Annotated in this window: 46 protein-coding genes and 1 CRISPR repeat array (1 of these 47 only partly in view); of the genes, 36 read left to right on the forward strand and 10 right to left on the reverse strand. The window is 47.5% G+C overall.

All coding sequences use genetic code 11. The features are described from left to right. The 10 genes from cas7c to ACO53F_RS05120 form a co-directional block, all read left to right on the forward strand. On the forward strand, positions 1 to 254 hold the end of the coding sequence (gene cas7c / locus ACO53F_RS05075) for a type I-C CRISPR-associated protein Cas7/Csd2 (RefSeq protein WP_485137557.1). It extends 589 nt beyond the left edge of the window; only the last 254 of its 843 coding nucleotides appear in the window; its start codon lies off the left edge, out of view; the stop codon is at positions 252 to 254. A gap of 1 nt (position 255) precedes the next feature. Beyond that, on the forward strand, positions 256 to 927 hold the full coding sequence (gene cas4 / locus ACO53F_RS05080; protein WP_485137558.1) for a CRISPR-associated protein Cas4: 672 nt from the start codon (positions 256 to 258) through the stop codon (positions 925 to 927). Continuing rightward, a complete protein-coding gene (cas1c, locus tag ACO53F_RS05085; protein ID WP_485137559.1) occupies positions 924 to 1,949 on the forward strand; it encodes a type I-C CRISPR-associated endonuclease Cas1c in 1,026 nt (341 codons plus the stop codon). Before cas4 ends, cas1c begins: the two co-directional genes overlap by 4 nt. Positions 1,950 to 1,960: 11 nt before the next feature. Further along, the gene (gene cas2, locus ACO53F_RS05090) at positions 1,961 to 2,254 is read left to right on the forward strand and encodes a CRISPR-associated endonuclease Cas2 (protein ID WP_485137560.1); all 294 of its coding nucleotides are present in this window, start codon (positions 1,961 to 1,963) and stop codon (positions 2,252 to 2,254) included. Positions 2,255 to 2,393: 139 nt separating this feature from the next. Then, positions 2,394 to 4,760: a CRISPR direct-repeat array (repeat unit 32 nt; unit sequence GTCGCTCCCTTCGCGGGAGCGTGGATTGAAAT). Positions 4,761 to 5,083: 323 nt separating this feature from the next. Further along, entirely contained in the window at positions 5,084 to 7,042 is a 1,959-nt protein-coding gene (locus ACO53F_RS05095) for a BglG family transcription antiterminator (RefSeq protein WP_485137561.1), read from the forward strand. Then, positions 7,032 to 7,499, forward strand: a complete 468-nt coding sequence (locus ACO53F_RS05100) for a PTS sugar transporter subunit IIA (protein WP_485137562.1) — start codon at positions 7,032 to 7,034, stop codon at positions 7,497 to 7,499. Before ACO53F_RS05095 ends, ACO53F_RS05100 begins: the two co-directional genes overlap by 11 nt. Before the next feature lie 31 nt (positions 7,500 to 7,530). Then, positions 7,531 to 8,853 carry a PTS galactitol transporter subunit IIC gene (locus ACO53F_RS05105; protein ID WP_485137563.1) on the forward strand — a complete coding sequence of 441 codons (1,323 nt, stop codon included), beginning with the start codon at positions 7,531 to 7,533 and terminating at the stop codon, positions 8,851 to 8,853. Between the two features lie 15 nt (positions 8,854 to 8,868). After that, a complete protein-coding gene (locus ACO53F_RS05110; protein ID WP_023391217.1) occupies positions 8,869 to 9,153 on the forward strand; it encodes a PTS sugar transporter subunit IIB in 285 nt (94 codons plus the stop codon). A gap of 37 nt (positions 9,154 to 9,190) precedes the next feature. Further along, the gene (locus tag ACO53F_RS05115; RefSeq protein ID WP_485137564.1) at positions 9,191 to 9,883 is read left to right on the forward strand and encodes a triose-phosphate isomerase; all 693 of its coding nucleotides are present in this window, start codon (positions 9,191 to 9,193) and stop codon (positions 9,881 to 9,883) included. A gap of 3 nt (positions 9,884 to 9,886) precedes the next feature. Then, positions 9,887 to 10,408: a YjbQ family protein gene (locus ACO53F_RS05120; RefSeq protein WP_485137565.1), complete on the forward strand. Its 522-nt coding sequence runs from the start codon at positions 9,887 to 9,889 to the stop codon at positions 10,406 to 10,408. 59 nt (positions 10,409 to 10,467) lie between these two features. Here ACO53F_RS05120 and ACO53F_RS05125 read toward each other — a convergent pair whose 3' ends face one another. Both ACO53F_RS05125 and ACO53F_RS05130 read right to left on the reverse strand, forming a co-directional pair. Beyond that, on the reverse strand, positions 10,468 to 11,094 hold the full coding sequence (locus tag ACO53F_RS05125) for a CpXC domain-containing protein (protein WP_485137566.1): 627 nt from the start codon (positions 11,092 to 11,094) through the stop codon (positions 10,468 to 10,470). Positions 11,095 to 11,212: 118 nt separating this feature from the next. Next, on the reverse strand, positions 11,213 to 12,049 hold the full coding sequence (locus ACO53F_RS05130) for a helix-turn-helix domain-containing protein (RefSeq protein ID WP_485137567.1): 837 nt from the start codon (positions 12,047 to 12,049) through the stop codon (positions 11,213 to 11,215). Between the two features lie 215 nt (positions 12,050 to 12,264). On the opposite strand from ACO53F_RS05130, the gene ACO53F_RS05135 reads away from it, so the two are divergent. From ACO53F_RS05135 to ACO53F_RS05165, 7 genes are all read left to right on the forward strand, one after another. Further along, positions 12,265 to 13,533, forward strand: a complete 1,269-nt coding sequence (locus ACO53F_RS05135; protein WP_485137568.1) for an ABC transporter substrate-binding protein — start codon at positions 12,265 to 12,267, stop codon at positions 13,531 to 13,533. Between the two features lie 81 nt (positions 13,534 to 13,614). Beyond that, positions 13,615 to 14,577, forward strand: coding sequence for a carbohydrate ABC transporter permease (locus ACO53F_RS05140; protein ID WP_485137569.1), 963 nt, complete (start codon positions 13,615 to 13,617; stop codon positions 14,575 to 14,577). Between the two features lies 1 nt (position 14,578). Beyond that, complete coding sequence (locus ACO53F_RS05145) at positions 14,579 to 15,409, forward strand: carbohydrate ABC transporter permease (protein WP_485137570.1); 831 nt, start codon at positions 14,579 to 14,581, stop codon at positions 15,407 to 15,409. A gap of 69 nt (positions 15,410 to 15,478) precedes the next feature. Beyond that, complete coding sequence (locus tag ACO53F_RS05150) at positions 15,479 to 16,789, forward strand: alpha-L-fucosidase (protein WP_485137571.1); 1,311 nt, start codon at positions 15,479 to 15,481, stop codon at positions 16,787 to 16,789. 182 nt (positions 16,790 to 16,971) lie between these two features. Then, positions 16,972 to 17,781: an MBL fold metallo-hydrolase gene (locus ACO53F_RS05155; RefSeq protein ID WP_303885549.1), complete on the forward strand. Its 810-nt coding sequence runs from the start codon at positions 16,972 to 16,974 to the stop codon at positions 17,779 to 17,781. Positions 17,782 to 17,980: 199 nt separating this feature from the next. Further along, positions 17,981 to 22,546, forward strand: a complete 4,566-nt coding sequence (locus ACO53F_RS05160; protein ID WP_485137572.1) for an endo-beta-N-acetylglucosaminidase — start codon at positions 17,981 to 17,983, stop codon at positions 22,544 to 22,546. 155 nt (positions 22,547 to 22,701) lie between these two features. Further along, positions 22,702 to 25,740 carry a glycoside hydrolase family 2 TIM barrel-domain containing protein gene (locus ACO53F_RS05165; RefSeq protein WP_485137573.1) on the forward strand — a complete coding sequence of 1,013 codons (3,039 nt, stop codon included), beginning with the start codon at positions 22,702 to 22,704 and terminating at the stop codon, positions 25,738 to 25,740. Between the two features lie 79 nt (positions 25,741 to 25,819). On the opposite strand, the gene ACO53F_RS05170 is transcribed toward ACO53F_RS05165, so the two are convergent. The 5 genes from ACO53F_RS05170 to ACO53F_RS05190 all read right to left on the reverse strand — a co-directional run bounded on the left by ACO53F_RS05170 (position 25,820) and on the right by ACO53F_RS05190 (position 29,446). Further along, positions 25,820 to 26,422 carry a hypothetical protein gene (locus tag ACO53F_RS05170; RefSeq protein WP_485137574.1) on the reverse strand — a complete coding sequence of 201 codons (603 nt, stop codon included), beginning with the start codon at positions 26,420 to 26,422 and terminating at the stop codon, positions 25,820 to 25,822. A gap of 16 nt (positions 26,423 to 26,438) precedes the next feature. After that, positions 26,439 to 27,035, reverse strand: coding sequence for a hypothetical protein (locus tag ACO53F_RS05175; protein WP_485137575.1), 597 nt, complete (start codon positions 27,033 to 27,035; stop codon positions 26,439 to 26,441). Positions 27,036 to 27,259: 224 nt separating this feature from the next. Beyond that, positions 27,260 to 27,856: a hypothetical protein gene (locus ACO53F_RS05180; RefSeq protein WP_485137575.1), complete on the reverse strand. Its 597-nt coding sequence runs from the start codon at positions 27,854 to 27,856 to the stop codon at positions 27,260 to 27,262. A 94-nt stretch (positions 27,857 to 27,950) separates the two neighbouring features. Continuing rightward, positions 27,951 to 28,538 (reverse strand): serine O-acetyltransferase EpsC, encoded by a 588-nt coding sequence (gene epsC / locus ACO53F_RS05185; RefSeq protein WP_485137576.1) that lies wholly within the window; start codon positions 28,536 to 28,538, stop codon positions 27,951 to 27,953. Beyond that, a complete protein-coding gene (locus ACO53F_RS05190) occupies positions 28,538 to 29,446 on the reverse strand; it encodes a PLP-dependent cysteine synthase family protein (protein ID WP_485137577.1) in 909 nt (302 codons plus the stop codon). Before ACO53F_RS05190 ends, epsC begins: the two co-directional genes overlap by 1 nt. Before the next feature lie 191 nt (positions 29,447 to 29,637). Between ACO53F_RS05190 and pcrA the strand changes: the two genes are divergently transcribed. The 7 genes from pcrA to ACO53F_RS05225 all read left to right on the forward strand — a co-directional run bounded on the left by pcrA (position 29,638) and on the right by ACO53F_RS05225 (position 40,189). Beyond that, positions 29,638 to 32,037, forward strand: a complete 2,400-nt coding sequence (gene pcrA, locus ACO53F_RS05195) for a DNA helicase PcrA (RefSeq protein WP_485137648.1) — start codon at positions 29,638 to 29,640, stop codon at positions 32,035 to 32,037. Positions 32,038 to 32,236: 199 nt separating this feature from the next. After that, the gene (ligA, locus tag ACO53F_RS05200) at positions 32,237 to 34,246 is read left to right on the forward strand and encodes an NAD-dependent DNA ligase LigA (RefSeq protein ID WP_485137578.1); all 2,010 of its coding nucleotides are present in this window, start codon (positions 32,237 to 32,239) and stop codon (positions 34,244 to 34,246) included. 14 nt (positions 34,247 to 34,260) lie between these two features. Further along, on the forward strand, positions 34,261 to 35,496 hold the full coding sequence (locus ACO53F_RS05205; protein WP_485137579.1) for a CamS family sex pheromone protein: 1,236 nt from the start codon (positions 34,261 to 34,263) through the stop codon (positions 35,494 to 35,496). 60 nt (positions 35,497 to 35,556) lie between these two features. After that, positions 35,557 to 35,853: an Asp-tRNA(Asn)/Glu-tRNA(Gln) amidotransferase subunit GatC gene (gene gatC / locus ACO53F_RS05210; RefSeq protein ID WP_485137580.1), complete on the forward strand. Its 297-nt coding sequence runs from the start codon at positions 35,557 to 35,559 to the stop codon at positions 35,851 to 35,853. 1 nt (position 35,854) lies between these two features. Next, positions 35,855 to 37,321 carry an Asp-tRNA(Asn)/Glu-tRNA(Gln) amidotransferase subunit GatA gene (gene gatA / locus ACO53F_RS05215; protein ID WP_485137581.1) on the forward strand — a complete coding sequence of 489 codons (1,467 nt, stop codon included), beginning with the start codon at positions 35,855 to 35,857 and terminating at the stop codon, positions 37,319 to 37,321. A gap of 9 nt (positions 37,322 to 37,330) precedes the next feature. Then, positions 37,331 to 38,764 (forward strand): Asp-tRNA(Asn)/Glu-tRNA(Gln) amidotransferase subunit GatB, encoded by a 1,434-nt coding sequence (gatB, locus tag ACO53F_RS05220; protein ID WP_291454042.1) that lies wholly within the window; start codon positions 37,331 to 37,333, stop codon positions 38,762 to 38,764. Between the two features lie 45 nt (positions 38,765 to 38,809). Beyond that, the gene (locus ACO53F_RS05225) at positions 38,810 to 40,189 is read left to right on the forward strand and encodes a L,D-transpeptidase family protein (protein ID WP_485137582.1); all 1,380 of its coding nucleotides are present in this window, start codon (positions 38,810 to 38,812) and stop codon (positions 40,187 to 40,189) included. 139 nt (positions 40,190 to 40,328) lie between these two features. Here ACO53F_RS05225 and ACO53F_RS05230 read toward each other — a convergent pair whose 3' ends face one another. Both ACO53F_RS05230 and ACO53F_RS05235 read right to left on the reverse strand, forming a co-directional pair. After that, on the reverse strand, positions 40,329 to 41,543 hold the full coding sequence (locus ACO53F_RS05230) for a D-alanyl-D-alanine carboxypeptidase family protein (RefSeq protein ID WP_485137583.1): 1,215 nt from the start codon (positions 41,541 to 41,543) through the stop codon (positions 40,329 to 40,331). Positions 41,544 to 41,644: 101 nt separating this feature from the next. Continuing rightward, positions 41,645 to 41,944: a hypothetical protein gene (locus ACO53F_RS05235; protein WP_485137584.1), complete on the reverse strand. Its 300-nt coding sequence runs from the start codon at positions 41,942 to 41,944 to the stop codon at positions 41,645 to 41,647. 152 nt (positions 41,945 to 42,096) lie between these two features. Here ACO53F_RS05235 and ACO53F_RS05240 point away from each other — a divergent pair, with 152 nt between their 5' ends. The 6 genes from ACO53F_RS05240 to ACO53F_RS05265 all read left to right on the forward strand — a co-directional run bounded on the left by ACO53F_RS05240 (position 42,097) and on the right by ACO53F_RS05265 (position 49,742). Then, the gene (locus tag ACO53F_RS05240) at positions 42,097 to 43,077 is read left to right on the forward strand and encodes an aromatic acid exporter family protein (protein WP_485137585.1); all 981 of its coding nucleotides are present in this window, start codon (positions 42,097 to 42,099) and stop codon (positions 43,075 to 43,077) included. 361 nt (positions 43,078 to 43,438) lie between these two features. Further along, a complete protein-coding gene (gene thrS / locus ACO53F_RS05245; protein ID WP_314329904.1) occupies positions 43,439 to 45,382 on the forward strand; it encodes a threonine--tRNA ligase in 1,944 nt (647 codons plus the stop codon). Positions 45,383 to 45,682: 300 nt separating this feature from the next. Then, positions 45,683 to 46,915, forward strand: a complete 1,233-nt coding sequence (locus ACO53F_RS05250) for an O-antigen ligase family protein (RefSeq protein ID WP_485137586.1) — start codon at positions 45,683 to 45,685, stop codon at positions 46,913 to 46,915. Positions 46,916 to 47,032: 117 nt separating this feature from the next. Then, positions 47,033 to 47,299 (forward strand): co-chaperone GroES, encoded by a 267-nt coding sequence (locus ACO53F_RS05255; protein WP_485137587.1) that lies wholly within the window; start codon positions 47,033 to 47,035, stop codon positions 47,297 to 47,299. Between the two features lie 35 nt (positions 47,300 to 47,334). Next, positions 47,335 to 48,954 carry a chaperonin GroEL gene (gene groL / locus ACO53F_RS05260; protein WP_070756504.1) on the forward strand — a complete coding sequence of 540 codons (1,620 nt, stop codon included), beginning with the start codon at positions 47,335 to 47,337 and terminating at the stop codon, positions 48,952 to 48,954. Between the two features lie 95 nt (positions 48,955 to 49,049). Continuing rightward, positions 49,050 to 49,742, forward strand: a complete 693-nt coding sequence (locus ACO53F_RS05265) for a DUF6796 family protein (RefSeq protein ID WP_485137588.1) — start codon at positions 49,050 to 49,052, stop codon at positions 49,740 to 49,742. 33 nt (positions 49,743 to 49,775) lie between these two features. Here the strand turns inward: ACO53F_RS05265 and uvrC are convergent, their stop codons facing one another. Next, entirely contained in the window at positions 49,776 to 51,599 is a 1,824-nt protein-coding gene (uvrC, locus tag ACO53F_RS05270; RefSeq protein WP_485137589.1) for an excinuclease ABC subunit UvrC, read from the reverse strand. Between the two features lie 177 nt (positions 51,600 to 51,776). On the opposite strand from uvrC, the gene ACO53F_RS05275 reads away from it, so the two are divergent. The 6 genes from ACO53F_RS05275 (at position 51,777) to ACO53F_RS05300 (ending at position 57,508) form a co-directional block, all read left to right on the forward strand. Further along, positions 51,777 to 52,547, forward strand: coding sequence for a hypothetical protein (locus ACO53F_RS05275; protein ID WP_485137590.1), 771 nt, complete (start codon positions 51,777 to 51,779; stop codon positions 52,545 to 52,547). Between the two features lie 22 nt (positions 52,548 to 52,569). After that, entirely contained in the window at positions 52,570 to 53,721 is a 1,152-nt protein-coding gene (locus tag ACO53F_RS05280) for an alpha/beta fold hydrolase (RefSeq protein WP_485137591.1), read from the forward strand. A gap of 40 nt (positions 53,722 to 53,761) precedes the next feature. Continuing rightward, positions 53,762 to 54,976: an acetyl-CoA C-acyltransferase gene (locus ACO53F_RS05285; protein WP_485137592.1), complete on the forward strand. Its 1,215-nt coding sequence runs from the start codon at positions 53,762 to 53,764 to the stop codon at positions 54,974 to 54,976. A 138-nt stretch (positions 54,977 to 55,114) separates the two neighbouring features. Further along, positions 55,115 to 55,960: a DegV family protein gene (locus ACO53F_RS05290; RefSeq protein WP_485137593.1), complete on the forward strand. Its 846-nt coding sequence runs from the start codon at positions 55,115 to 55,117 to the stop codon at positions 55,958 to 55,960. 28 nt (positions 55,961 to 55,988) lie between these two features. Continuing rightward, positions 55,989 to 56,612: a CDP-alcohol phosphatidyltransferase family protein gene (locus tag ACO53F_RS05295; RefSeq protein WP_485137594.1), complete on the forward strand. Its 624-nt coding sequence runs from the start codon at positions 55,989 to 55,991 to the stop codon at positions 56,610 to 56,612. A gap of 392 nt (positions 56,613 to 57,004) precedes the next feature. Beyond that, entirely contained in the window at positions 57,005 to 57,508 is a 504-nt protein-coding gene (locus tag ACO53F_RS05300; protein ID WP_485137595.1) for a hypothetical protein, read from the forward strand. Positions 57,509 to 57,671: the final 163 nt, after the last annotated feature.

The following is a 57,671-nucleotide window of genomic DNA, read 5'->3' on the forward strand; positions in this document are numbered from 1 at the left end:
CAATTAAGACTTTATTCGAAAATGATGCATCAACTGCTCGGCCCGAAGGTTCTATGCGAGTTAAGGAACTATTTTGGTTCACCCATCCTGATAAACTCGGAGTTGTTTCAAGTGCAAGAATATATGATTTACTTGAATGGAAGTCGAATGGTGCAAATAAGAATTATAATGATTACAATATTCATCTGAATAAGAATGAATTGATGAAGTATCAAGAGAAAGGATTAGAAGTTGAAATTATAGAAGGTGACTAACTTGGTGTATGATGAAGATGATTATTTGATGTTATCTGGTATACAACATTTCTATTTTTGTAAGCGCCAATGGGGATTAATACATCTAGAACAACAGTGGAAAGATAACGAAGCTACGGTACACGGCCAGATGCTTCATCAGAAAGCGGATAATCCTCTACTTAAGGAAAAACGGCACGGTGTCATAATATCACGGGCCGTTCATATTGTATCAAAAGAATTAGGCTTGTACGGTATCATGGATGTTTTGGAACTACATTCTTGTAGGCATGGCATCAGAATTAATGGACATACTGGTTTTTGGGCTCCTAATATAGTTGAATATAAGAGGGGGAAGCCAAAGAAAGATTTACGGGATATCGTACAGTTGATTGCTCAAGTACTTTGTCTAGAGGAAACATTTGAGTGTCAAATTAAAGAAGCGTCATTATATTATCATGCTGTTAACCAGAGAGTAACCGTGCCAGTAACAGAGGATTTGAGGAATATAGTGAGACAGTTAGCGGCAGATATGCATACATACTATCGTCAAAAGCAAATACCAAAAGCAGAGTATTTCAAAAATTGTAAATTGTGTTCTTTAGTCGATGTTTGCTTACCAAGATTAAGTAAGAAAGGACGAAATGTAGAAAATTATATTGAAGCAGCTTTGAAAAGTGGTGTGGATGAATGAAGAAGTTATTAAATACTCTTTATATTACTGAAGACGATTACTATGTATCTCGTGAACGCGAAAATATTGTAATCAAACAAGATAAAAATATAGTAGCGCGTTTCCCCTATCGTATTATTGAGGGTATCATCTGTTTCTCATATGTAGGTGTGTCTCCAGCACTTATAGAACTTTGTTCTGAAAACAATATTAATTTATCGTTGCATACACCTCAAGGGCACTTTTGTGGTAGGTTTGTTGGGCCTACAAGTGGTAATGTGCTTTTAAGAAGAGCGCAGTATCGATTAGCAGATGCCACTGATTCTCTTGAATATGCTAGAAGGTTTATTCTAGCAAAAATTTCGAATTCAAGAAAATATTTACTAAGATTTAAAAGGGATCATCGCAATCAGATTCCAAGCAATTTTTTTGAGTTCATTGAAGTAGAACTCTGTAAGTCAATAGATGCCGTTCAGACAACAATGGATAAGGACTCACTTAGAGGTATTGAAGGTCAAGCCGCTAACCAGTTTTTTAAACTCTTTGAATTTTTTTCACTCAAAAATAATGAATTTTTCCGATTTAATGGTCGGACAAAACGGCCACCTTTGGATCCTGTAAACGCACTATTATCATTTGGATATAGTATGCTAACCTATGAATGTCAATCCGCTCTTGAGGCAGTGGGAATTGATAGTTATGTAGGTTTTTTCCACACTGATCGTCCGGGGAGAGCAAGCCTTGCGCTTGATTTAGTAGAAGAGTTTAGAAACTATATAGTGGATCGTTTTGTTTTCTCGTTAATTAATAATGGGCAGATTAACAGAAAACATTTTGAAATCAAGGAAACAGGTAGTGTTTTATTGAATAAAAAAGGTCGAGCTATTTTCTTAGAGGAGTGGCAGAAACGTAAGCATGTTGAGGTTGAACATCCTTATTTGCGAGAAAAGGTAAAAACAATGTTATTACCATATGTTCAAGCCCAACTACTTGCTAAAGCTATACGAGGAGATTTAGAAAGCTACCCTCCTTTTATGATATAGGAGATTATGCAATGATGATATTAGTAACCTATGATGTTAATACTGAATTAATAGAAGGAAAGAGGCGACTGAGAAATGTAGCAAAAGTGTGTTTAGATTATGGGCAGAGGGTGCAAAATTCTGTTTTTGAGTGTTCTTTGACACCTGCAGATTTTATTGAACTCAAACACAAGCTAGTTAAAATTATTGATGATGAGACAGATAGTATAAGATTTTACCTTCTGGGTAAGAATTGGCAAAATCGTATTGAAACTATTGGACAAGATACTAGCTATAATCCTGATACCGGAGTATTAATTTTATAGATGCGAGGTTTAGTTGCTCATGCAATATAAAGTGGCCTCGCGCCAAAATAGTGAATTAAGTTACTAAAACAGCTGAAAAATAGAATTTCTATTTGATATTTTCTATATGTTTTGGTAGCAAACTGTGTAGAATTACGCAGTCGCTCCCTTCGCGGGAGCGTGGATTGAAATGTAGTAGGTAGCCCACTCAAGGTTGCTTACGTGGGTCGCTCCCTTCGCGGGAGCGTGGATTGAAATAAAGTCAGAGCTATCGAAGGTCATTGATAACCCCGTCGCTCCCTTCGCGGGAGCGTGGATTGAAATTTTATAACTCTTGCGTTGATTGCACTTGCGACATACTGTCGCTCCCTTCGCGGGAGCGTGGATTGAAATTCTGCCTTGGAGTAAACTCAACCGGCGGATAGTAGGTCGCTCCCTTCGCGGGAGCGTGGATTGAAATTCTTAGCTCTTGTACGTCAATGTTTTTGTATTCTACGTCGCTCCCTTCGCGGGAGCGTGGATTGAAATTCATCAAAGAAATACCACTTGTCACCGTCAAGTCCCGTCGCTCCCTTCGCGGGAGCGTGGATTGAAATCATCTGCTGATGGCTAGTTGCTCAAGCTCTAATGGTCGCTCCCTTCGCGGGAGCGTGGATTGAAATCAATCGGTCGAGGAAGCCTCTTCGGTGTCGAAATAGTCGCTCCCTTCGCGGGAGCGTGGATTGAAATTTTGCCAGGGTCACCTTTAGGTCCTTGGACCTTGGTCGCTCCCTTCGCGGGAGCGTGGATTGAAATTTTGATAATGTCGTCATCAGTGCGTGCCGTCCAATCGGTCGCTCCCTTCGCGGGAGCGTGGATTGAAATATAGAGGAGGCAGAGGCTACTAGACAGAGGTCACAGTCGCTCCCTTCGCGGGAGCGTGGATTGAAATGTTGAAGCCGTGGATGCTATTCATCGGGACACGCGTCGCTCCCTTCGCGGGAGCGTGGATTGAAATATAGAGCGCGTCGAGAACCCCATTACCTCCGTCGGCAGTCGCTCCCTTCGCGGGAGCGTGGATTGAAATAATCGGATTGCCGATATCATCATAGCCGTCACCGTCGCTCCCTTCGCGGGAGCGTGGATTGAAATGAGAAAGTCTTATTATTCAAGGCGTCAGGCGAAAAGTCGCTCCCTTCGCGGGAGCGTGGATTGAAATAATATCGACTGTGAACTTAGCCATAGCTCATCACCGTCGCTCCCTTCGCGGGAGCGTGGATTGAAATACTAGGAATACCATCAATATCTTGTCTCATTAACGTCGCTCCCTTCGCGGGAGCGTGGATTGAAATTCTTTACCAAGTGGCTGAGCACCTGGGAAGAACAGTCGCTCCCTTCGCGGGAGCGTGGATTGAAATTTGTACGTGTACTGCTCTTTCGTAAAGTAGAAATGTCGCTCCCTTCGCGGGAGCGTGGATTGAAATAAATCAGAAAGATGAATTGCAAAAATTACTAGAGGTCGCTCCCTTCGCGGGAGCGTGGATTGAAATCTTAGATGACATTTCGCCATTATCTTCAAGGTGATACGTCGCTCCCTTCGCGGGAGCGTGGATTGAAATTACAAAAAGGTCGACGAAAAAATGAATGAGGCACAGTCGCTCCCTTCGCGGGAGCGTGGATTGAAATTTTGTTTAAGATATCTTTCAAGCCATCAAAGCCTTGTCGCTCCCTTCGCGGGAGCGTGGATTGAAATTGGGATGCGTCGAATCACCAAGCCTTATGTGAGGTCGCTCCCTTCGCGGGAGCGTGGATTGAAATTTAGTCCGTTTGCCCGCGTCCGCCTTAATCTGCGTCGCTCCCTTCGCGGGAGCGTGGATTGAAATAAGTTTCTCTTTCTCTCGTTGACGCTTCTGCGCGTCGCTCCCTTCGCGGGAGCGTGGATTGAAATTGTTTTCGCAAGCCGTGCGGCTTAGTTGTAAGGTGTCGCTCCCTTCGCGGGAGCGTGGATTGAAATGTAAACAGTCGATTGGCTACTTATATCGTTTGTTAGTCGCTCCCTTCGCGGGGGCGTGGATTGAAATACTATTGATTCGCTTGCGAACCCACATCCGACCAGTCGCTCCCTTCGCGGGAGCGTGGATTGAAATTTGTCATGAGGTTGCAGGACTTCCACAGGAATCAGTCGCTCCCTTCGCGGGAGCGTGGATTGAAATATAACTAATTAGGAGGTAGGCCATGAAACTGTACGTCGCTCCCTTCGCGGGAGCGTGGATTGAAATTAAACCGCGTCACGCTAGCCGAGTACAGGCAGTTAGTCGCTCCCTTCGCGGGAGCGTGGATTGAAATTTATTGACTACCCATCCGGTCCCCTCAAGCGTGGCGTGTCGCTCCCTTCGCGGGAGCGTGGATTGAAATAATTTACCGGAACCCTTCCACTTAGGCGTTACCGTCGCTCCCTTCGCGGGAGCGTGGATTGAAATAGAGTATCTGGGCGTCTAACCAACTTCGAAGTAGAAGTCGCTCCCTTCACGGGAGCGTGGATTGGAATTCAGTTAGCCCATACTCTTATTTGGGCGATGTTGCGTCGTCCTCTTTGCAGAAGTGTTAGCGAAGATTGATAATGCGAATGAACTTCCTAGCCTATCTAAAAATAGATTAAGAAGATTTAATTGGTGCGACTTTATAAAAGTATCAATGTATGGGGCATAGAAAAATTAAGAATAATAAGCTATCTATTTACTAGTAATGTAAACGGATGGCTCTTTTTGTACTTCCACATTAATCCGGAAGTAAGATGATTTTATCTAGACAGCAATCCAAGGTATAATTTAAGTAGATGAAAACGTTTTAATCTAACTTTAGGAGGGAGCCATGAATAAGCGACAGATGCATTTGTTGGATTATTTACTTAAGCAGACCGACTATATGGCTAGTACCCAGATTGCCCAGCTCTATGGCGTATCAGCCAAGACAATTTATCATGATTTGGCTAAGCTTAATGAGGCTTTAGCACCGCATGGCTTAGCCATAGAAAAATCACCTCGTAATGGGGTACGTTTAGACTTAAGTCAAGCTGATGAGGCGAGGTTACGGAGCCTGATTAAAGACTGGCAGCAAGCAGATCAGTGGGAAGCTTATGGTCCTGACGACCGTGAGCGTCATTTACTTAAGGGCCTATGTTTGGACTCAGGAGGACTTGATTTAGAGGATTTAGCAGACCAACTTTATGTGTCCTCTGCGACCCTGAACCGCGACTTGAGCCGTTTAGGGCCTCGTTTCCAAGCTTGTGGATTAATACTGGTTCGTCAAGATGGCCGCCTACAAGTTCAGGGACGGGAGTCAGCTATCCGTCAATGTCTACGAACTTATCTACAGGAGTGGCTCTATCAGATGGCAGAGCCTATTCGGGACTTAGTGGTCTTTTTCCCAGCGGAAGATATTGCCCTCTGCCAGCAGGCCTTGAATCAGTTAAGTCAGACTTATCAGCATGATTTCACGGCAGATTATTATCTCTTGCTCTTACTAGAATGTTTGATTATCCGACGTCGAGGCCAGTTAGGCCAGGTCCTTCAAGTTCGAGCAAAGGAATTGGTCCGCGACCTCAGCCACCTGGAAGTTTACTTCTTCGCTGGTGAGCTCTTGGAGGCAGTGACAGGCCAAGCGCTAGTGCAGCTATCAGCTATCGAAATCGAATCTCTAGCCTATACCTTATTGGCGGTAGGTTTCAAGGTCCAAAGCCCCGACTATGAACGGGAATTGCGTCAGCAAGTCCAGGCCCTGATTCAACGGGTTTCAGACTTTCTCAATGTAGACCTAAGTCAGGATCAGCATTTGCTAGCTATGCTAACCAATCATATGTCTTCAATGATTTTCCGCTTACGACATCATATGCATGTTACCAATCCAGCCTTAGACGAAATTAGGAAGCAATACTTAACCTTATTTAATATCGTCTGGCTGGCTTTGCGGGATTTTGCTGAACACTATGATATGGAAGTGCCGGATGAGGAGTTGGCTTTCTTGGTCATTCATTTTCAGATTGCCCTGGAGAAGGTCCAACGACCTCTAACCATTGTGGTAGTATGCCAACATGGTCTAGCAGCCTCTGAGCTGATTCTAGCCAAGTTACAGCGGATTTTCAGACCCTCGGATCGCCTTCTCAATCTTAAATGGCAGGAGTTAACTGATATGGATTGGCGTGGCGTGGATTTAGTTATTTCCTCTCTCGACTTAAAGGAAGAGCTGCCGGTACCCGTCCAGCGAGTAAGTCCGATTATGACTCGAGATGAGCTCGAGCAGATTCGCCATCACTACGACCAGTTAACCTCCGGCCATCATCAGATGGTCAAGGCGCTCAGACGCGAGCCTAGCTTCCATGTGGCCGGTTTAGCGGAACTGCTTCAGACGCCTGACCATGTTCAGTTGTCAGCCAACAACCAAGACCAGGCCTTAGAGCTAGTCTTGGCGCAAGCCAGCCCCCAGAATTTAGCTAATCCAGCCTTTGCCCAGTCGGTTTATGAACGAGAGCAAATGGGAGCTACTAGCGTCTACACAGGTGTGGCCTTGCCTCATAGTGATCCTAAGACCGTCACTCACTCTGAAATCGTCCTAGTCTCGTTAGACAAGCCAGTTAGCTGGGGGCAGAACCAAGTCAAGCTCATCTTCCTAATTGCAGTAGCGGAACGAGATATGAAGCTATTCAAGGAGAGCCTGATAGCCCTCTATGCCCTAATTGAAGACCAAGAATTAATGAACCAACTCAGTCAATGCCAGGATGGAGCCAACCTCAAGGCTCGTCTATTAGAGGAAGTGAATATCAATGTTAGATGAGAATATCATACAGTTCCAAGTCAGTGGCCTTAAGACGAGAGAGGAGGTGTTAGCCTATCTAGGCCAAGTCATGGTGGATTGCGGTGTGGTTTATGAATCCTATCCAACAGCAGTCTTGGAACGAGAGAAGATTTTTCCAACGGGCCTCCAGTTTCAGGATTATGGGATTGCCATCCCCCATACGGATGTGGAGCACGTGAAGAAAGCCCAGTTAGCCATCATGACGCTAGACAAACCGGTAGAATTCTACCAGATGGGAACCTCAGATGTGGTCGTACCTGTTCAGGTAGTTTTCATGCTCGCTCTTAAGGAGGCCCACCAGCAACTCACTTTACTGCAAGATTTGGTAGCTCTACTGCAGGATAGTCAAGCTATGGCAGCTATCTGTCAATTGCCTGATCAGCCTGAATCCCAGGGAGTTCTGCGTATGATGCTTGCCCAACACGGAATTTTATAGTCGTTTTTTCCCATTCAAAGGAGGAAGTAAGATGTTAGACTTGTTTAAAAGCTTCGTTGATTTAGGCGCTATTGTCGTCTTACCTATTTTGATTTTTATCTTTGGGGTTGCTTTGGGGACCAAGCCTAAGAAGGCCCTAGTCTCTGGCATTATGGTCGGGATTGGTTTTGTAGGCTTGAACATGGTTGTTGACCTTCTGGGCGGGAGCTTGGGCCCTGCCGCGCAAGCTATGGTGGAACGTTTTGGTTTGAACTTGACTACGATTGATGTGGGCTGGCCAGCCGCCGCAGCTATTTCTTATGGGACCCTCTTAGGGAGTTTATCCATTCCAATTGGGATTGGGATTAACTTGCTCTTGCTCTTCTTAGGCTTAACCAAGACTCTCATGGTGGATATGTGGAACTTCTGGCACGCAGCCTTCGTAGCTTCTTTGGTTTATGCTGTGACCCAAGACTTCTCACTCGGTCTCTATGCGACTGTGACTTATCTGGTCATGATTTATCTCTTGGGCGACATTATTGCACCAGCTATTAAGAAATTTTATGGTTTCCCTAATATTACCTTCCCTCACGGGACCTCAGCGCCAGGCTTCTTAGTAGCCATCCCCCTCAACTGGCTTTTTGACCGGATTCCTGGTTTTAACAAGATTGAAGCCGATCCTGAAACTATCCAAAAACGCTTTGGGATTTTTGGAGAATCAACCGTATTAGGTTTAATTATCGGGATTATCATGGGGCTCTTGGCCAGCTATGAAGTAAAAGAAGTCCTGCAATTAGGGGTCAAGATGTCGGCCGTTATGGTCCTCATGCCTCGTATGGTTTCCTTGCTCATGGAAGGCTTGACGCCTATCTCTGAAGCAGCTAATGACTTTGTGCAACGCCGCTTCCCAGGCCGAGAAGTCAACATCGGGATGGACTCTGCTTTATCCGTAGGCCATCCAGCTGTCTTATCTTCTTCTCTCTTGCTAGTGCCCATCACCATTCTCTTAGCAGTTATCTTGCCAGGTAACCAAACTTTACCATTTGGGGACTTAGCAACTATTCCATTCGTTGTCTGCTTGATGGCAGCCGTCTTCCGGGGCAATATTGTCCGGACGGTTGTAGGTGGGACCATTTATATGGCTAGCATTCTCTATGTGACTTCATGGGCTGCCCCATTAGTTACCAAAGCTGCTCAATCAGCTAACTTCGACTTAGGTGGCAACACCAGTGTAACGGCTATGGCAGAAGGTGGACTCTGGCCAACCTGGCTCTTCATTTTCGCGGGCAATCATATGCCTTGGGTCATCTTAACTTTAGTACTTCTGGTTTCGCTAGCAGGTCTCTACTATGTCAATAAGGTACGCAAATCCTAGGAAGGAGTAAAAGCAATGAAGAAACTCTTAATTATGTGTGGCTCAGGTATTGCCACTTCTACGGTTGTTGCAGGTAAGGTCAAAGATTGGTTGAAAGCAAATGGTTATAGCGATTCTGTCCAAGTATTCCAATCCAAGGTGGCCGAAGAGGTTAACCGAATTGATGACTATGATGTGGTGATTTCGACGACAGTGGTGCCAGATTCTATCAAGGACAAGGTGATTATGGGCTTGCCACTCTTAACCGGCATGGGATTGGATGCCCTTTGGTCAGACCTCAAGTCTCAGTTGGAGGCTTAATCAGAAAAATCCTTATGGACCTTAAGGAGGGAACTTTATGACGGTTGATTTCAAAGGCAAGTTCTTTATCTTTAATCCCAAATCCTATCTCTACGGAGAGCACTTACTGGGAATGGCGCGGGTAGCCGATCAGTTAGCCCTGGATTACCCAGACATTGCGGTGGTTTTGACCTGCCCCTATGCTGATCTCTATCGAGTGACTTCCCAGACTCAACATGTGATTGTTTGTGCCCAGCATCTGGATGGTATTGAACCGGGCAGAGGCATGGGAGCAGTCTTGGCAGACTCGCTCTATGCCGCCGGGGCTCGGGCCACCTTCCTCAATCATGCGGAACATCCATTGAGCTCGGCTCAGTTAGTGGCCTCGGTTAAGCGAGCCCATGACTTGGGAATGGCGACCATTGTTTGTGCGGACTCTTTAGACGAAGCGCGAGCCTTGAGTCTTTTAGAGCCGACGATTATGCTCTGCGAGCCAACCGAGTTGATTGGCACCGGCCAAACCAGTGATGACGCTTATATGGCGATGACCAATCAAGCAGTGAAGGCTCTCAGTCCCCATACTTTGATCATGCAGGGAGCGGGCATTATGACGCCTGAGGATGTCTATCGGGCGATTCGCTCCGGTGCTGATGGGACGGGATGTACCAGTGGCATTGTCAAAGCCCCCAATCCATCCCAAATGCTTAAAAACATGGTGGCTGCAGTGGACCGAGCCATGAAGGAGGGCTAGCTGATGGCAGTTTATAATCAGGAATTTAAGGTGGCTAGTCAAGCCGGACAAGTCTCCTATGTAGATATTACGGAGACGGTTAAGAATGCTGTAGCGACAAGTGGCATTCAATCTGGTATTGTCACCATTGTCACGGCCCACACGACCTGCGCTATTCTCTATGAGGAGTACACACATGACGTGGACGAGCATGGCAATGAGTGGTTACATCTGGACCTCAATGATGCGCTAGAGAAGATTCTGCCGCCTCATACTAGCGCTCAAACTTATCGCTATCCAGGTCCGCTACATTATGCAGAAGTGGAATCCTGGCCGGATGTTGATGACTGGTTGCCGGGTGGTGATCGCAGCCTACTATGGAATGGCGATGCCCATCTCAAAGCAACCATCATTGGCGCCAGCGAGACCTTTGCAGTCGTGGATGGTCAAGTAGCGGTTGGTCGCACAGGCTATTTCTATCTAGCGGACTTTGACCAAACCCGAGAACGAGTGCGTAAGTATCGTGTTGTTGTAATTGGAGAATAGGAAACCTATCGCATAAAAAAGAGACTGGATTTATTAATATCCAGTCTTTTATTTGATTTCTAAATCCAGTTGTGTTGAGCTGCCCAATCTTGATTTACCACAAAAACTTGATCTTGGCCATATTCAGGGGCCCGCTCAGCTACTTGCTGGTAGAGAGCCTCATCAAAGTCTAGTCCCAACAAGCCAGAAGGGGTGTAAAGGTAGAACAATTTGTCTCCTTCAGGGTTAAGTCCGAAGTAGAGGTCAACTAGGTCAATAGGTAGGCTGTTGGTTTGTTTTAAGACCTGCTTGACTGCCTCCATAATACGATCATCATAGCCGGCAGTGAAGATGGCTACTTTCTCCATGAAGTCCAAGGGATTGGTCACTAGGCGGACTTGATAGTCGGCATAGTTAGGGCCGTAAGAGGCGACCGTCTCGGGCAATTGCTTGAGGAGTTGAGCGGCTTCCACTTCGTTTGGCTGGTAGTGTATTCTGACCTTGCGAACGCGGTCTTCGTAGAGGGTAGGGTAGAGGATGCGTTCCTGCTTTTGACACTTCTGGCAGCTAAAGGTCGCCCAATCACCAGAGATAATGCGGTCGCGCAGAGGGGGCTCCATATCGCCAGTCACAAGCAAGAGAACTTCGAAATCTTGGACATGCTGGCAATAAGGGCAGGCCATTTGGACAGTATCACGAACAATCATGAGGACAACTCCTTCGAATTTAGTTTAGCAAGATTACTTTACACTGTTAAGTTTACAGCTGAATGATGTGACTTACAAGTCGGGTATGATGGAGTAGAAGTGCGAGTGTTAGCTTCTCTTAGGTTTCTTGATGGCGCCACTTACTTGGGTTGACGCCAAAAAATTTCTTGAAACTCGTTGAGAAATTAAATGAGTTGGTAAAACCGACGGATTCGGCGATATCCTGTATAGAAGCAGAGGTAGTGGATAAGAGCTCGCTCGCCATCTTAAGACGATATTGGAGAATGAATTGACTAGGAGAGAGTGATAGTTCTTTCTTAAAGAGTCGGCTAAAGTGGCTTCGGTTTAAATTGCAATGATCAGCTAATAGCTCTACCGACAGAGCTTCATTATAGTGGTCGTGTATATATTGGATCGTTTCTCGAATGTAGAAGTTTTGAATATCATGGCGACTATCCGGACTGTAGTAGCGAGAGTTGATTGCTAACTGTTCTAGGAAAAGATAGAGATGACCAATTAGGAAGGTATCAGCCTTGGTCGAATTCTCTATGATTGTCATCAGTGAAGTTTTGATCTCGGGATGGACGTTAGGTTTTTTGGGATAGTAAATTAGATTTTGGCGAGAGAGGCCTGCGGATTTAAGATAATGCTTGGCCTTTAAGCCGTTAAATTCTATCCAAGCATAGGTCCATGGAGTATTTAAATCTGCTTGATAGCTACAAATTGTATGAGGTGGAATTAAGAAGCCTTGTCCAGCACTTAGCTGAGTTGAGTGATTTTCTTCGTTCAAGTAAAAGGTTCCCTTGCCTTCCAGTATATAGTGAAATAGGTACCCATTAACAGTTGTTGGCCCAAATGCCTGGAGCGACTTACAACTCTCTCTCCCAAATTGAACAGGGTAGAGATCGACGCTACTTTTGTTATGAAAGACATGAAACTCTTGCAAGTAAGCCAAATAGACCCCTCCTTAATTAGTTGCAATATCTTTAGTAAGGTGACAATACTACGCAAATATAAAGAGAAAGTGTCACCTAACTAAATTGTAACCGCTATCCAACTGGAATACAATAGAAATGTACAATAAATCAGAAATTTCTTTAAAAAGGGGGGCAATAATTTATTAGTTTGTCATCTGCTGATTTTAATTATCTATTTTGAGGAGGAGTATTAATGAAAAAGTGGTTGAAATTTGCTGCCCCTACATTCGCGAGCCTAATCCTAGCTAGCGCGATTGTGCCTACTGTTTATGCAGAAAAGGAAGTCTTAGAATTCTATCATGGCTATCATCAAGATGAATCCGAATGGCCAGTCGCTAAGATCATGCGCGACTTATTCGATGAATTTGCTAAGGAACATGCGGATGGTGAGGTAGAATTTAAACCTATTCCAGTATCGGGAAGTCTTGTAGATATAATGAATAATAAAGTAGCGAGCGGTGCATTCCCTGATATTATTGACTTAGCTGGGCAATCCCTGTCTTTGGCAGCTATCGAACAAAATTTAGTCATGGATCTTAAACCTTATATTGATGAGAAGAAACTTCAAGATAATGTGGGGCTTAATTATACACAAAATATGGTAGACGGAAAACTCTACACAGTTCACGACCAACTTTTTACGATGGGTTTGTGGTATAACCAAGATATCTTTAAGAAGGCTGGCGCCAAGGAACCTCAGGATTGGGTTACTTGGAAGGACTTTACTGAAGCGATGGCAAGCGTTCGGAAGATCGATGGTATCTATGCCTATGGTGCAGGAGAAACATCTATTCGGCTTCTCAACACCTATTTAGGAATGTCGGAAGAAGGGCGAGCTCTTTTGAATCAACCTTTAACCAATGAAGCGATTGATTCTCCTGCCTTTACTGATGCCTTAACTGCAGTTATGACAGAAGTAAATGCCAATGGGTCGACTCATGCAGGGGGGACAGCAGACGTTTATTCGGCTGATTTCGCTCAAGGTAAGTCCGCCGTCTTTATTAATGGGGTGTGGGCTGCTGGTGGTATGAAAGACAATAAGGCTTTACAACCAGGACTCTACCCTGGTGGCGTGGCAATTAGTGCCGCAGGCGGAGGGATTACAATCTCTAATCAATTGTCAGAACCTAAGAAGAAATTAGCATTAGAATTTCTAGAATATATGACGAGTGAAAAAGTCCAAAAGGTTATTTTCGAAAAAGTAGGTGCTAATCCCGCGAACAGTAAGGTAGATATTGACGGGATTGTTAAAGCAAACTCTGACCCAACCGTACAGATTTTGGGTAAGGCACTAAAACAAGTTCATGGAGCCAATCAGACGGTAACTACTATTGCTAATGCATGGGGTGGGGACGTTAAAGATGCTCTTATTAATGCCCTCACCGAAAGTGCCGCGGACGGGGTTAATATTGAACAGAAGGTTCAAGAAACTAAGGATGTACTTAAGGCCTTAATTAATTAGTCAAGTGGTCTGAGTTCTGGCTCCTCTACTATGAGGGGCCTCCCCTCAGACTTAAATAATGTCATAAAGGAAGTGAAGACGATGCCTCAAACCGTCACGACCTTGAAGAAGAGGCAGAATCAGAGACGGCGCTTTATTTTTATCTGTCTCTTGCCAACCCTTATCTGTTATGCCGTCTTCTATCTGTATTCTATTGTGACAGTCTTCGTGTCATCATTTATGAAATGGGACTACAGCAATCTTAACACGCCTAGATTCCTGGACATGTCACATATTTTCGACAACTACCGTTACATTTTTCAAGATTATCCCTTTTTCAAAGAAGCCTTGACAAATTCACTTATCTGGGCAATAGCAGGTGTGCTTGTGCAGGTTCCTTTGGCAGTACTGGTTGCGTTAGCACTCTCAAAGAAACTGAGAGGGTGGAAGTTGGTTCGTAATATTTACATCATACCTTCCGTAATTTCGAGTGCGGCTATGGGCTTAATTTTTCTACAGATTTATAATCCAAACTATGGGATTGTCACAAGTCTTGTTAAAATTATAAATCCTAACTTTACCGGCGCCATACTACTGACTCCCGGCTGGAATCTGGTAGCGATGACTTGCGCTTATATCTTCTTTGCTGGAGCCTCTTGTATGATGGTATTAGGTCAAATTTTCTCTGTTCCTCAAGCTATTTATGAAGCGGCTATGTTAGATGGGATAAGTGGCTGGCGACGGGAATGGTATATTACGCTTCCTATGATCAAAGATACTATTAAGACGATTAGTGTGTTAGCAGCAACATCAGGTTTCTTACTTTATAACGAGGTCTACTTCCTGACTCGCGGTGCAGCAGGGACTAAGTCGATTAGTTATATCATTCGGGATTTAGCAGTTGGAAGCTCCCGCACACAATACGCTAGAGCTAATACTATTGGTGTCTTCCAAATTGTAGGTGGTATGTTAATTATTTTGACTATTAATTTAATTTTCAGAACTCCTAAGAAACAAGCGAATCGCTTGAAGGCAGCCATGTCTAATGATAAAGGAGGAAAGTAGCATGTCTAAAGGAATGTCCAAGTGGGGCAAGATACTTGTCTACTCTTATATGCTCTTAACCTGCGCTATTTCTCTTTTACCTCTAGTTTGGGTATTTTTATCTTCTTTGAAAACAGATCCAATTGCTGAACATGGATTTAGCTGGCCAGCATCTCCAACGGTAGATGGCTATATTAATGTTTTTACCAAACTACATGTTCTGGATTACTTCTGGAATAGTTTCAAGGTGGTTTCCGTCTCCGTACTATTGAGTATTTCCATGATATCGTTATCTGCCTATGTAATTGCACGAATGGATTTTAAGGGAAAGGGTTTAGTATCTGCGATGATATACTCGACGCTCTTTATCCCCGCGACGGCTATGACTTTTCCTATCTATAATTTAGTTAATAAATTGGGAATCTATAATACACCCATGGCCTTAATTTTCGTGTATACTTGTAGTGGTATTGCAATGAGTTTCTTCATTATCCGTAATTACTTCTCGATTATTCCGAAGGAAATGGAAGAGGCGGCTGAAATTGATGGATGTAGCTACTTCCAAGTCTTTTGGCACGTAATGTTACCAATTGCTCGCCCGGGTATTATGACAGCAGCAGTTATTGCTTTCATGAATAACTGGAACGAATACTATTGGTCATCTATGTTACTGATAAAGTCTGAATCACTGACAGTACCTGCCCTGTTAGGCCAGTTTACAACAAGTTTTAATACTAACTATAATGGTCTCTTCTCGGCTATTGTCGTTATTATTTTGCCACCGATTATTCTATTCGCTTGTACGAGCAAATACTTTGTTGAAGCACTAGGTGGCGGGGCAGTTAAGGGATAGCCTCGACTTAAAGATTTTAGGAGGACACAAAATGAAGTTATCATCTATCAACCTTGGAGGTGGGCGTTCATGACCCAGACTCTGGCTCAAATTATGGAACGGACTCAATGGTTCCGTCAGGCGCGTTTTGGCATGTTCCTACACTGGGGGCTTTACAGCATTCCCGCTCGAGGTGAGTGGGTCTACAGCCATGACCCAGGAATCGTGGAAAGATACCCTAGCTACCTAGATTGCTTCAATCCCGAGGGCTATCAACCTCAGGAATGGGCACGCCAAGCCAAGGCGGCAGGCATGCAGTATATGATTCTGACGGCTAAGCATCACGACGGTTTCTGCCTCTTTGATAGTCAGTGGACGGACTACAAGGCGACTAATACCCCTTGTGGCCGTGACTTGGTAGGGGAATTTGTCGATGCTGCACGTGCTGAAGGACTCAAGGTTGGCCTCTATTACAGTCTCTTAGACTGGCACCACCCTGACTATCCACATGCGGGTGACCCTTATCATCCCCGCAAGCACCAAGCTGCTGATCCAGGCCAAGATTTCAATCGTTATGTTGAATATATGCACTGTCAGGTCGAAGAATTAGTGACCCAGTATGGCCGATTGGATATCCTCTGGTTTGACTTCTCTTATGGTCAAATGTGTGGTCAGGCTTGGCGGGCCCAAGAATTGATAGAGCTCGTGCGGGGGCACCAGCCTTGGATTTTGATTGATAATCGTTTGGAGACATCTGGCGAGGGCTTTGGTAGTATTGTCACTGAGACCATTAGCGACTATGCTGGGGACTTTGTCAGTCCTGAGCAAGTGGTGCCACATGAGGGCATCCGTAACGAAGCCGGAAACTTTGTGCCTTGGGAACTCTGCTTGACTATGAATAATAACTGGGCCTATCATGCCAGAGACCATCACTATAAATCATCGACGACACTGATTCATAAGTTAGTGGAGTGCGTAGCTAAGGAGGGCAACATGCTCCTCAATATCGGGCCAACCGCTCAAGGGCGGTTCCCAGCCGAAAGTCAGGCCATTCTGCGTGATTTTTCTGACTGGATGGATTTACACTCGGAAAGTATCTATGGCTGTGGCTATGCAGATCTGCCAAAGCCTGACTGGGGCTACTATACGCGCAAAGGGCAGACCATCTATGCCCATCTCTTCGAGCAACCGATTGGGCCCCTTTATTTGCCGGGCATTGACCGCGATCAAATCAAGCGGATTTCTTGGTTGAATGATGGCTCAGAGCTCCAGGTCTCGGACAGTTGGAATATCAAGGCCTTTCCAGGCTTGACCTTCGTCCAAATGGGGGAAGTGGAGCACTATACTTATCTCCTACCTAACCAGATTGATGCCGTGCTGAAGATTGAATTGAAGGATTGAAAGGACATAGAGGCTAGGTAAAACTGGCCTCTTTTTTATGCGCATATCACTAGCACTGAAGGGTCCTTTTGCGTATACTAGACAGTGGAGATGAGACTAGGGAAAAAATCCAGAGGGTCTTAGATAGCGTGTGATTTGAAGATAGGGAAGTAGGCGAGTGTGTGATAGTAAAAGCGCAGGAAATGAGCCAGAATGCCAATGGCTTAAGATTTTCAATCTTGGCGTCTGGTAGTAGCGGCAATGTCACCTATGTGGAGTCAGACCGCCAACGACTCTTGGTCGATGCGGGTTTGAGTGGCAAGAAGATAGAGTCTCTGATGGCCCAGATTGACCGCAGTGTGGCCGATGTGGATGCCATTTTGGTGACGCATGAACATAAGGACCATATTCATGGGGTAGGCGTTCTATCCCGCAAATATAATTTGCCAGTTTATGCTAATAAGGCAACCTGGCAAGCCATGGATGGGATGCTGGGGGCTATTGACCCTGACAACCGTCGCGAGCTAGAACCAGATCAGTTGGTGACCTTCGGGGACTTGGATGTCTTAACCTATCAAGTCAGCCATGATGCGGCCATGCCTCAATTCTATGCCTTCCAACAGGGAGATAAGCAGTTCGTCATGTTGACGGATTCAGGCTATGTCAGCGAAAGACTTCGTAGCCTTTTGCAGAATGCTAACGCCTATCTGATTGAATCTAACCACGAGATTGAAATGTTACGCTATGGCGCCTATCCTTGGTCGCTTAAGCAACGGATTTTGGGCGACAAGGGCCATTTGTCTAATGAAGATGGCGCCCTGGCCATGGTCGATATGTTAGGGACCAGCACCCAAGATATTTATTTGGGCCACTTGAGTAAGGAAAATAACACCAAGGAATTAGCCCTCTCTACCTGTACAGGTATTCTAGAACAACATGATATTGAAGTCGGTCGTCGGCTCAAGGTTCATATGACTGATCCAGAACTAGCGACGCCGCTTAAGTACCTTTAATCACTTGAATGCAGACCCGCCTTTTGGCGGGTTTTTATCTTATTTAGTGGTAGATAAGAACAAGTCTTCTCTAGTCAAGAAGGTGGCATACAACAGCCATAATTTCTGATAATTTATCTATAGTTTTGAGATAGTTATTGTGTAAGCGCAGTCATATAATGGGGGTAAAGCAAGACCAAATATGAAAGGAGTTAGAAGTATGAGCAAGACAAGTGTTTCCCCCCATTGGCAGATGAAGGCAGCCCTAGCCTCTTCCCTGGCCATTGGTTTGTTGTTGGCCGGAGCACCTCGGGTAGCGGCGGAAGAAGTGGTGACTTCAGAAACAGAGGCTTCCTTAGACCAGCTTAGTCCCAAGACCGAGGTCAGCCAGGCTGCCACGTCCCCTAGTGACAGTTCGAGCCTAAGTGAAGAGCCAGCCCCAAGCCTTGCTAGTAGTGAGTCAGATCAGACCAGTCAAGCGAGTGCAGAAAGCAACCAAGCAAGCGCTAATCCTGCCCCGGCTCAAGAAGTGCCTGACACACCGCAAAATCAAGGCGGAGAGGTCAAGCCAAAGGAAGTGAAGTTTCAAAACTGGCAAGAACTCCTAGCTTGGCAACCTGGAGCGCGTCAGGATGATGAAATTAACCGGGCCAGTGTCCCCCTAGCTTCACGTTATCAAGGGCATGTAGTCAACCCGACGGCTAACCCAGATGCTAAGGTTCAAGCCCTATCGAATATGAACGCCAAGGCAGAAGACCATGCCTCTGTTGGGGGCGAGGAGTTTAAGACCTATGCCTTCGACCACTGGCAATATCTGGATTCCATGGTCTTTTGGGATGGTTTAGTGCCAAGCCCTGATGTCATTGATGCTGGCCACCGCAATGGGGTACCAGTCTATGGGACCCTCTTCTTCAACTGGTCCACGAGTCGTGCCGACCGCAAACGTTTCTTGGAGTTCTTGCAAGAAGATCAAGAAGGCTCTAACACTTTCCCATTAGCGCGCAAGTTAGTTGACGTAGCCAAATACTATGGCTATGATGGCTACTTTATTAACCAAGAAACTACCGGCCATGGCCTCTATGGCAAGGGTGAGAAGATGCGGCAGTTCATGCTCTATGCTAAACAATATGCGGCCGAGCAAAAAGTGAATCTCAAATTTTCTTGGTATGATGCCTTTGATATTAACGGCCAACGTAATCACCAAAACGCCTTAACAGAAGTTAACCGCGATTACATGAAGGCAGAAAAACCACAAGGTCCTGTTCCAGTCGACGAGTTCTTCGCCAACTTCAACTGGGGAAAGGCATCGGTGGATGAATCGGTCAATAGCGCCAAGGCTGTCAATCGTTCCCAGTATGATGTCTATATGGGCTTTGAATTACAGAAGAACTCTTATAAGACCCAGGTGCCATTCTGGGACTTGCTAGATGACCAAGGCAAGCTTCGGACTTCCTTGGGACTCTTTGCACCAGATTCCATTCTTGGGATTGGGACCACCGGGGAAAGTTACCACCGGGAAGAAAATAACTTTTGGACGGGTTTGCAACAAGACCCAACTAAGCCAAAACCAGAAGATAGCACTTGGTATGGCTTGTCTGGCTACATCGCTGACAAAACGGCTATTCTAGGCGACCAATTCCATACCAGCTTTAATACGGGTCACGGTAAACGTTGGTATGTAGATGGCCAAGTCTCTAAAGACTCTGAATGGAACTACCGGTCGGTGTCTGGTATTTTACCAACCTGGCGTTGGTGGATTCGCTCTAAGAATGGAGAGGCCGGCCTTAAGGGTGACTATGACTTTGAAGATGCCTATAACGGCGGGAACTCGCTTCAATTTTCTGGTCATTTAGGGGCTAAGAATCCCGAAGAAGCCATGCTTTATGCTACAAAATTAGCTGTGGGTGAGACTACGCAGTTGAAGCTAGCCCACAAAGGTGGCCTAGGAAGCCGTGTCCGGGTCGGCTTAGCCACCCAGGCCAACTATAGCCCCGATAGCTTCCATTACTTTGATTTAACGCCAGGCAAAGACTGGCACCAAGATACTTTGGACCTATCTAGCTTGAAGGGCAAAACTATCTATGCCATTAAGTTTGCCTTTGAGAGTGAGATAGATCAAGCTGCTTATCGCTTCAACCTAGGGCAAATCGACCTCTTGAAGACGGCAACAGCCCCTGTGGCCCCAAGCCAAGTCCAAGTAGTATCCAAGCAACTCAGTTCTAGCCGTCAGGCACAAGCCCATCTAGCCTTTACACCAAGTGCCAATGCGGATTACTATGAGGTTTATCAAGAAGTCGCACCTAATAAATGGCATTTACTGACAGGTTCATCTAACCACCATATTTATTTGGCTAAAGTAACTCGACCACAGGATGCCAGTGGGACGACCCAACGGCTAAAAGTAGTAGCTGTTGGCAAGAATGGCTTGCGGTCCGAAGCCGGCTATGCGACTTTTGACTGGCAAATGACTACGTCTGATACGACCCAACCACAAGAGCAGGCACCTAATATTGTGCCAGGAGCTACTGTGACCTTTGCGTCCGGGCCTAGCGATGGTTCTGAGCCAGCTGATGCCATGTTGAACGGGACCATTACCTCTAATGCCGACAAATGGTGTATTCTAGATCCTCAAGGCCATGTCGACATTAAACTTAGCCAGGTCAGAACGGTCCGCCGCTGGGTGGTTGAACATGCTGGGGCTGGTGGCGAGTCCGTCAATGACGGTCTCATGAATACCCGCGACTTTGACCTCTACTACAAGGATATGACCACCGGGGAATGGTTATTGGCTAAATCAATTCGTGGCAACCGCGCTCATGTAACGGATGTGGACCTAGATCGACCAATCACTGCTCAAGAATGGCGTTTGGATGTGGTGACTTCCCATAACGGAACGCCTTGGGGGGCCATTCGTATCTATAACTGGAAGATGTATGAACAAGCCGCTTCCAAAGAATCCACCAACCTGCCAATGGCCAATGTGGTGGCTCAATCTTTGGGGAATGGCTATGTCCAAGTTGGTTTGAACAAGGTGCCTGCCAAGGCAACAGTGAGACTCTATGCTGACCGGGAAGCCACTCAGCTACTAGGGGAAGTAAGGGCTGACCAAGCGGGAGACTACAGTTTCCAACCAGTTCGCTTAGCAGAAGGCAGCCATTTGCTCTACTATAAGACCTGGGAAGAAGGCAAGGAAGCTAGCAACCTATCCGCAGTCTTGGTAGATTCCACTAGCGCTCATCAAAAGATTCAGGCAGTTAGCCTGGAACAAGGCTTAGAGCAAACGGTCTATCATGTCAAGGATGGCTTGAATCTAGCAGGTGCTAAGCTGCGAGTTCGTCTAGAAGGAGCCAAAGAGGATCAACTCATTAACCTGACCCACCCAGGGGTGACAGTCAGCGGTTATGACGGGACTAAGCTGGGTGCTCAAGATCTAACTGTCAGCTACCTGGGCCAAACCCTGGCTCAAACGCTGAGAGTCTATGTAGCTAAGGCCGACTCGAACGATGACAGTAAGGAAATTACCCATCTGGCTATTACGACTCTGCCAAATCAACACTATCGTCCTGGCCAAGATTTGGATTTATCCAAGGGCAGATTCCAAGTAGTGTATTCAGACCAAAGCCACCACACCCACACCTTCCAAGATCCAGGTGTTACAGTCTCTGGTTATGACCCTCAACAATTAGGTGAGCAGAAAGTAAGGCTGCACTATCAAGACTTTAGCGTGGACTTCTCTGTTTGGGTGGAAAAAGAAGAAGCTAACTTCGAATATCTCAACCAGAAATTAGCTGAAGTTGAGCGTCTGCTTCCACACTACCGCTATCAATTTGCGACCCCAGAAGAACAGGCGGCCCTTAAGGATAGTGTCAGCAAGGCTCAGGACTTAGTTAAGACAGCGCAGACCGCTGAGCAGGCTCAGGTAGATGCGGCACTAGCTAATTTGAATAAAGCCCTAGGCAACCTATCGGGCCAGAAAGGACGCGATGAGGCGCGCCTGGTTCTAGGGGCAGTAGCCTCATTAGGTCAGGACTGGGCGGACCGTTTACAAGATCCTGAATTAAAGGACAAACTAAGCAAACAAGTCAGTCAGGCACGGAGCTTGATGGACCAAGACTTGGTAAGTCCGGCAGACTTTGCGACAGCTAAGGCGCAACTTGAAGAAAGCATCTTAGCAGCTAAGAAAGTGACGCCAACCGTCTTGCATGACCCAAGTCACGATGTCACTGTCGCCTTCTCAGGGCTGGAGCCAAGTCGGATTACGGGTCTCAAGGTTGGTAAGCTAGGGCCAGAAGACCTGACAGAAGCTGAAAAACAAGCCTTGGCGGGACGGCAAGCCCTTGTCTACGATATCGAAGGACAAGATGCTCAAGGCCAGGATGTGGATACTCAATATCCAGCTAAGGTCAGTCTACCAGCGCCTCAAGGTCAAAAAGTAGAGCAAGTACTCTTCTTGCCTGAGGACGGGCCAGCCCAAAGTTTGCCTTTCCAAGTTCAAGATGGCCGGCTTGTCTTTGAGGGGCCACACTTTACCCACTACGCCCTAGTCTTCGCTAAAGCGGAACAAAGCCAAGAACCGAGTCAACCAGGGCAAAGTGATCCGGTTGGGCCAGAAGAGCAAACACAAGCAAGCCAAGCTAGACCGGCTGGTGACAAGGTGCTAGCAGTTGCTAGCCATGAGGACCGCCTACCCGAAACGGGTGAGAGCCCATCTGGCTTTGTCCTAGGTGGACTGGTCCTCTCATTCTTAGGAATCTTAGGTCTTCGTCCTAAACGCGAAAGAGAGTAAGAAGGCGAAACTGCCCCTTAGGGGCAGTTTTTTGTGGGGAATTGATAACAAGTTTGGGGAGCATGGGTTCCTGACCAAGGGACTTGTGCTATAATAGAAATGAAGGAAGCGCATCCAGGAGTCTCAATCTGGTTATGCGCTGAAGGGGGATAGCCATGTTAATCAGTAACTTTTTTGAAGACCTGAGTCTTCAGTCTGTGGGTCAAATGCCGCAGGCGGCCTACTTCATTCCCTATGGGGATTTAGAAGAGGCCAAGCAAGCCAAGCGACGGCAGGAATCGTCTCGTTTTGTGGACTTGAATGGGGATTGGGATTTCCATTATTTTGATAATGTCCGCTTGATTGAATCGCCCTATTGGTTGACGACTCACCAAGAGGACATAGATTGGACTACGATGCCGGTGCCAAGTTGTTGGCAATATCAGGGCTACGATAACTTTCAATACACTAATACGGAATATCCTATTCCATTTAATCCACCTTATGTCCCCTATGCCAATCCTGCCGGGCTTTATAAACGTAGCTTTGAGATTAGGGATTTGGTAGACCTGCCTGGGACAGAACTGGTGCTAGAAGGAGTAGACTCAGCTGCTTATGTCTGGGTTAATGATCATTTTGTCGGTTATGGGCAAATTTCGCACAGCCTGCAAGTTTATGATCTAACTCCTTATATCAAGGAGGGGCAGAACCAGCTAGCGGTGCTGGTTCTCAAATGGTGTGACGGGACTTATTTGGAAGACCAGGACAAATTCCGCATGAGTGGCATTTTCCGCGATGTCTATCTGAGACGGCGATCTGCTCAGGGATTGGTTGATTTCCATCTGCGTCCCCAAGTAGCACCAGATGGCCAGTCGGCCCAGCTGGAATGGTCTTGGTCCCTTAATCAGCCAGGGGGAAGCTGGTCCTATCGCTTGGAAGATGCGGAGGGTCAGCTAGTCTTGGAGGAGATTAATCGGCCACTGGATTCTAGCCAGCAGACCTTGACCTTGTCCCTTGAAGAGCCTCATCTCTGGTCGGCTGAAAAACCATATCTATACACGCTCTACTGGTCGGTGGCAGGCGAGACCTATAAACAAGCCATTGGTCTGCGAGAGTTAGCCGTGGACAAAGACGGCCTCTACTGTAACCATCAGGCTATCCGACTCATAGGGGTCAACCACCACGATTCTTGGCCGGATACGGGAGCGACTGTGACTTTGGAACGCCAAGTTCAGGACTTGATGCTCATCAAGCACCATAACTTCAATGCCATTCGGACGGCTCACTATCCAAAGTCTCCAGAATTCTATGAGCTCTGTGATCGCTTGGGCTTTTATGTGGTCAGTGAGGCCGATATAGAGTGTCATGGGGTGGTAGACCTATACGGCCGTGGCTATAGTCGCAACTTTAACCAGATAGCGGAGGATCCTGAGTGGCAAGAGGCTCTAGTAACTCGTATGGCAGCCAATGTCTTGCCATTGCGGAACTTTTCCTCCATTATCATGTGGTCGGCGGGTAATGAATCAGGTTTTGGCGTCAATTTCGAAGTCCTGCTGGCCCAAGCCAAGTCTTGGGACCCGACACGGATTCTGCACTATGAAGGCTATTATTTCCGCGACCCAGCTAAGACGCACCATAAGCAGCATGTGGAAGTCTACAGCCGTATGTATCCGTCTATTGAAGAAATCGAGACTCTCTACTTCAGCGAGGGGGGCCAATATGCACCACTTGATCGGCCACTCATGCTCTGCGAGTATGCCCATGCCATGGGCAATGGACCGGGTGGTCTGGAAGATTATTATGATTGCATGCAGCGTCATCCTCAATTGATTGGCCTCTTCGTCTGGGAATGGTGTGACCATGCCGTCGCGGTGCCACTAGCGGGACAGGCAGAACCTGCCTACCGTTACGGGGGTGACTTTGGCGACTATCCGCACTTCGGCAACTTCTGTATGGATGGCTTGGTCTATCCGGATCGGACCTTGCACACAGGGCTCTTAGAGCACAAACAGGTCTTCCGGCCGGTCCGCTTAATAGACTTTGATTTACAAACCCATCGAGCATGCTTCCGTAATGATTATGCCTTTTTGAATTTGGCAGAGGCCCTCTACTTGCGGGTGGAAGCCTATAATCGGGAGGGCTTGCTCTTAACGACTCAAGACTGTGTAACTTGGCAGGCTGAGCCAGGCCAAACTACATGGGTCGACTTAGCTTGCTGCGGGGACCTAGCGAGTGTGGCCAGCGTCCGCTTTGTCTATTTGGGCCTGGAAAATGAAGAGGAATATGGCTTCGACCAGGTAAGCTTGGCAACCTATGAAGTCCCTAGTCTGAGCCAAGCACCACAAGCCGTCAGTGGCCAAGAAAACCTGGCCAGTTATCAGTTGACCTGGGGCGACCTAGTCTTGACCTTTGATAAGGGGAGTATGGCGCCAAGTCAAATCAGCTATGCCGGTCAAGACCTGCTCAAGCAAGCCGCCTTCTGGCAAATTTGGCGGGCTCCAACAGATAATGATCGTCATGTTCGTAAGGAATGGGAAGGGGCCAATTATCATCACAGTCAGCTTTGGATTCGAGACAGTCACCTAGAAGTTCAAGCAGATGGCGTTAGCTTACATTTTTCAGGCGCTATGACGGCGCTAGCGCGGCAGAATCCATTGAGCCTGACAGGGGCTTGGAAACTGGCTAAGGATGGCCAGTTAAGTTTGGAAGTCCAAGCTAACTTAGATAGCCAAATGCCTTTCTTGCCACGCTTTGGCCTTTGCCTGCCATTGGTGGATGCCCAGACGGTTCATTATCTGGGGCAGGGACCTTTTGAAAATTATGCCGATAAGCAGGCGGCTAGCTACCGGGCCCAATTCAGTTTGGATGCCGGAGATTTCTATGAACCTTACATTAAGCCACAAGAAAATGGTAACCGTAGCCAGGTGGCATGGTTAGAAGTTGTCCAGGCGTCGGTTCTCTGGCAAGTTCAAGATCAGACTCCAGCTAGTTCGGGGCTTAACTTCAGTCTGTCGCCTTATAGTGCGCAGACCTTGAGCCAGACGAGCCACCGGGATCAATTGCCGGAGCCATCGGGCTATTATCTCAACCTGGATTTAGCACAAAGTGGTCTAGGGACCAACTCCTGTGGTCCTGCCTTGCCAGATGCCTATCGCATTACAGGACCTAGCTTGTCCTGTCGCTGGACCATGGCCTGGCGACCCCTAGACAACTAAGCCTCAAACAAGAAATCCAGGGCTCTGGTCCCTGGATTTTATAAAAATAAGGCTAAGTTCTTTACTTAGCCTTTTATGTTTATTCAAAGTCTTTGACCATGGCCTTGTAGAAATCATGGTTGTAAATAAGGAAGAGATCGTACTGTGGTTTGTCAGGCTTTTTCTCGTCTTGACCGATGCGGTGGCCACTTAGGATAAGGCCGAAATCCTTAGTCTCGACAAAGACCTTATCGACAGGTGAGGGTTCCCGATTAAGCAATCGCTCCATTTGGGCGTCAGGTTTGACCCCTAGGCCTGCCATGCGTTGTCGGATGGTATCGGCGTCTAGCTTAGCCATCGCAAAGGCTAGCACCTTGTTATCGGGAGTTGATAGGAGCACTGCCTCAGGGCCCAAGCGGTGGATGGTGTACTTGAAGTCGGTATTAGCTAGTTGAGATTCCTTGCTATCCGTTACTTCCCATTTGAAGAGTTGAGCGAGATTGTCAAGAGTCTTCTTAGCATCCTTGAGGTCTAAGGCCTCCTTCAGTTTAGGAGTCAACTCGTTGCTAGCAGCTTCTAGGCTTTCGTAAGAAGTTTGACTTGAGCCAGACTGGCTAGACTCAGATGACGATTGGGCCAGTACGGGGCTAGTCGTTAAGACCAGACCGGCTGCTAATAGGCTAAGTTTCTTGAATAGAGACATATACTACCTCCTTGACTTACTTGTCTGAGATGGCATCTTCAAAACGAAGACTTGGTTTGACTTGCATCAGATAGCGGAAGAGTTCAATGAGATTGTCGTATTTTTGCTGACTGACAGTCCCCATATCCAAAGAATGCATTTCCTGCTCACCTTCTCTCATGTAGAGGAAGAAGAGGTGGTTGGATGAGACATGTGGGCCGTCTTTCATGCGTTCAATCTTTACACCGATTAGGCTTAACTCTTCGATTTGGTAGTCAATGAAGCCGTTTTTGATATAGAAGAGGGTATCGCGGTAGACATAGAATTGGTTGAGTGGGTCCACAAAGCTAGCTTGCTCCGTCAGCAAGGAGAGGTTGTCACGCAATTCAGGGTAGCGTTGGTAGGTCGCTTCGTAGCGTGCCTTGGTTTCCCGTCTGATTTTGAAAGCCAGGAAAATGAAGCTGATGCCCATAGGGATAAAGAGTAGGCCAAAGATACTAGATGCGATAATGCCGACCTGATCCTGTTTATTGATTGCACTCGGGATATTGAGAACAGCCCAAATACCCATGAGGATGAAGAAAATCCCGAATGGTAAGGCTGTGAACATCGCATGATTATTATTCTGTTTCATTGAAAACCTCCTAAGATAGTCTTTGCCTTATTATAGCATAAGACAAGCTTTCTTGTCTTTGATTGCCAATCAAAAAAGAGGCTGAGACGCTTGTCTCAGCCTTTATCCTTTGGCTCTGAAGAGCTACTAGATGTCTTGTGAAAAGGTACAATTTGGTCCTGCCCCAGGTACTTAATCCAGGCGGGGGCTTCGTATACGATGGCACCTGCAGGTACATCCTTGACTTACTTGTCTGAGATGGCATCTTCAAAACGAAGACTTGGTTTGACTTGCATCAGATAGCGGAAGAGTTCAATGAGATTGTCGTATTTTTGCTGACTGACAGTCCCCATATCCAAAGAATGCATTTCCTGCTCACCTTCTCTCATGTAGAGGAAGAAGAGGTGGTTGGATGAGACATGTGGGCCGTCTTTCATGCGTTCAATCTTTACACCGATTAGGCTTAACTCTTCGATTTGGTAGTCAATGAAGCCGTTTTTGATATAGAAGAGGGTATCGCGGTAGACATAGAATTGGTTGAGTGGGTCCACAAAGCTAGCTTGCTCCGTCAGCAAGGAGAGGTTGTCACGCAATTCAGGGTAGCGTTGGTAGGTCGCTTCGTAGCGTGCCTTGGTTTCCCGTCTGATTTTGAAAGCCAGGAAAATGAAGCTGATGCCCATAGGGATAAAGAGTAGGCCAAAGATACTAGATGCGATAATGCCGACCTGATCCTGTTTATTGATTGCACTCGGGATATTGAGAACAGCCCAAATACCCATGAGGATGAAGAAAATCCCGAATGGTAAGGCTGTGAACATCGCATGATTATTATTCTGTTTCATTGAAAACCTCCTAAGATAGTCTTTGCCTTATTATAGCATAAGACAAGTTTTTTGTCTTTGATTGCCAATCAAAAAAGAGGCTGGGACAAGTGTCTCAGCCTTTATCCTCAGGCTCCGAAGAAGCGCTATGAGAAGTCTTGTGAAAAGGTACAATCTGATCTTGCCCTGGGTACTTAATCCAGGCGGGGGCTTCGTATACGATGGCACCTGCAGGTACATCTTGCTTGATGACGACATTACAGCCGATTTTGGCTCCTTGGCCGATGGTGACATTGCCCAGAATCTTGGTGCCTGCTCCAATCAGGACATGGTCTTCAACTGTTGGATGGCGCTTGACAGGATCTAACTTGGTCCCGCCGAGGGTCACGCCTTGATAGAGGGTGACATCCTTGCCAACTATGGCTGTCTCGCCAATGACGATGCCCATGCCATGGTCCATAAAGAGGCCAGGACCAATTTGGGCGCCAGGATGAATTTCAATCCCGGTCACGCGACGGGCGCGCTTGGCTAGAAGTCTAGCTAGAAGTGGATGGCCCTTGGCATAGAGTGCATGGGCAATGTAGTGGTAGTTGAGAGCCTTAATATGTGGATAGGTCCAGAAGACCATCCAAGGCGACTTGGCAGCAGGGTCAAGGGCCATGACGCGTTGAATATTATAGGAAAGGCGTTGCCAGAAAGACATTAAACTTGGACGTAGTTCCCACCTTCAAAGTCCAAGACGGAGAGATATTTCTCTACGCCATCAGGTAAGATGGTCACAATTTTTTTGTCAGGATATTGGGCAGCTAATTTCTTAGCCCCGGCCAAGGCTGCACCAGACGAAATACCGACCCCAATACCAGTCGTCCGGATAAAGTCTTTGGCTTCAGCGAAGGCTTCGTCATTGCTGATAGTTAGGACTTGGTTGGCTAATTCAGGTTTGAAGTTACCTGGCAGGAAGCCAGTCCCAATCCCTTGAATCTTATGGGCGCCGGCCCGGCCTTGGCTGATAACAGGTGAATCTTCTGGTTCTAAGGCCACTGCTAGGACGTCAGGTTTGTGTTCATTTAAGTATTCCACGACCCCTGTGAAGGTACCACCAGTCCCAATCCCTGCAACAAAAATATCTAGGTCTGGCACTTGTTCTAGGATTTCCTTACCTGTTGTTTGGTGGTGGTAAGCTGGGTTAGCTGGGTTATCAAATTGGCTCAAAATAATAGCGTTTGGATAACGGCTCTTAATTTCTTCTGCCTTAGCGATAGCCGCCTTCATACCGCCTTCTTTTGGAGTCAAGACGAGTTGCGCCCCGTATGCTTTGATAAGTTGGCGACGCTCCACGCTAAAGCTTTCAGGCATGATGACAACTGCCTTGAGACCTAAGACAGAGGCCAGAAGGGCGACTGCAATCCCAGTGTTACCAGAACTTGGCTCAACCAAGATGGTTTCAGGCGTGACTGCACCTGCTGCTTGAGCTGCTTGAATCATACCCAGAACGGCACGATCTTTGACGCTGCCACCCAAGTTGTACTTCTCGAGTTTGACATAGATATTGCTATTGTCTAATTGATAGACAGGGGTATTGCCGATAAATTGTAATGATGTTTGGGACATATAGTTCAACTCCTTCGTATTTGGCTGTCATCAGCCGACTTATTGTTGATAAGTATAACACAGTTTGGTATGCCTGGCGCGGGTTTAGGGCTATTTTGGCTATCTTAATTTCATATAACCAGCTATAGTTTTTGACTTGAAAGGTGAGTTTAGTCTCAGGATTTGTTATAATAGGAGTTGAGATTTTGAAGATGGAGGTTGGGCATGTGACGGCGCTAGAAACGTTGATTAAAGGCTTAAATTCAAAACAAAGAGAGGCGGTTCTGACCACGGAAGGGCCTGTTCTCATCGCAGCCGGAGCAGGGAGTGGTAAGACGCGGGTTTTAACTCATCGCATCGCCTACCTGATTCAGGAGCGGCAAGTCAATCCTTGGAATATCCTGGCCATTACCTTCACCAATAAAGCAGCAGCCGAGATGAGAGAACGGGTCCAACGTCTAGTGGGGGAAGAGGCTTCTTCTATTTGGGTGGCTACCTTCCACGCCATGTGTGCCCGTATTCTGCGTCGGGAAATCGAGACGCTGGGCTATGCCAAGAACTTTACCATTATTGACCAAGGGGAGCAGCAGACTCTGATGAAGCAAGTCTTGCGGGACTTGAACTTGGACAGTGACCAGTATAACTACAAGGATCTACTCTGGGTCATCGATGCGGCTAAGAACCAAGGCTATTTGCCGGATGATTTCCTAGCTTCTGATAGTGGCTATATTCATGAGATTCATGCCAATATCTACCGCAATTATCAGAAGCGACTCAAGGCAGCCAATGCCCTGGACTTTAACGACCTGATTTTGCTGACGGTTAGACTTCTTGAGCAGAATCCGACCATCCGCCAGTTCTATCAGCAGAAATTCCAATATATTCATGTAGATGAGTACCAAGATACCAACCATAGTCAATACCGTCTGGTTCAGCTCCTGGCGGGTTTGCTTAAGAATATTTGTGTGGTGGGGGATGCCGACCAATCGATCTATGGTTGGCGGGGGGCCAACATGGCCAATATCCTTAACTTCGAGCAGGACTACCCTCAAGCTAAGGTGATCTTGCTAGAACAGAATTATCGTTCCACTCAAACCATTCTCAAGGCCGCTAACAGTGTGATTGAAAATAACGTCCAGCGTAAGGATAAGCAACTCTGGAGTGATGGCCAAGTAGGGGAAAAGATTCAAATCTACTCTGCTGATAGTGACTTGGAGGAGGCGGATTTTGTTACGCGAACTATCCGGCATTTGCGGGACCAAGAAGGAGCCAACTATAGCCAAGTGGCTGTGCTCTATCGGACTCAGGCCCAATCACGGGGACTAGAAGAAGCTCTCTTGCGGTCCAATATGCCCTACAAGGTAGTGGGGGGGCTTAAGTTCTATGCCCGCAAGGAAATCCAAGACACCTTAGCTTATCTGCGGCTCTTGGACAACCCACATGACAACCTCAGCCTTAACCGAATCATTAATGTGCCTAAGCGGGGAATTGGGGCAACAACGGTGACCAAGTTGGCCGAATTCGCGGATTCTCTCGGGGTCTCCTGGTTTGAGGCCATCGGGCGCCTGCATTTCTCCAACTTCTCAGCCAGTGTTCAGAAAAAGCTGTTGGACTTTGCTCACTTGATTGAGACCCTGCGCCAGCAAGTGCCTTTCTTACCCCTCCGAGACTTAACTGAAGAAGTTTGGGATAAGACGGGTTACCTTAAATCGCTCAAGGAAGAAGGGACAGTCGAGGCGGCTAACCGTCTGGAGAACTTGGAAGAATTTGCATCAGTCGTCACCCAGTTCGACCAAACGGAGCGGGAGGCAATCTTGGAACAAGATCCTGATTATTTGGCTCAGACCCAGGGTCAGGAAGAAGTAGCCTTGGCGCCACTGACCCAATTTTTAACCGATGTCTCCCTTATGACCGATGCAGACAATCAGGAAGAGGCCTTAGATCAGGTGACCCTCATGACCCTGCACGCAGCCAAGGGTTTGGAATTTCCTTATGTCTTTATGGTGGGCATGGAAGAGGGACTTTTCCCACTGCGACGGGCTAGTGAGAATCCTGATGAGCTAGAAGAAGAGCGTCGTCTGGCCTATGTAGGCATGACCCGGGCTGAACGCGCCCTCTATCTGACTGCTAGCAAGCGGCGCCTGCAATATGGCCGAACCGTGACCAATCCACCTAGTCGATTCTTGGATGAAATCCAACCTGATTTGGTCGAGTGGCTAGGGTCAGGCCGTCAGTCAAGCGTCTACGGCCAAAGTAGCTGGAAGCAGACCTGGTCTGACAGCTCTTCTTCTTGGACTGGCTTTCATCATCAGCCGACCGCCAATGTCGCCCCTAGTCGGACCATTGGCAAGAAAGAAACAGGAGACCGTCGACTTAAGAATCAAGCGGCCCTCCGTCAAAAGGGATCAGTAGTTGGGACTAGCCCTTCTACAAGTGGAGCAGGCCAGACCTGGCAGGTCGGGGATAAGGTCATCCACAAGACTTTCGGCCAGGGCACCATCGTTAAGGTGGCTAAGGCTGGCAAAGACCAACTATTAAGCGTGGCCTTTGCCTCGCAAGGCATTAAGGATTTGATGGCTGCCTATGCTCCTTTGACTAAGTCAAGTGAATAAATTAAGCCAAGCTGAGACCCAAGTCTCAGCTTTTTTCGTATGACTTAGGTGTTCGAGAGTAGTCGCTTCGGGAGGGCATATTGCACTTTTGTAAAAAGTTCGCATTTTTCGAGAAAAATTCGCTCAAATGCGCTATAATGTAGATTAGGGTAGTGGGCCCATGGCTCACTAGCTGACCTGGATATGAAGGAGAATGAAAATGCCAAGCCAAAACCTTCAGGCACGCCTTGAAGAAGTCAAGCACTTATTAAATGACTATGCCTACCATTACTATGTTCTAGACCAATCCCTGGTTAGTGACGCAAGCTATGATGCCCTCTATCGGGAACTGGAAGAGATTGAAGCGGCGCATCCAGAATGGATTACGCCAGATTCACCTACCCAACGGGTCGGGGACCAGCTCCTAGAAGGCTTTAGTAAAGTGGCTCACGCAGAGTCCATGTATAGTCTAGGCAATGCCTTCAGTCCAGAAGAAGTGACACAATTTATTGAGCGGGTGACCCAACAAGTCGAGGGCCCTGTCTCCTTCATGTGTGAATGTAAAATCGATGGCCTAGCCATTGCCCTTACCTACCAAGATGGCGTCTTTGTACGTGGCGCTACGCGGGGGGATGGGACAATTGGCGAAGACATCACCCAGAATCTTCGTACCATTCGCTCCTTGCCTCTACGTCTAAGACAAAATCTGTCAGTTGAAGTGCGCGGTGAATGTTACATGCCTAAGGCTGTCTTCCTTGCACTCAATGAGGAACGCGAAGCCCAAGGCCAAGAAATCTTTAAGAATCCCCGCAATGCGGCGGCTGGTGGCTTACGTCAGTTAGACCCGCGTGCGGTGGCTGACCGCCAACTGAATATCTTCCTCTACAGTGCAGTCTACACGGATCAATTTCATCCTGAGAGTCAGGCCGGTCTCTTTGCGGCTTTTGAGCAACTGGGCCTACGGACCAATCCGCTCAGACGTGAATGTCAGACGGCTGAAGAAGTGATTGACTATATCCAAATGATTGGACAACAGCGCCATGACTTGCCTTATGAAATTGATGGCGTGGTCATCAAGGTTAACCGCATTGACCAGCAACAGGCCTTAGGCTTTACGGTCAAGGCACCACGCTGGGCCATTGCCTATAAATTTCCGGCTGAAGAAGCGGTGACCACCCTACGTGAGGTGGAATGGACCGTGGGGCGGACGGGTGTCGTGACACCAACTGCCATTATGGATCCCGTGCTATTGGCAGGGACAACGGTTCAACGCGCTAGTCTCCACAATGTGGACTTGATTGAGAGCCTAGATGTGCGGATTGGAGACCAAGTCACGATTCATAAGGCGGGCGATATTATTCCTGAGATTACTTCAGTGCTTCTAGCCAAGAGGCCCCAAGACAGTCAGCCCCTGACCATTCCGACCCATTGTCCGGAATGTCAGACGGCCTTAGTACGTCAGGGTGAGGAAGTGGCTTTACGCTGTCCTAACCTAGTCTGTCCGGCCCAACGCCTAGCCCTCTTGAGCCATTTTGTCTCTCGGGGTGCTATGAACATTCAGGGTTTGGGACCACGTATTCTTAACCAGCTAGTCGCTAGTCAAGCAGTCACGGAATTGGATGACCTCTATCGTTTGACCTTAGAAGATCTCTTAGGTCTAGATAAAATCCAAGAAAAATCCGCCCAGAAATTACTGGCCGCTATTGAAGCTAGTAAGTCCAACTCCGCTGAGCGTTTGCTCTTCGGTTTGGGTATTCGACATGTGGGCGCCAAGGCGGCGCGCTTAGTCTTGCAAGTCTTTGTTGATTTGAATCGATTAAGCCAGGCGACTGCCGAGGAAATTGGGGCCATTGAAGGGGTCGGGCCAATTATCAGCCAGTCTCTAGTGCAATATCTGGCCTTGGAATCCAGCCAAGCCATGCTTAAACGTCTAGCAGAGGCAGGCGTTAATTTGGCCTATCAGGGGCCGCAGCCTCTTGAAGTGGCGCAAGGTGATACAGCCAATGATTTCTGGTTAGGTAAAACCGTTGTCCTGACCGGGACCATGGAAAGCTATTCGCGTTCTGAAGCCAAGGAGCTCTTAGAAGCGCGGGGGGCTAAGGTCACCGGGAGTGTCTCTAAAAAGACCGATTATTTGGTGGCCGGGCAGGAAGCCGGAAGCAAATTAAGCAAGGCGGAGTCCTTGGGTGTAACCATCCTTGACGAAGCCAGTTTCTTAGCAAATCTATAAAAAGTGGTGAAAATATGAAAAATAAATGGCAGAAGGGACTGACCCTCGCGGCAGTCAGTCTGACCCTGGCAGGGTGTCTTAACAACCTAGAAGCCGAAAATACCAAAAAGCCAGTGGTAGGACCTAACCAGGTGGTGGTGCAGACCACTCAGAACCAGCTGTCTAGTGAGAACTATCGGGCAGTTATCAGCAATGGTCGCTACCAATTAGGGGTAGCCAGCAGCTCTGACAGCAACCTTAGTTCCGCCGGTAATATCCGTGCCTTTGAAGAAGGGCTCCTGCGGATTGCCAAAGGCGTCTTTCCAACCAACCAATATTTCCTGCAAGAGGGAACCTTGATTAATCTGGAGACTATGACACGTTGGACGGGCCGTGAATCAGATGATAATCCTGAAGGGCTTAACCCTCGTTTGCCGGACGATGCTGAGCAACAACGTAAGGCTGAAAGCACCATTTCGGCGCAAAGCAGTGAGTCAAGCCAGGAAGAATCGTCTAGTGCAGAATCAAGTTCCAATGACCAGGTAATTACGGATGCGGCTGCAACGCCAATTTATCTGGCCCAAATCATGGAAAAAGACATTATGGTGGAAACCAACGATGGCTACTCTCTTTCTGGGATTGTCATCGGTTTGGCCATGAATAGTGAATACCAATATACCGACTCCAATAACGTGGTGCACCGTCAGGAAATCTCGATCGGGGAGATGCGGGAGCGGGGTAAAGCCTACGCCAACACCATCGTGGGCCGTTTGCGGGCAACTCCTGAATTGCGTTCCGTGCCAATCTCTGTGGCTATCTTCAGCCAAGCACCTGCAAGCAATGTGGTAGGTGGGACCTTCGTCCTAGACGGGATTTCCCGTGAGGGGAATGCCGTAACCGATTGGACCGAGCATAACGAAAGCCGGGCTCTTCTGCCATTTGTAGGGACCAACCAAGGTAGTAACGACCAATACCCAGGTTTTGAAGAATTCCGGGCCAAGGTCAGCGACTTCTTCCCTAAACTTAATGGGATTACAGCTGAAGCCCTCAACATCAACGGAAGTCTGGCTTCACTTAAGATTAATATCGTGACCCAGTTCTATGATTTAACGGAGATTACCGCTCTGACCCAGCATGTGACGGATGTCGCCCAGAATACCTTCCCTGAAGGACTGGATCTGCAAGTGCGGATTGAGTCATCAGAAGGGACCGAAGCCCTTATTACCAAGCCGGCGGGCAGTAACCAGTATCAATCGCAAATCCTTAAATAAGGGGTCACTCGTCCCTTCATCAACCAGCAAATAAAGTCAGTATCAGAAAGGAAGAATCGCATGGTCCAACCAGCCGATATCAAACACGTCGCCAAATTGGCGAAACTCTCATTCGATGACAGCAAGATTGATGCCTTTACCGAGGAATTCAATGCTATCATCGACTTTGTTGAGCAACTCGAACAAGTGGATACCCAAGGGGTCGCACCGACTTACCATGGCAACCAACTCCTCAATGTCTTCCGTGAAGACAAGGCCCAAGCAGGCGTTGAGCGGGAGCGATTATTAGCTAATGTTAAAACTAGCAAGGATGGCTTCATTCAAGTACCAGCCATCATGGAAAGTGAGGAAGCCTAAGATGACCCAATATCCAACGACAATCTTAGCCATGAAAGAAGGCTTAGCAGCCGGTAAATTTACGTCCCAAGACTTGGTGCGGGCAGCTTTCGAACGTATTGAAGCGACAGATGCACAAGTGGCGGCCTTCTTGGCCCTCAACAAAGACTTGGCCCTAGCAGACGCAGCTCAAGCGGATGCGCGTGGTTATGGGGCGGATGCGCCAATCCTTAACGGGATTCCTATCGGGGTTAAAGATAATATCGTAACTAAGGGCTTGGTAACGACTGCTGCCAGCCGCATGCTGGAAGACTTCGTGCCAACTTATGATGCGACGGTCGTAGAAAAACTCCACCAAGCCGGTGCCATCATTGTAGGGAAGCTCAACATGGACGAGTTTGCCATGGGGGCTAGCTGTGAGCGCTCGGCCTTCAAGACGACGCGCAACCCTTGGGACTTGAACCGCGTACCAGGTGGGTCATCTGGTGGTTCTGCGGCAGCAGTAGCCGCTCGCCAAGTGCCTGCTAGCTTAGGGACTGACACTGGGGGGAGTATCCGCCAACCGGCAGCCTTTACTGGTTTAGTCGGGATGAAGCCAACCTACGGTTCGGTTTCCCGTTATGGCCTCATTGCCTTTGGTTCTAGTTTAGACCAAATTGGGCCAATGACCTTAACAGTTGCTGATAATGCCTTGGTCTTAGAAGCCATTGCCGGCCATGATGCCAAGGATTCAACTTCCTTGCCTGAAATTGACACTGACTATAGCGCTAAGATTGGCCAACCTTTAGCTGGTCTGAAGATTGGTTTCCCAGTGGATTATTGCTCAGAAGCCATCAACCAAGAAATTCGCGAACGCATGGATCAAGCCGCTGCCTACTTCGAAAGCCAAGGGGCAGAAATTGTGGAGATTTCCTTGCCACATTCTAAGTACGGGATTAATGTCTACTATATTATTGCCTCTTCAGAAGCCTCTTCTAACTTACAACGCTTTGACGGAATTCGCTATGGCTACCGTTCGCAAAGTGCGCAAACCCTGGAAGAAGTCTATGTACAATCACGGACTGAAGGTTTCGGGCCAGAAGTACAACGCCGGATTATGTTAGGGACCTTCAGCTTGAGCTCAGGTTACTATGATGCCTACTTCAAGAAGGCAGCCCAAGTTCGGACCTTGATTATCCAAGACTTCGAGCAAGCCTTCCAAGCCTGTGATGTTATCATGGGGCCTGCGACCACCTCAACTGCCTTTGAAATCGGGGGCCGGATCCAAGACCCAATCGAAATGTATGTGGCTGACCTCTTGACCGTGCCAGCCAACTTGGCCGGGCTACCAGCCTTGTCAGTGCCAGCTGGTTTAGACCAAGCAGGGCTTCCTATCGGCTTGCAACTCATGGCTAAGCCATTGGATGAAGCGACCATCTATCAAGTGGCTGCTAACTTCGAAGCCGGACATGACTATGTCAACCAATCCCCACGGGCAGCCGTAGAATAGGAGACCGCTATGAATTTTGAAACGATTATCGGACTTGAAGTCCACGTGGAATTGAAGACTGATTCCAAGATGTTCAGCCCATCGCCTGCACATTTCGGGGCCGAACCTAACACCAACACCAACGAAATCGACTGGGGCTACCCTGGTGTCTTGCCAGTAGTTAACAAACGGGCCATTGAATTTGGTATGCGGGCAGCTTTAGCGCTTAACTGCCAAATTGCGCCTGAAATGAAGTTCGACCGTAAGAACTACTTCTACCCAGATAACCCTAAGGCCTACCAAATTTCTCAATTTGATACGCCAATCGGGTCAAATGGTTACATTGATATTGAAGTCGATGGCCAAACCAAGCGTATTCGCATCGAACGTCTACACTTGGAAGAAGATGCGGGTAAGAACACCCATGCTAGTGATGGCTATTCTTATGTCGACCTTAACCGTCAAGGGACTCCTCTGATTGAGATTGTCTCTGAAGCGGACATTCGCTCACCGGAAGAAGCTTATGCTTACCTGGAAGCTTTGCGTGAGAAAATCATGTATACGGAAGTTTCTGACGTTAAGATGGAAGAAGGGTCTATGCGTTGTGACGCCAACATTTCCCTCCGTCCTTATGGTCAGGAAGCCTTCGGGACCAAGACCGAGCTCAAGAACCTCAACTCCTTCAACTTCGTTAAGAAGGGCTTGGCTTACGAAGAAAAGCGTCAAGCTCAAGTGCTCTTAGCAGGTGGTAAGATTGGGCAAGAAACTCGTCGGTACGATGAAGCGACTGGTAAGACCTTGCTCATGCGGGTTAAGGAAGGGTCTGCTGACTACCGCTACTTCCCTGAACCAGACCTACCATGGATTACCATTGCACCTGAATGGGTAGAAGCTGTAAAATCTACCATTCCAGAAATGCCAGATAGCCGTCGGGCGCGCTATATCAAGGAGTTCGGCCTACCTGCCTATGACGCCATGGTCTTAACCTTGACCAAGGAAATGTCTGATTTCTTCCAGGCAACCGTAGCCGAAGGCGCAGATCCTAAACAAGCTTCTAACTGGCTCATGGGCGAAGTATCGGCTTACTTGAACAGTGCCAAAACTACCTTGTCTGGGACTCAATTGACGCCACACAACCTAGCGCAAATGATTCGCCTGATTGAGTCAGGGACCATTTCTTCTAAGATTGCTAAGCAACTCTTCAAGATTCTGGTGACTGAGGGTGGCGATGCGGATGTCATTGTGCAAGAACGTGGCATGGCCCAAATTAGCGACCCAGCGCAAATCCAAGCCATTATTGATCAAGTCTTGGAGGCCAACCAAGCCTCTGTCGAAGACTATCGTAACGGGAAAGACCGTGCTGTTGGCTTCTTAGTCGGTCAAATTATGAAGGTATCTAAAGGGCAAGCTAACCCACAAGTCGTCAACCAATTGTTGATTAAGACTTTACAAACCTTCATCTAACCGTATAATAGAGAGTAACGATAATTTTAGATAGGGGATTTGCCAATGAAACGCTTTTTGAAATACAGCATGATTCTTCTGGGTTTATTAGCAGTAGCCTACATCGGGGGCTTGATCTTCTTCCTAGATCGCTTTACCTTCGGTAGCTACTTTGGAGATATTCCGCTCATGGGCTTAACTCAAGCCCAAGCCCAAGAGAAGATTGCTGAAGAACTTGGCAAGCGCCAAATTAACTTGCAAGAGAATGGGAAGACCACTGCTCAAGTGACTTTGGCTGAATTATCACCAAGTTATGACTTGGATAAGGCTGTGGGTCAACTCTTCAATCAGCAAGATCCAGTTATGTGGCCATTGAGTTTTGGTAGCCACCAAGATGTTAAGGTGGACTCCAACATGGTCCATGTAGATAAAACCAAGGCAGCTCAAGTCTTGGTAGCCAAAGGCATTGACAATAGCCAACGCCAAGCGGCGACAGATGCTAGCATCGAATATAGTGAAGCAGATGGCTACCAAGTGAAGCCGGACGTGACAGGGACTCAGGTTGATACCGATAGCCTGGCTCAAGACATGTTAGTTGCGGCAACACAAGAAAAGAACAGTGTGGATGTCAGCCAGGCTTATGCCAAGGCAACAATCCAAGCAGATAGTGACACTATGAAGTCAGCGATTGGCTTAATCAAGCAATATAGTGAGAACCCAATCGTTCTTCAGATTGCAGGCGATGATGTTCAAATTCCAACCAAGACCATTGAATCTTGGATGCACTTTGACGAGAATAACCAAGTCAGCTTCGACCGCGAAGCTATTAAGGCTTACGTTCAAGAATTGAATGACAAATACTCTACCTATAATAAGACGCGTGAATTCAAGTCTACCTTGCGCGGGATAGTTGAAGTTCCGCCAGGCATTATGGGCTGGGGCATTGAAGTCGACCAAGAAGTTGACAAATTAGAGCAAGAACTACTGGCTCATCAACCAGTTAAGCGTGAACCTGCCGTTAACTCGACTGGTGGCGTGCCTAACGCCAAGGATGATATCGGCCCAACCTACGTGGAAGTCGATATCGCCAACCAAACCATGTTCCTCTATAAAGATCATAAGAAAATTTTGGAGGCACCTGTTGTCACAGGTCAACCAGCAGCCGAAACGGTTCCTGGGGCCGGAGCTATTATTGAGAAGCTTTCTGGGACCCGACTCAAGGGTTACAACCAGTTCTACCGTGTAGACTACTCTGTACCGGTTAACTACTGGATGCGTTTCGATGATAAATCCCAAGGGATTCACGACGCGCCATGGCAAAGCCAATTTGGTGGCGATGTCTGGACCTACAGTGGTTCCTTAGGCTGTGTTAACTCACCACTGGACGCAGCAGCAACCATCTACGAGAACGTGGAGTACGGTACACCTGTTATCGTCTTTAACTAATAGCAAAAACGAGACCTACAGGTCTCGTTTTTTTAGGTCTTGAGGTAAAAATAACTTCCCATTATATCATATATGATATAATGGGAAGTTTTCTTAGTTAGAAAAACCGGCTGAGGACGAGCCTCAGCCGGTATAAGTCTTAGTTAAAGATCCCAAAGATACTACGCATAAAGTTAGTAAATGGGTTATTACGGCGGTTAGGGAGAGTCTCAACGTCTTCTTCCTTGCTGCCTGCTGCTTGAGCCTTGCTTGCAGCTTCTTCTGAAGCGGCTTTGGCTGCTTGAGCTTCCTTCTCTGCTTGAGTAGGCAGGAGGTTAGTAGCCAAGCCTTCTAATTGGTAGAGTTCAGGGTGCTTGTTCAAGCCGTCCAAGAGAATCTTGGTTTCTTCGTAAGAAGAGTAAGGTTCTTGAACTCCCATGACAACGGCAATCATCTTACGGCCATTTTCAGTAGTGGTAGTGACAAAGCACTTGCCGGCTTCATCCGTATAACCTGATTTCAGACCCGTCACGCCTGGACGGCCATATTGAGCTCCTTCAAGGAGCAAGTTGTTGTTGGCCATTTTAATTGGATGGTCGCTGTCTTTGGCCATGGTGTATTCGCGGGCAGAAGACAGTTCTAGGATTTGTGGGTATTTTTCAGTGATGTATTGGGCCATCAGGGCAACATCAGCTGCAGACATCTTGTTCTGGCTGTCCTTGGTTGACCCTTCAATCCAGTAGCTTTCTGGTAGGTACTTGTTAGGCGCCCCAGATGTGGTGTAGAACTCATAGTTCTCGATTCCCCATTCATCTAACTGGCGACGAATGGCAGCGACTGCTTCTTGTTCAGAACCGTAGATATGAGACATCAAAAGGGTGGTCGCATCGTTACCAGATGCTAACATAATCCCGTACAAGAGGTCCTGGACGGTGTATTCTGCACCCGTTACTAGGCCGGCATTAGATAATTCCGCATTATCGGTAAAGTCACGGACAATGGATTCAGGTGTCTTAATCTTATCGTCTAGTTTAATTTTGCCTTCCTCGATGGCTTTGTAGGTCAAGTAAACTGACATAATTTTGGACATAGAAGCAATTGGATAAGGCTTATTCCCCTCACGTTCCATCAAGACCTTGTGGGTATCTTGGTCAATCACGACATAAGAACGGGTATCTTCGGTTAGGCTATTTAATTCTTCAGGGTAGCCACTCGGCATGGTGAAGCTAGAAGCTTGGCTGGCTTGAGTTTGGCTAAAATCCTTAGTTAAGTCTGGGGTTTTCTTTAGCTCTTGGGCCATAATAGGGCTAGCTAAACCTAGTAGGGTAGTGCTCGCTAGAGTGAGTAAAACGAGCTTAGTATGTAACTTGGTCATCGAGTCTAATCCTCCTGTTATTTGGACCTATATAGTCATTGTATCAGAAAAAAGAACCTTATGCCAATAAATTTAGCCTATATTTCGTATTAGGCGGGCATCTAGAAGAGTTCTTCCGGGGCACTACCGGCTTCCAAGGCAGCCAGATTAGCTGGATCCAGGTGAATAAGGGCCTGGATTTGGCCTTGACCATCCAGGCCTAGCACGGCTAAGCCGTCTTGGCTACCTTCAAAGGCAAGTTGAGCTTGCCAACCAGCCTGGCTCATGTAGGTCATAAGCCTTTGGGACCAGTATTGACGGCGGGCCAAGTAGCGCTCGACTTCCTGCCGGGGAATCCAGTAATTGTCAACCAGCACTGTGGCGGTTAGACGGAAACCCTTGGTAAGCTGGGGGTTAGGCATAGATATGGCTCCTTTTCGGGGTGTACTTTCATAGTATAGCTAATAATTGCGAAGATTTTGTGAAGATAGCTAAAATACTAGTGGGGATTGTTATTTTTCGGCTCAGATGGTATAACAATAGAAGAAAAAGATAAGGGAAGGGAGGGGGCGCCATGTCCCTGCCATTGCGAACTGCTAAATATACCCTAGCTGTCTTAGCGGCGTCGCTGACCGCTCAGGCGCTGGGACTCTTGAATCCGATGACAGCGGGGGTCATTGCCCTCTTGAGCTTGTCGGATACACGTCGGACTACGCTCAAATTGGCTCAGGAGCGATTAGTGTCCATGGTATTGGCCTTGGCTCTGGCTTGGTTGCTCTTTGCTGGTCTGGGCTTTAATTTGATGAGCCTAGCCCTCTTCCTGGTCATCTATGTGCCCCTCAGCTATCGGCTCCAGCTCATGTCGGGTCTAGTGGCTAGCACGGTCCTAGTTACCCAACTCTTAGGTTGGCAGTCGCTAGCAGTCTCTTATTGGCTCAATCAAGTGGGGCTCTTTGCTATTGGGGCAGGGCTGGCCCTAGCCTTTAATAGCTATATGCCTTCCAAAGAAGACCTGATTATGGCCCACAGAGCGCGTATCGAAGACCAGCTACGCCAGCTGCTCTTGACTATTCATGATTCCTTGCGCCAGCCCCAGGCCAGACGGGGCGCGGACTTAGCTGCCATAGAGACCCTTAATCAAGAACTAGAAGCAGCCCTGACCACGGTCTTGGCTGAGCGAGATAACCGACTCTTCAGACAAACCAATTATGATGTCCACTATGTCGAGATGCGTCAGGCTCAGGCCCAGCTTTTGGAGCAAATGATGACCACCTTGCCTGACTGCTTTTTAGAGAGTGAAGAAAGCAAGGTCTTGGCCGGTATTTTCTATCTGACGGCTAGCCAGCTAGAGACGGCCAATCCAGGTACCTATCTGATGGCCGATATCCAGGCCTTGCTAGCTTATTATCGGGAGCGACCCTTGCCAGTCAGCCGGCAGGAGTTCGAAAATCGGGCCCGACTCTTCCAACTCTTGAATGACCTGAGTCGCTTTATCGCGCTTAAGGTAGCTTTCTACCAGACCTATGCCCAAGATTGGCAGGCTGGCCAGGATTAGGGCTTGAATTCTTCAAGCAAAAGTGGTATAACATATCTAGAATCTTAATCGAGAGTGAAGCCATGAGTGGCTAGTCGCGTTGACAAGAGAGGGATGGGTTGGTGCAACATCCTGGCGCTATAGTTGCTTACCTCTTCACTGATTCTTGGCCTAAGGGCAATCACTCGCCTGTTAAGTCAAGACGGTCGCTCCCGTTACCAGCACCAAGAGGCTTTTGCCAGTGGCAGAAGCAAATTTGGGTGGAACCACGTTATCAACGTCCCATTGACTCTGTGTCGCAAGACCAGAGTCAATGGGATTTTTTATTTCCAATGATTAAGACTGTCGACCAAGCACTATTAACCAATGAGGAGGAACTATTATGTCACAAATCGCCTTAACTTTTCCAGACGGCAGTGTCCGTCACTATGACAAGGGCGTCACCGTCGATCAAGTTGCCGCTAGCATCGGCTCTTCTTTAGCCAAGGCAACCCTAGCCGGTAAATTCCAAGGTCAATTAGTGGACCACGATCGGCCTTTGGAAGCTGACGGGACCATTGAAATTATCACTGACAAGAGCCCGGAAGCCTTAGAAATCATGCGCCACTCAACCGCGCACTTGATGGCTCATGCCTTAACTCGCCTCTATCCTGGTATTCATTTTGGGGTGGGGCCTGCTATTGAATCAGGTTTCTACTACGATACTGACAAGGAAGTTCAATTAACTGAAGACGACCTACCTGCAGTTGAGAAGGAAATGAAGAAAATCATCAGCCAGAACTACCCAATTGTAAGACGGGAAGTGTCTCGCGCTGAAGCCTTGGAACTCTTCAAGCACGACCCTTATAAGGTCGAATTGATTACCGACCTACCAGAAGATGAAGTCATTAGCGTCTACCAACAAGAAGACTTTACTGACCTCTGCCGTGGGATCCATGTGCCATCAACAGGCAAGATTAAGGTCTTCAAGTTGCTTAGCTTGGCTGGGGCTTACTGGCGTGGTAACTCTGACAACAAGATGATGCAACGGGTTTACGGGACGGCCTTCTTCAAGCAAGCTGACCTAGATGAATTCTTGCGTCTACGCCAAGAAGCGAAGGAACGTGACCACCGTAAATTAGGGAAAGAACTGGGTATCTTCATGGTATCTAAGGAAGTAGGCTCCGGTTTACCATTCTGGTTACCAAAAGGCGCAACCATCCGTCGCGTAATCGAACGTTATATCATGGACAAGGAAATCAGCTTAGGCTATGACCACGTTTATACCCCAATCATGGCCAAGGTAGACCTCTATCAAACATCTGGCCACTGGGCTCACTACAAGGACGACATGTTCCCACCAATGGACATGGGCGACGGCGAAATGCTAGTCTTGCGGCCAATGAACTGCCCACACCACATGATGATTTATAAGAACGACATTCATTCCTACCGCGAATTACCAATCCGGATTGCGGAATTAGGGATGATGCACCGTTATGAGAAATCAGGGGCCTTATCTGGTTTGCAACGGGTTCGTGAAATGACCCTGAACGACGCTCATATCTTCGTGCGTCCTGACCAAATCAAGGAAGAATTCATCCGCGTGCTAGACTTGATTAAGGCCGTTTACCATGACTTTGGCATCACTGACTACCGCTTCCGTCTCAGCTACCGTGACCCAGAAAACAAAGAGAAATACTTTGATGACGATGCGATGTGGGAAAAGGCGCAAGCCATGCTTAAGGAAGCCATGGATGAGTTGGGCTTAGACTACTTCGAAGCTATCGGGGAAGCAGCTTTCTACGGTCCTAAATTGGACATCCAGTTCAAGACTGCCATTGGCTTGGAAGAAACCATGTCTACCATTCAATTAGACTTCCTCTTGCCAGAACGCTTCGACCTGACTTATGTTGGGGAAGATGGTCAAGATAACCACCGTCCAGTAGTCATCCACCGTGGGGTTGTGTCTACCATGGAACGTTTTGTGGCTTACTTAATTGAAGAGTACAAGGGAGCCTTTCCAACTTGGTTGGCGCCCGTTCAAGTGGCCCTCTTGCCAGTTAGCCTTGAGGCTCACAGCGACCGCGTTCAAGAAATCTATGAAGACTTGAAGGCCAAAGGTTTCCGTGTGGATATGGACTTACGTAATGAGAAGTTGGGTTATAAGATTCGTTCCGCTCAAACCGCTAAGATTCCATACCAAATTGTTATTGGGGACCAAGAAGTGTCTGAAGGCACAGTGAACGTCCGCCACTACGGTTCAGCCAAGTCAGAAAGCTACAGCTATGACGACTTTGTCCGCCTCTTAAGCGAGGATGTCGCGAACAAGAGCCGTCTTAACTAATAGGTATTGAATAAATAGAAAAGGGCTAGATCCTGCCTGCCGTCCTTAGGGACCAGGCAGAATCTAGCCTTTTGGCTTTTATCACAGGCAAGCCAAGCACAACTTGTGTCTGATAGAGCACGTAAATTTGCTGGCTCATACCCTATCTATCAATAGATAGATTGATAGATAGGGTGCAGATGCAACTGGAAGAGACCATGCTAAAGACAGACTTTGCTTATAGGATGATTGGAAATTTCCGGCCAAATAGGGTAAAATAAGAAGGTAATAATTGACCCTGATCAACGAGGAGTAGCTTATATGGAAACTACTGAAAGCAAGCAGGCGACAAGACCCACCTTGCGTGATTTTATGTCCCAGCCTGCACTCATTATGACTTATGTAAGTATCTTAATTCTTTTTCCTTTTTATATTAGTGTGCCAGCGGCGGTAATAGCCGTGGGCTTGATTTTCTGGAAGTACCGTCGACGTTTATGGAAGATTGCCCTAGGAACGGGCTGGTTCGGTGCGGGCACGATTTTTAGCTTTATCATAGCCTTTGCCAACCGCAACCAGTACGGCATCTGGGCAGCCATTGGCTTTATCCTGGTTTGGACCTTCTTTCGGATTTATCGTAGTTTTGTAACACCAGACCTACTGATAAAAATGCTCAATATCATTGGCTTGGGTAGTATCGGAACTAGCCTCTATGCTATCTATCACTACCAAGTCTTTATTGCTAGTCATGGTCTTCCCCTGGACTATATTGTGCGGGATCCTAACCCCCAACACCGGGCCATGTCAACCCTCTTTAATGCCAACTATTATGGGCTCTTCTGTATTTTTGCCCTCTTGGTGGGGGCCTACCTCTTTGTCAAGGCAGGCACTAAGAAGGCCAAGGTTTGGTATGGTCTCAGCATGGTCTTGAATGTGGTCGGCATCTTGCTGACAGCCTCCCGCATGGCTTTGCCGGCCCTGGTAGTGGGAACCATCACCTTTGTTTTCTTCATTAATCGGCGCCTGGTCCTGTGGCTAGGGGGGATAGGGTTAGCAGGGGCCTGTCTGGTCTTCTTCTTCCCGGAACTCTTGGCGCGCTTTACCTCGGCTTCCTTCTCTCATAGCTTAGAAGAGCGGGAAATGATTTGGCGGGCGGCTTGGGGCATCTTCACCGATTATCCTTTAACAGGGCGGGGACCGATGTCCTACTTCAGTTTCTTCTATCTCTATGGTGGTAAGGGACAACCTCACGCCCATCAGATTTTCCTAGAGTTCCTCTCTTCTTATGGTCTCTATGGGACGGCAATCTACTTGATTGGGACGGTTGGCTACTTCCGTGAGCGGGTGGCCCTCTGGTTTAAACCAGAAGTTCAAGATGAGATTGGGCTAGTAACCGCCATGATTGTGACCGTCTTGGTCCATGGCCTCAGTGACGTTGCGGTCATGTGGTTACAGACTGGCTATATCTTCCTCTTCATTGTGACTTGTCCAGTGGCAGTTTGGGAAGCCTTAGCTTCTTATCGCTCAGAAGATGGCTATCTAAAAATTAAATCATAAGTTTTAAAAAGCAAGTGCCTATCACTTGCTTTTTTGACTATTTTAGACTATTATAAAAGAGTGGTTAGCACTTGAGGTGTTTGAGTGCTAAGTTTCAGAATGAATGGAGGAAATCCCATGTTAAAACCATTAGGCAAACGACTCGTGATTGAAGTAGCCCCAGCAGAAGAAAAAAGCGTTGGAGGCTTGATTTTATCTAGCGCCGCCCAAGAAAAACAAGAGACCGGGACGGTCCTAGCAATCAGCAAGGAAGTAGCAAGCGCTGGCGAAGTCGCAGTCGGCGACCGCGTTGTCTTTGAATCTTATGCAGGTGTGACCGTTAAGCAAGACGGCCAAGAATATTTAGTAATTGAATTAGACCATGTCTTGGCCGTTTTAGGCTAAGCACAAGGCAGAGAATAGAAAAGGAGTGACTCTTGATGGCAAAAGAATTGAAATTCTCAGAAGACGCTCGCGCAGCTCTCTTGCGCGGAGTAGATATTTTAGCAAACACAGTGAAAACAACCTTAGGGCCTAAGGGCCGTAATGTGGTCTTAGACAAGACCTTTGGCTCCCCTTTGATTACCAATGATGGGGTAACCATCGCACGTGAAATCGAATTAGAAGACCGCTTCGAAAACATGGGGGCGCAATTGGTGCTGGAAGTGGCTAGCAAGACCAATGATGTAGCGGGTGACGGGACCACGACTGCAACTGTCTTGACCCAAGCCATTGCTAATGAAGGGATGAAGAACGTGACGGCTGGGGCTAACCCAGTTGGCATCCGTCGCGGGATTGACAAGGCTACTAAGGCAGCAGTTGAAGCTTTGCAAGCCTTATCTCAACCAGTCTTATCCAAAGAAGCCATTGCCCAAGTAGCCGCAGTCTCTTCTGGCGACCCAGCCATTGGTGACTTGATTGCAGACGCTATGGAACGTGTCGGCAACGACGGTGTCATCACCATTGAAGAATCTAAGTCTATCGAGACGGAATTATCAGTAGTCGAAGGGATGCAATTTGATCGGGGTTATCTCTCTCAATACATGGTAACCGATAATGAGAAAATGGTTGCTGAATTGGAAAATCCTGTTATCTTCGTGACCGACCGCAAGATTACCAACATCCAAGATGTTTTGCCACTCTTGGAAGGCATTATGCAATCTGGTCGTCCGCTCCTTATTATTGCGGAAGATGTAGACGGTGAAGCCTTGCCAACCTTAGTCCTCAACAAGTTGCGTGGGACCTTAAACGTAGTGGCCGTTAAGGCGCCTGGCTTTGGGGACCGTCGTAAGGCCATGTTGGAAGACATCGCAGTCTTGACTGGGGCAACCGTTGTTTCAGAAGAATTAGGTTTTGAACTTAAGGATGCGACTGTAGAACATTTAGGTCATGCCGGTAAAGTAACGGTAACTAAGGACTCTACCACTATCGTAGAAGGGGCAGGCAACAAGCAAGCCATCGCAGACCGTATTGCGGTCATTCGTGCCCAAGCAGAAGAAAGCACCTCAAGCTTCGACAAGGAAAAACTCCAAGAACGTTTAGCTAAATTGTCAGGCGGGGTAGCCGTTATTAAAGTAGGGGCAGCCACTGAAACTGAGCAAAAAGAACGCAAACTCCGCATCGAAGACGCCCTCAACGCGACCCGTGCGGCCGTGGAAGAAGGAATCGTGCCTGGTGGGGGTACTGCCTTGGTTAACGTTCAAGAAATCGTGGCAGCAGTAGAAGCTGAAGGCGACGAAGCAACTGGGGTTAAGATTGTAGCTCGTGCTTTGGAAGAACCAGTTCGTCAGATTGCAGCTAACGCTGGTAAAGAAGGCTCTGTCATTGTGGACACCCTCCGCCGCTCTGAAAAAGGTGTAGGTTATAACGCCGCAACTGATGTCTTTGAGAACATGATTGAAGCAGGGATTGTGGACCCAACCAAGGTAACCCGTTCTGCCCTTCAAAATGCAGCCTCTGTAGCAGCCTTGCTCTTAACGACAGAAGCCGTTGTAGCAGACATTCCAAAGGAAAGCCCTGATATGCCAGCCGGAATGGGCGGCATGCCAGGTATGATGTAATAAATCTGGCTGAGACCCTGGTCTCAGCCTTTTTGATATATAAAATGAAGTGGGTGTGCTAGACTGAGGATAACAAGTGTGGAGGAGGGATTTTGATGACCTTAGTACAGGTTTCATTTTTGGCAGGCCTTTTTGGGGCTCTGGCCTGGTTGGTGGGCGATATATTTCTAGTAGGTTTTGCGCCGGTGACGGAAGAAGACTTGGTCCGCTACCAAGCAGGGGGTGTTACCAATTTACGCCTGGCTCTTTATATGAGATCAGGGACCGACCGTCGTTTACGCTGGGGTGTTTGGCTAGCTCAATTTTCCATTTGGTTGCCTCTGCTTAGTCTCTATGGCCTCTGGCAAATGGCCCAACCAGTAAGGGGCTTGGCCTTGGCCGGACTACTCTGCCTCCTCATCGGCTTCAGCCTGTCCCCTTTGGCTCATGGGGCTTTCTATGTGCTAGCCATTCTGGGCAAGGCTTATTGTGGGGATTACGCAGAAGCAGGCAAGGCCAATAAATTTTTGGTAGAAGCGCTTAATCGGGCTAATCATTTACTCAATGTGACCTGGCTGTCGGCCCTTCTTGTGACCTATGTGGGGTGGGCTCTGTATGGTTTGGCCATTGTGACCGGCCAGACCCAGTGGCCGACTTACTTCTTACTAGCCACTCCGCTGGTGACCACGCTAATCTGGCTAGGCCTTAGCCATTATGTCATCCGCCGGTGGACGCCCCTCTTTAATGGCGCTGCCCTTAACTTAGCCTGGGTTAGTTTTTATGTCCTGGCTCTCTGGCTACTCACTTAAAATCATAGCATGCAAAAAGGACTGAGCTTAGGCTCAGTCCTTTTGTTTGCTTAGATAGGCAATAATCCGTTCAGCCAATTCAGCCCTTACACCAAGCTTGGCGTAGTCCTCAATAGAGGCTTCTTTCATAGCCTTGAGGGACTTGAAGTGCTTGAGCAACTTGGTGCGGGTTACCTTACCCACACCAGGAATAGCGTCTAACTTAGAAGCGAACTGTTGCTTGCTCCGTACTTGGCGGTGGTAGGAAATAGCGTAGCGGTGAACTTCTTCTTGGATTCGCTGGATATAGTGGAAGACAGGCGAATGGCGGTCTAGTTCTACTAGCTCCTCGCTATAGCCATTCATGAGAGAAGCTGTCCGGTGTTTGTCGTCTTTGACCATGCCGGCGACCGGGATGGAGAGACCTAGTTCCTCTTCAATCACCTGGCGAGCTGCCCGGACCTGGACCTTGCCCCCATCCATCAAAATCAGATTGGGTAGGGGTTGTTCCTCGCGCAGTAAGCGCGAATAGCGGCGGCGAATGACTTCTTGGGTGTGGGCAAATTCATTGGTTTGGTTAGATTCCTTGATTTTGAACTTGCGGTAGCTCTTGCGGTCAGGCTTGCCTTCTTTGTAAACTACCATCCCCGACACCAGGCCGGTCCCTGAAATGTTGGAGTGGTCGAAGGCTTCGATATGGTAGGCCAAAGGAATCCCCAGGGCCGCCGCCAAGTCCTCACTGACGCCCCGGGTCTGCTGGGCTTGAATATCGAGCAGGTTGAGGCGCTCGTTGAGAGCCAGCTGGCTGTTCTTAGCGCAAAGGTCCAACATGGACTTTTTCTTGCCTCGCTGTGGCGTACTGATAGGGACTGAAATCACTTGCGATAACAAGTCCTTGTCTACATCCTCAGGGACCAAGATAGCTTTAGGAAGTAAGTGGTTTTCTTCCTGATAGAAGCGGGCGATAAAGGTCGTCAACTCCTCATCAGGATCCGTATAAGCTGGGTAAATGGCGGCCTCACGTTTGAGAATACTACCTTGTCTGAGCATGAAGACCTGGATAGAAATCCAACCCCGTTGGAAGTCATAGGCGAAGACATCTGTATTGTCGTAATCCTGGCTCATGATAATCTGACGCTCGATAGTGGTCTCAATGTATTGGAGTTGGTCCCGGTAATCGGCGGCCTGTTCGAAGTCCAGGCGCTCGGCGGCGGCCTGCATCTTGTCCTTGAGCTGAGTCATAATGGGTTGAATATCACCGTTGAAGAATTGCTTAATCTTCTGAATCTGTTGCTGGTACATGTTCTTGGTGACTTCATGGTCACAAGGGCCAATGCACTGACCTAGATGATAATAGAAGCAAGCCCGTTTCTCATTTTTGCCACAACGACGTAGGGGATAGACCCGATGCAAGAGTTGTTGGGTCTGGGTGGCCGCTCCTACATTAGGGAAGGGGCCAAAATAGAGACCGCCGTCCTTGGTCACATTGGATGTGATGATGAGCTGGGGATGACGCTCCTTGGTGATTTTAAGGTAGGGATACATGGTCCCTTCCTTGAGTCGAATATTAAAAGGAGGCTTATACTGCTGAATCAGATTGATTTCCAGCAAAAGTGCTTCCTTATTACTATTGGTGATGATGGTCTCGAAGTGGTCGATTTCGGACACTAATTTGGTAGTTTTGGTATCGTGGGCGCCACGGAAATAGGAGCGCACCCGGTTTTTAAGGTTCTTGGCCTTGCCGACATAGAGAATCTGATCGGCTGCATCTTTCATGAGATAGCAGCCAGGTAAATCTGGCAAGAGCTTGAGCTTGGCTTCAATCCGTTCTTGAACCTTGGCCCGTTCTTGGGCAGTCTGGGACTGGGCATCCGACATGGGGGTCCTCCTTCCTTAAATCTAGGGGCAGGGAGCCCCGTCTACTCTACACATTATACGCGTTTTTAGGACTTGGGACAAATGTCCTGTTCAAATCTTAAAAAAGGGTAAATCTCAGTCATCAAGATTGAAATCTCTGTCAGAATTGCCTAAGATGGTAGAAGAAGGAGACTGACCATGAAAAAACGATCTACGACCCCTTTGAAGTTAGCGGCGATTATTGTCGTCCTCTGCCTGGCCCTCTTTGCCAGACGGGATATGATTCAGGCTGTCTGGCAGGATAATAGCCTCAGCCGCCCGCAAGCCATGCTGACTATCGCCCAAAAATTATTGAATATTCCACAAAATAAGCCTCAGGATAATCAGTCCCATGTCATTCAATCCGGGACCAACCAAGAACCACATCAAGTAGCAGCTAATGTTGCGACTAGTCCTATTTACCAAAAGGCCGCCCGCACAGCCCAAACCTTCAATCAGGGTTTGGATTTGACTAGTCTAAACCAGGCCTTTGTCAATCAAGTCAACCAACATCGTAGCCAAGTTGGTTGGCCAGAGATTCAGGTCGGCCACCAACTTGCTACAGGGAGTCAAACCCGGGTTCGTCAATTATCTGATTACTATTACTTGAGTAGCCGGACCTTAGATGGGCAAGATTTCCGGACGGCGCATCCAACTATTGAGGATGCTAATTCCAGATTAGGGGAATCTACCTTTGAGCTCTACATTGCAGCAGATGATGTCCACCTAGATACTTGGCGCCAGCACCCTGACATCCTGGCTGACTACCTTTATAAGGCCTTTGCCAAAATGGAAGGCCAGGATACAAGCGCCTATATTGCTAGTCAATATGTGACCCTCTACGCTCAGCCTAGCGACCAATTAGTTGGCGATGTGGCCTACGTGCGTTTAGTGGCAGTGGTCACCTCCGATACGCTGGCCAGTCCTTAATTCAACTTAAAGGAGCCCCACCATGACCTCACCTTATGCTTATCTATTGCCCGGTCTAGTCGGCCTGGGGCTAGCGACTTGGACCTATGGCCAGGTCTACCAGCGTCGACATGGCCTCAAGCCAAGTAATGACCGCGAGCAAGTCTTCGACGTCACCCGCTGGCAGGCTCAGGCTAGCACTCAGCATGCTTGGTTATCGCAAGACCAGTTCGATCAAGAAATGACAGACTGGGTCCAACCTTACTTGGTACAACATGGTCAGTCAGAGACGATTACCTTAGAAGATGGTCAGACCTTAGCCTTTGATTTCTATCCTCATGCTGAGGCCCAGGCTACTCTCCTGATCATCCATGGCCTCAATGAGTTCAAGGAAAAATTTCGGGAGTTAACCTACTACTGGCACCAAGAAGCCTGTCAGGTTATTGCAGTAGATCTAAGAGGACATGGCGCCAGTGGCCCTTATGGTCCCAAGTCCAGCATCCATAGCCTGCGTTTTGATCAATATGCTGAAGACCTGGCTAAACTCTTGGACCATTTAGGTAAGCAAGGAAAACTACAAAGTCCCTTAGTCCTATTCGGCCACTCCATGGGTGGAGCGGTCGCGACTCGCCTATGCCAACTCTATCCCGGCTTGGCTCAGGGCCTTATTCTTTCCTCGCCCATGCTGGCAATCGATACGGGCAGGATTCCTTTTGCCTATGCTCATTTATTAAGTCGAGTAGTTAGTTCTTTAGGTGGTGGCAAAGCTTATGCTCCACGTCAGGGGGGCTTTGATCCCGAACGTCATAGCCAGTATCCCCGCCAGAATCGCTGGACAACTCAATATGAACGTGGCCATTATTTCCATCATTGGCATCTAGCCAACCATCCGATCCCTAGCTGGGGCGCTACTTGGTCTTGGTTAGCAACTAGTCTAGCTAGCTCGCGCAATATTTTGTCTGGCCAAGGCCTTGACCAGCTTACTTTGCCAGTCCTAGTCTGGCGAGCGGAGCTCGATGACCATGTTTTAGCTAGTGGCATTCATGGCTTGACGTCGAGCTTAGCTCAAGCCCAAGCTTACTGTGTGCCGGGGCGTAAGCATGAATTGTATTTGGAGGATGATGCCTTCATACAAGCATATGTCACCTGCATTCGTCATTTTATTGCCAGTCTTGCGCCAGCAAGCGACCATTGATTTAAGCCTTCGTTGAATTTTGAACTAAAGGGAGTTACTTATGACACGCGTATATATTACAGAAGTTAAGCGCTCGGCCATTGGTCGCTATCTTGGCGCCTTATCCAATCTCAGTCCGCTAGACTTAGGCAGCCAAGTTCTCCGGGCAGTGCTAGCATCAGACCAAGTACCAGTGGAAGCCATTGAAGAAGTTATCCTTGGGAATGTCTTATCGGCTGGCCATGGTCAAAACCTGGCCCGTCAAATTGCGCTAAAGGCAGGACTACCAATGTCGACCCCAGCCTACACCGTCAATATGGTCTGTGGCAGTGGCTTAAAGGCAGTCTATGAAGGCTATACCAAGATTAAAGCCGGCGAGAACCAAGCCCTGATCGTTGGGGGCGTAGAAAGTATGAGCCAGGCCGCCTTCGTCTTAGATGGCAAATCTCGCAAGGGTATGGCTTATGGTGGCAGTCCACTAGTGGATACCCTCTATCGGGATGGCTTGTCTGATGCCTTTGGGGGCTATGCTATGGGGGTGACGGCTGAGAATTTAGCTCAGCAATATGACATTAGTCGCCAAGCTCAAGATGCTTATGCTTATCAGTCTCAAGTCAAGGCTCAAGCTGCTCAACAAGCAGGCCTATTTGACCAAGAAATTGTGGCTGTGGCAGAAGTCGACCGCAAGGGCAATCGTCAAGTGATTGATCGAGATGAGTATATTAACTATAAAACTAGTCCCGAGAAATTAGCTAGTTTGCGTCCTGCCTTCCAGGCGGAGGGGACAGTAACAGCCGGTAATGCGTCAGGCATTAACGACGGCGCAGCCTTTCTCTGCCTAGTGAGCCAAGACATCCTAGACCGCTACCAGCTGACGCCACTGGCTGAAGTTCTAGGTTTTGGTCAGGCAGGAGTAGACCCTAGCATTATGGGGATTGGGCCTGTAGGGGCTATCGAGCAGGTTTTAGAGCGCACTGGTGTACCTTTTGAAGCAGTTGACCGCTTTGAACTCAATGAGGCTTTTGCGGTTCAAGCGCTAGCTGTCTCACATGATTTAGTCGCCCATCACGGGGTGTCAACTGATTGGTTGGCTGAGCGCACCAATGTTCATGGTGGCGCCATTGCCTTAGGCCATCCTATTGGGGCTTCAGGAGTCCGAGTCTTAGCGACTCTCTGCCATGAGTTAGTTCGCTCTGAGAGTCAATATGGCCTTGCTTCCCTTTGTATTGGTGGGGGCATGGGGATTGCCAGCCTGATTAAACGATATCAAGCTTAGTTAGATATTAAGTAAAGAGGCTGGGAATTACCAGTCCGAAACATCCTAAAATAAAAAGAGAGTCCCACGCGTGATTTTGTTTGCAAGTTGCCGTGGGCTTTTATATACTTAGGGAGAAGACAGAGGGAGGAATTACCTATGAAATGGAAGTTAGTAGCCGATTCAGGCGCGACTATCTCGCCGGACCTGTTTGCAGGGACGGATGTCGCTTTTGAATTAGTACCTTTAATGATTAATATTGGCACTCAGGTATATGTGGATGATGCCAACTTAGATATGGCAACTTTTGTAAAGGACATGCAAGACAGCAAGGAGGCCTCTTCGACTGCTTGTCCGTCTCCTCAAGCTTATGCCAATGCCTTCGAAGGAGCCGAAAATGTCATCTGCTTTACTATCTCAAGTGGCTTATCAGGTTCTTATAATAGCGCCCAGCTTGGTCGCAATATGGCTTTGGAAGAAAATCCATTGGCTAATATCTATATCTTTGACTGCTTATCTGCCGGGACAGAGAACGACCTCTTGATTGCTAAGGGTTTGGAGTTAGTAAAATCTGGTTTGGATTTTGACCAAGTGGTAGCTAGCCTAAAGGATTATCATCAAAAGACGGATGTGGTTTTCATCTTAGAGTCAGTAGATAACTTGGTCAAAGCAGGCCGTGTCAATCGTCTAGTCGGCGGTATGATTGGTCTATTAGGCATTCGCCTGATTGGGGTTCGTACACCTGAAGGTAAGATTGAGATTGGAACTAAGTCTAAGGGGAGCAAGCGGGCTGTGAAAGCAACCGTAGAAGAAATGCTCAAGCATGGCTACCAAGGTGGTAAGGTGGCGATTTCTCATAGCGACAATCCAGAAGTGGTTGAAGCGGTGAGTGCTTTGCTTCGGGAACACTATCCTCAGGCTCAAATTGAGGTAGTGGATTTTAATGGGCTCTGCACATTCTATGCCCATTATCACGGCTTGATTATTGGCTTCGAGAAAGCCTAATTCACTAATAAGAAAGAAGGGTATCTGTATGTTTATTGGAAAGTTGCACCGCTCTAACCTGGTGCTATTAGCTGGTTTGTTTTTTGCTGCTACAGGGATTGGTTTTGCCTTTCATGGTGAACTACAGTATGCCCTAGTTTCTTTAATGATTGCTGCCATTATTGATTTCTTTGTAGGCAGTGTGATGAGACAGTTTCAATCGTCAGTGGCTGAGGCTGCCTTTGGTAAGGAATTGAAGACCTTAAGTAATTTCTTGATTTATGGTGTTCTACCAGCGGTTTATATGATGGCAGTCGCTCAGGCCGGGGGCTTTAGCTTAATCGTTTTTGCCTTCTATATCTTGGCAGTAGGGACACGTTTGGCCTATTTTAACCAATCTGCTCAGTTCCAAGAACCTCAGGAAAAAGCCTTCACTACTGGCTTGCCACTAGAGGTAGGGACTATTGCCATTCCAGTCGTGTCGCTCTTGGGCTTCCTCTTGCCCCTGAATATCTTCCAGATTTTCTTAATGCTAATTTACCTTGTGCTGGGGTTTGCCTATGTCTATAAGGTTAAAATTCCACGCTTACCTAAGCAGTGGCTTATCTACCTAGTAGCACTTGAGGTTCTGCTCTGTGTAGCTTGGCTCTTCCTAGGCAAGTTCGGGGCTTAATTATAAGCAAATCAAAACCGCCCGTGACAACGGGCGGTTTTGATTGGTGTTGCAGAGGGTCAAAAAGCTTCGAGCACTGCTTATCTTAAAAAGAAGCAAAGCGAACTAGAAAGAATAAAAATTAATGAAACTAGAAAAGAGGTAAGCGAGGTTAGGAAGGCAATCCAAAGAATAACTTCACCGGTGAAGCGATTTATAAATACAGTTATACCTCAAAAGGTATTAACTCCAGTAAAAAAAGTAGCTGGAGCAATACATAGAAAGGTAAACTCTGTAGTAAGCAGCTACAATAAGCTGTTGGTTGAGCGATATAATAAGCGTCCTATTGGCAAGGTAACAAATTATATTAAACGATGGTTAAGAAGGTAGGGATAAGGGTGAAGAGAAAAAGAATGTTGATTATCATCTTCTCGGTCTTACTGATGCTGGCACTCTTATTTGTTAAGGGGAGACTGGAATTGAATCTTAAGAAATATGCACCCTATTACGCACAAAATGTTGAAGGGCGGTTCTCACCAGAGTGGGAAGCGCTGCGGTTTATGTTATATAGGGACTCCCGTCAGATACCAGGGTATCACTTTAAGCGAGATACATTGACTAGTAACATAAGGTTTAGAGTTAATAGTCGTGGGAGTGATATTACATTTGCAATTTATGGTGACGAAGGCACAGAGATTAATCTTACTTATCATAATGTTATGTATGCCTTAAGTGCTGAGGGGAGAATAGAGTATATATTTAGCGAGCGTTGTGATTGCAGAGTAAGCCCTTCTGAAGAAGACCAAACACTCATCAATGAGATTATCGAAGAAATTGGGGCACCTCTAGTAGACGCACAGCCCACTCCAGACTGGAATCTTCAATGGCTCTATAATTTGCTGAATCAGAGGAGGTGAGAATACCTTGAAGATAAAACAAGTCTTACTCCCCTTCAATGCTTTCTTTTTGGTGTTTTCAATCGGGAATTTCTTAATCTTAAGAGACACTATCGAGGTGTTATAAATAGCTCTGAGCATCCCGTCGCCCATTATGTTAACAAGTTTGGGTAGCCATTGGCCG

This window comes from Abiotrophia sp. (genome assembly GCF_057275535.1).

Excerpts from the sequence above, each read along its gene's own strand:
- cas1c (WP_485137559.1), top strand. The coding sequence starts at position 924 with ATGAAGAAGTTATTAAATACTCTTTATATTACTGAAGACGATTACTAT.
- cas2 (WP_485137560.1), top strand. The coding sequence starts at position 1,961 with ATGATGATATTAGTAACCTATGATGTTAATACTGAATTAATAGAAGGA.
- ACO53F_RS05095 (WP_485137561.1), top strand. The coding sequence starts at position 5,084 with ATGAATAAGCGACAGATGCATTTGTTGGATTATTTACTTAAGCAGACC.
- ACO53F_RS05100 (WP_485137562.1), top strand. The coding sequence starts at position 7,032 with ATGTTAGATGAGAATATCATACAGTTCCAAGTCAGTGGCCTTAAGACG.
- ACO53F_RS05105 (WP_485137563.1), top strand. The coding sequence starts at position 7,531 with ATGTTAGACTTGTTTAAAAGCTTCGTTGATTTAGGCGCTATTGTCGTC.
- ACO53F_RS05110 (WP_023391217.1), top strand. The coding sequence starts at position 8,869 with ATGAAGAAACTCTTAATTATGTGTGGCTCAGGTATTGCCACTTCTACG.
- ACO53F_RS05115 (WP_485137564.1), top strand. The coding sequence starts at position 9,191 with ATGACGGTTGATTTCAAAGGCAAGTTCTTTATCTTTAATCCCAAATCC.
- ACO53F_RS05120 (WP_485137565.1), top strand. The coding sequence starts at position 9,887 with ATGGCAGTTTATAATCAGGAATTTAAGGTGGCTAGTCAAGCCGGACAA.
- ACO53F_RS05125 (WP_485137566.1), bottom strand. The coding sequence starts at position 11,094 with ATGATTGTTCGTGATACTGTCCAAATGGCCTGCCCTTATTGCCAGCAT.
- ACO53F_RS05135 (WP_485137568.1), top strand. The coding sequence starts at position 12,265 with ATGAAAAAGTGGTTGAAATTTGCTGCCCCTACATTCGCGAGCCTAATC.
- ACO53F_RS05140 (WP_485137569.1), top strand. The coding sequence starts at position 13,615 with ATGCCTCAAACCGTCACGACCTTGAAGAAGAGGCAGAATCAGAGACGG.
- ACO53F_RS05145 (WP_485137570.1), top strand. The coding sequence starts at position 14,579 with ATGTCTAAAGGAATGTCCAAGTGGGGCAAGATACTTGTCTACTCTTAT.
- ACO53F_RS05150 (WP_485137571.1), top strand. The coding sequence starts at position 15,479 with ATGACCCAGACTCTGGCTCAAATTATGGAACGGACTCAATGGTTCCGT.
- ACO53F_RS05155 (WP_303885549.1), top strand. The coding sequence starts at position 16,972 with ATGAGCCAGAATGCCAATGGCTTAAGATTTTCAATCTTGGCGTCTGGT.
- ACO53F_RS05160 (WP_485137572.1), top strand. The coding sequence starts at position 17,981 with ATGAGCAAGACAAGTGTTTCCCCCCATTGGCAGATGAAGGCAGCCCTA.
- ACO53F_RS05165 (WP_485137573.1), top strand. The coding sequence starts at position 22,702 with ATGTTAATCAGTAACTTTTTTGAAGACCTGAGTCTTCAGTCTGTGGGT.
- ACO53F_RS05170 (WP_485137574.1), bottom strand. The coding sequence starts at position 26,422 with ATGTCTCTATTCAAGAAACTTAGCCTATTAGCAGCCGGTCTGGTCTTA.
- ACO53F_RS05175 (WP_485137575.1), bottom strand. The coding sequence starts at position 27,035 with ATGAAACAGAATAATAATCATGCGATGTTCACAGCCTTACCATTCGGG.
- ACO53F_RS05180 (WP_485137575.1), bottom strand. The coding sequence starts at position 27,856 with ATGAAACAGAATAATAATCATGCGATGTTCACAGCCTTACCATTCGGG.
- epsC (WP_485137576.1), bottom strand. The coding sequence starts at position 28,538 with ATGTCTTTCTGGCAACGCCTTTCCTATAATATTCAACGCGTCATGGCC.
- ACO53F_RS05190 (WP_485137577.1), bottom strand. The coding sequence starts at position 29,446 with ATGTCCCAAACATCATTACAATTTATCGGCAATACCCCTGTCTATCAA.
- pcrA (WP_485137648.1), top strand. The coding sequence starts at position 29,638 with ATGGAGGTTGGGCATGTGACGGCGCTAGAAACGTTGATTAAAGGCTTA.
- ligA (WP_485137578.1), top strand. The coding sequence starts at position 32,237 with ATGCCAAGCCAAAACCTTCAGGCACGCCTTGAAGAAGTCAAGCACTTA.
- ACO53F_RS05205 (WP_485137579.1), top strand. The coding sequence starts at position 34,261 with ATGAAAAATAAATGGCAGAAGGGACTGACCCTCGCGGCAGTCAGTCTG.
- gatC (WP_485137580.1), top strand. The coding sequence starts at position 35,557 with ATGGTCCAACCAGCCGATATCAAACACGTCGCCAAATTGGCGAAACTC.
- gatA (WP_485137581.1), top strand. The coding sequence starts at position 35,855 with ATGACCCAATATCCAACGACAATCTTAGCCATGAAAGAAGGCTTAGCA.
- gatB (WP_291454042.1), top strand. The coding sequence starts at position 37,331 with ATGAATTTTGAAACGATTATCGGACTTGAAGTCCACGTGGAATTGAAG.
- ACO53F_RS05225 (WP_485137582.1), top strand. The coding sequence starts at position 38,810 with ATGAAACGCTTTTTGAAATACAGCATGATTCTTCTGGGTTTATTAGCA.
- ACO53F_RS05230 (WP_485137583.1), bottom strand. The coding sequence starts at position 41,543 with ATGACCAAGTTACATACTAAGCTCGTTTTACTCACTCTAGCGAGCACT.
- ACO53F_RS05235 (WP_485137584.1), bottom strand. The coding sequence starts at position 41,944 with ATGCCTAACCCCCAGCTTACCAAGGGTTTCCGTCTAACCGCCACAGTG.
- ACO53F_RS05240 (WP_485137585.1), top strand. The coding sequence starts at position 42,097 with ATGTCCCTGCCATTGCGAACTGCTAAATATACCCTAGCTGTCTTAGCG.
- thrS (WP_314329904.1), top strand. The coding sequence starts at position 43,439 with ATGTCACAAATCGCCTTAACTTTTCCAGACGGCAGTGTCCGTCACTAT.
- ACO53F_RS05250 (WP_485137586.1), top strand. The coding sequence starts at position 45,683 with ATGGAAACTACTGAAAGCAAGCAGGCGACAAGACCCACCTTGCGTGAT.
- ACO53F_RS05255 (WP_485137587.1), top strand. The coding sequence starts at position 47,033 with ATGTTAAAACCATTAGGCAAACGACTCGTGATTGAAGTAGCCCCAGCA.
- groL (WP_070756504.1), top strand. The coding sequence starts at position 47,335 with ATGGCAAAAGAATTGAAATTCTCAGAAGACGCTCGCGCAGCTCTCTTG.
- ACO53F_RS05265 (WP_485137588.1), top strand. The coding sequence starts at position 49,050 with ATGACCTTAGTACAGGTTTCATTTTTGGCAGGCCTTTTTGGGGCTCTG.
- uvrC (WP_485137589.1), bottom strand. The coding sequence starts at position 51,599 with ATGTCGGATGCCCAGTCCCAGACTGCCCAAGAACGGGCCAAGGTTCAA.
- ACO53F_RS05275 (WP_485137590.1), top strand. The coding sequence starts at position 51,777 with ATGAAAAAACGATCTACGACCCCTTTGAAGTTAGCGGCGATTATTGTC.
- ACO53F_RS05280 (WP_485137591.1), top strand. The coding sequence starts at position 52,570 with ATGACCTCACCTTATGCTTATCTATTGCCCGGTCTAGTCGGCCTGGGG.
- ACO53F_RS05285 (WP_485137592.1), top strand. The coding sequence starts at position 53,762 with ATGACACGCGTATATATTACAGAAGTTAAGCGCTCGGCCATTGGTCGC.
- ACO53F_RS05290 (WP_485137593.1), top strand. The coding sequence starts at position 55,115 with ATGAAATGGAAGTTAGTAGCCGATTCAGGCGCGACTATCTCGCCGGAC.
- ACO53F_RS05295 (WP_485137594.1), top strand. The coding sequence starts at position 55,989 with ATGTTTATTGGAAAGTTGCACCGCTCTAACCTGGTGCTATTAGCTGGT.
- ACO53F_RS05300 (WP_485137595.1), top strand. The coding sequence starts at position 57,005 with ATGTTGATTATCATCTTCTCGGTCTTACTGATGCTGGCACTCTTATTT.